Origin of the sequence: Kitasatospora sp. NPDC096077 (assembly GCF_040303245.1) — a bacterium.
Classification (GTDB): domain Bacteria; phylum Actinomycetota; class Actinomycetes; order Streptomycetales; family Streptomycetaceae; genus Kitasatospora.
Genome location: NZ_JBEOSV010000035.1, coordinates 1 through 57,671 on the forward strand (window position 1 = coordinate 1; position 57,671 = coordinate 57,671).

General features: G+C 72.2%; 49 protein-coding genes (1 of these 49 running past the window's edge). 15 read left to right on the forward strand and 34 right to left on the reverse strand.

From position 1 onward, the window contains the following. Positions 1-564: 564 nt before the first annotated feature. Entirely contained in the window at positions 565-867 is a 303-nt protein-coding gene (locus tag ABTZ03_RS26520) for a hypothetical protein (RefSeq protein WP_350515581.1), read from the reverse strand. After that, positions 864-2,045: a helix-turn-helix domain-containing protein gene (locus ABTZ03_RS26525; protein ID WP_350515582.1), complete on the reverse strand. Its 1,182-nt coding sequence runs from the start codon at positions 2,043-2,045 to the stop codon at positions 864-866. The genes ABTZ03_RS26520 and ABTZ03_RS26525 overlap by 4 nt, the downstream gene beginning before the upstream one ends. Before the next feature lie 249 nt (positions 2,046-2,294). Between ABTZ03_RS26525 and ABTZ03_RS26530 the strand changes: the two genes are divergently transcribed. The 7 genes from ABTZ03_RS26530 (at position 2,295) to ybaK (ending at position 7,471) form a co-directional block, all read left to right on the forward strand. Beyond that, the gene (locus tag ABTZ03_RS26530) at positions 2,295-2,816 is read left to right on the forward strand and encodes an ATP-binding protein (protein WP_350515583.1); all 522 of its coding nucleotides are present in this window, start codon (positions 2,295-2,297) and stop codon (positions 2,814-2,816) included. A gap of 85 nt (positions 2,817-2,901) precedes the next feature. Beyond that, positions 2,902-3,501 carry a P-loop nucleotide/nucleoside kinase family protein gene (locus tag ABTZ03_RS26535; RefSeq protein ID WP_350515584.1) on the forward strand — a complete coding sequence of 200 codons (600 nt, stop codon included), beginning with the start codon at positions 2,902-2,904 and terminating at the stop codon, positions 3,499-3,501. Next, entirely contained in the window at positions 3,498-4,031 is a 534-nt protein-coding gene (locus ABTZ03_RS26540) for a class IV adenylate cyclase (RefSeq protein ID WP_350515585.1), read from the forward strand. The genes ABTZ03_RS26535 and ABTZ03_RS26540 overlap by 4 nt, the downstream gene beginning before the upstream one ends. A 73-nt stretch (positions 4,032-4,104) precedes the next feature. Next, positions 4,105-5,139 carry a radical SAM protein gene (locus ABTZ03_RS26545; protein ID WP_350515586.1) on the forward strand — a complete coding sequence of 345 codons (1,035 nt, stop codon included), beginning with the start codon at positions 4,105-4,107 and terminating at the stop codon, positions 5,137-5,139. 175 nt (positions 5,140-5,314) lie between these two features. Further along, a complete protein-coding gene (locus ABTZ03_RS26550) occupies positions 5,315-6,133 on the forward strand; it encodes a hypothetical protein (protein ID WP_350515587.1) in 819 nt (272 codons plus the stop codon). Between the two features lie 77 nt (positions 6,134-6,210). Beyond that, positions 6,211-6,939 (forward strand): LON peptidase substrate-binding domain-containing protein, encoded by a 729-nt coding sequence (locus ABTZ03_RS26555; RefSeq protein ID WP_350515588.1) that lies wholly within the window; start codon positions 6,211-6,213, stop codon positions 6,937-6,939. Positions 6,940-6,976: 37 nt separating this feature from the next. Next, positions 6,977-7,471 (forward strand): Cys-tRNA(Pro) deacylase, encoded by a 495-nt coding sequence (ybaK, locus tag ABTZ03_RS26560; RefSeq protein ID WP_350515589.1) that lies wholly within the window; start codon positions 6,977-6,979, stop codon positions 7,469-7,471. A 72-nt stretch (positions 7,472-7,543) separates the two neighbouring features. On the opposite strand, the gene ABTZ03_RS26565 is transcribed toward ybaK, so the two are convergent. From ABTZ03_RS26565 to ABTZ03_RS26590, 6 genes are all read right to left on the reverse strand, one after another. Next, the gene (locus ABTZ03_RS26565; RefSeq protein ID WP_350515590.1) at positions 7,544-8,341 is read right to left on the reverse strand and encodes a hypothetical protein; all 798 of its coding nucleotides are present in this window, start codon (positions 8,339-8,341) and stop codon (positions 7,544-7,546) included. Positions 8,342-8,446: 105 nt separating this feature from the next. Next, the gene (locus ABTZ03_RS26570) at positions 8,447-9,256 is read right to left on the reverse strand and encodes an ABC transporter permease (RefSeq protein WP_400928006.1); all 810 of its coding nucleotides are present in this window, start codon (positions 9,254-9,256) and stop codon (positions 8,447-8,449) included. Then, positions 9,253-10,251: an ABC transporter ATP-binding protein gene (locus ABTZ03_RS26575; RefSeq protein WP_350515591.1), complete on the reverse strand. Its 999-nt coding sequence runs from the start codon at positions 10,249-10,251 to the stop codon at positions 9,253-9,255. Before ABTZ03_RS26575 ends, ABTZ03_RS26570 begins: the two co-directional genes overlap by 4 nt. Before the next feature lie 178 nt (positions 10,252-10,429). Further along, entirely contained in the window at positions 10,430-11,749 is a 1,320-nt protein-coding gene (locus tag ABTZ03_RS26580; RefSeq protein WP_350515592.1) for an NYN domain-containing protein, read from the reverse strand. A 277-nt stretch (positions 11,750-12,026) separates the two neighbouring features. Then, the gene (locus ABTZ03_RS26585; protein ID WP_350515593.1) at positions 12,027-13,055 is read right to left on the reverse strand and encodes an aspartate-semialdehyde dehydrogenase; all 1,029 of its coding nucleotides are present in this window, start codon (positions 13,053-13,055) and stop codon (positions 12,027-12,029) included. Positions 13,056-13,174: 119 nt separating this feature from the next. Beyond that, a complete protein-coding gene (locus ABTZ03_RS26590; protein WP_350515594.1) occupies positions 13,175-14,152 on the reverse strand; it encodes a dihydrodipicolinate synthase family protein in 978 nt (325 codons plus the stop codon). Positions 14,153-14,223: 71 nt separating this feature from the next. On the opposite strand from ABTZ03_RS26590, the gene ABTZ03_RS26595 reads away from it, so the two are divergent. After that, positions 14,224-15,111 carry a LysR family transcriptional regulator gene (locus ABTZ03_RS26595; RefSeq protein WP_350515595.1) on the forward strand — a complete coding sequence of 296 codons (888 nt, stop codon included), beginning with the start codon at positions 14,224-14,226 and terminating at the stop codon, positions 15,109-15,111. A gap of 32 nt (positions 15,112-15,143) precedes the next feature. On the opposite strand, the gene dnaE is transcribed toward ABTZ03_RS26595, so the two are convergent. From dnaE to ABTZ03_RS26615, 4 genes are all read right to left on the reverse strand, one after another. After that, positions 15,144-18,677, reverse strand: a complete 3,534-nt coding sequence (dnaE, locus tag ABTZ03_RS26600) for a DNA polymerase III subunit alpha (RefSeq protein ID WP_350515596.1) — start codon at positions 18,675-18,677, stop codon at positions 15,144-15,146. Between the two features lie 138 nt (positions 18,678-18,815). Further along, positions 18,816-19,757 carry a hypothetical protein gene (locus ABTZ03_RS26605; protein WP_350515597.1) on the reverse strand — a complete coding sequence of 314 codons (942 nt, stop codon included), beginning with the start codon at positions 19,755-19,757 and terminating at the stop codon, positions 18,816-18,818. Positions 19,758-19,818: 61 nt separating this feature from the next. Next, the gene (locus ABTZ03_RS26610; RefSeq protein WP_350515598.1) at positions 19,819-20,619 is read right to left on the reverse strand and encodes an HAD family hydrolase; all 801 of its coding nucleotides are present in this window, start codon (positions 20,617-20,619) and stop codon (positions 19,819-19,821) included. A 71-nt stretch (positions 20,620-20,690) separates the two neighbouring features. Beyond that, complete coding sequence (locus ABTZ03_RS26615; protein WP_350515599.1) at positions 20,691-21,269, reverse strand: dienelactone hydrolase family protein; 579 nt, start codon at positions 21,267-21,269, stop codon at positions 20,691-20,693. A 293-nt stretch (positions 21,270-21,562) separates the two neighbouring features. On the opposite strand from ABTZ03_RS26615, the gene ABTZ03_RS26620 reads away from it, so the two are divergent. Further along, a complete protein-coding gene (locus tag ABTZ03_RS26620) occupies positions 21,563-22,165 on the forward strand; it encodes a TetR family transcriptional regulator (RefSeq protein ID WP_350515600.1) in 603 nt (200 codons plus the stop codon). A 57-nt stretch (positions 22,166-22,222) separates the two neighbouring features. Here ABTZ03_RS26620 and ABTZ03_RS26625 read toward each other — a convergent pair whose 3' ends face one another. Next, entirely contained in the window at positions 22,223-23,107 is an 885-nt protein-coding gene (locus ABTZ03_RS26625) for an ABC transporter permease (RefSeq protein ID WP_350515601.1), read from the reverse strand. 59 nt (positions 23,108-23,166) lie between these two features. Then, positions 23,167-26,004 (reverse strand): alpha/beta fold hydrolase, encoded by a 2,838-nt coding sequence (locus ABTZ03_RS26630; RefSeq protein WP_350515602.1) that lies wholly within the window; start codon positions 26,002-26,004, stop codon positions 23,167-23,169. 126 nt (positions 26,005-26,130) lie between these two features. Here ABTZ03_RS26630 and ABTZ03_RS26635 point away from each other — a divergent pair, with 126 nt between their 5' ends. Then, on the forward strand, positions 26,131-27,150 hold the full coding sequence (locus ABTZ03_RS26635; RefSeq protein WP_350515603.1) for a mechanosensitive ion channel family protein: 1,020 nt from the start codon (positions 26,131-26,133) through the stop codon (positions 27,148-27,150). Positions 27,151-27,221: 71 nt separating this feature from the next. Here the strand turns inward: ABTZ03_RS26635 and ABTZ03_RS26640 are convergent, their stop codons facing one another. The 4 genes from ABTZ03_RS26640 to ABTZ03_RS26655 all read right to left on the reverse strand — a co-directional run bounded on the left by ABTZ03_RS26640 (position 27,222) and on the right by ABTZ03_RS26655 (position 29,962). Further along, on the reverse strand, positions 27,222-27,686 hold the full coding sequence (locus tag ABTZ03_RS26640) for a GNAT family N-acetyltransferase (protein ID WP_350515604.1): 465 nt from the start codon (positions 27,684-27,686) through the stop codon (positions 27,222-27,224). A 1-nt stretch (position 27,687) separates the two neighbouring features. After that, entirely contained in the window at positions 27,688-28,626 is a 939-nt protein-coding gene (locus ABTZ03_RS26645; protein WP_350515605.1) for an RluA family pseudouridine synthase, read from the reverse strand. Positions 28,627-28,693: 67 nt separating this feature from the next. After that, positions 28,694-29,347, reverse strand: a complete 654-nt coding sequence (gene lspA / locus ABTZ03_RS26650; RefSeq protein WP_502894593.1) for a signal peptidase II — start codon at positions 29,345-29,347, stop codon at positions 28,694-28,696. Between the two features lie 147 nt (positions 29,348-29,494). Then, positions 29,495-29,962 (reverse strand): TraR/DksA family transcriptional regulator, encoded by a 468-nt coding sequence (locus ABTZ03_RS26655; RefSeq protein ID WP_350515606.1) that lies wholly within the window; start codon positions 29,960-29,962, stop codon positions 29,495-29,497. 644 nt (positions 29,963-30,606) lie between these two features. Between ABTZ03_RS26655 and ileS the strand changes: the two genes are divergently transcribed. Then, positions 30,607-33,735 carry an isoleucine--tRNA ligase gene (gene ileS, locus ABTZ03_RS26660; protein ID WP_350515607.1) on the forward strand — a complete coding sequence of 1,043 codons (3,129 nt, stop codon included), beginning with the start codon at positions 30,607-30,609 and terminating at the stop codon, positions 33,733-33,735. A gap of 170 nt (positions 33,736-33,905) precedes the next feature. Here the strand turns inward: ileS and ABTZ03_RS26665 are convergent, their stop codons facing one another. The 16 genes from ABTZ03_RS26665 to rsmH form a co-directional block, all read right to left on the reverse strand. Next, entirely contained in the window at positions 33,906-35,246 is a 1,341-nt protein-coding gene (locus tag ABTZ03_RS26665) for a DivIVA domain-containing protein (RefSeq protein ID WP_350515608.1), read from the reverse strand. A gap of 59 nt (positions 35,247-35,305) precedes the next feature. After that, entirely contained in the window at positions 35,306-35,587 is a 282-nt protein-coding gene (locus ABTZ03_RS26670) for a YggT family protein (RefSeq protein ID WP_030282903.1), read from the reverse strand. Positions 35,588-35,686: 99 nt separating this feature from the next. Continuing rightward, complete coding sequence (locus tag ABTZ03_RS26675; RefSeq protein ID WP_350515609.1) at positions 35,687-36,295, reverse strand: cell division protein SepF; 609 nt, start codon at positions 36,293-36,295, stop codon at positions 35,687-35,689. Between the two features lie 228 nt (positions 36,296-36,523). After that, positions 36,524-37,312: a YggS family pyridoxal phosphate-dependent enzyme gene (locus ABTZ03_RS26680; RefSeq protein ID WP_350515610.1), complete on the reverse strand. Its 789-nt coding sequence runs from the start codon at positions 37,310-37,312 to the stop codon at positions 36,524-36,526. Further along, positions 37,312-38,043, reverse strand: a complete 732-nt coding sequence (pgeF, locus tag ABTZ03_RS26685; RefSeq protein WP_350515611.1) for a peptidoglycan editing factor PgeF — start codon at positions 38,041-38,043, stop codon at positions 37,312-37,314. The genes ABTZ03_RS26680 and pgeF overlap by 1 nt, the downstream gene beginning before the upstream one ends. After that, positions 38,040-39,263 (reverse strand): cell division protein FtsZ, encoded by a 1,224-nt coding sequence (ftsZ, locus tag ABTZ03_RS26690; protein ID WP_350515612.1) that lies wholly within the window; start codon positions 39,261-39,263, stop codon positions 38,040-38,042. Before ftsZ ends, pgeF begins: the two co-directional genes overlap by 4 nt. Before the next feature lie 363 nt (positions 39,264-39,626). Further along, positions 39,627-40,409, reverse strand: a complete 783-nt coding sequence (locus tag ABTZ03_RS26695) for a cell division protein FtsQ/DivIB (RefSeq protein WP_350515613.1) — start codon at positions 40,407-40,409, stop codon at positions 39,627-39,629. Next, positions 40,402-41,508 (reverse strand): undecaprenyldiphospho-muramoylpentapeptide beta-N-acetylglucosaminyltransferase, encoded by a 1,107-nt coding sequence (gene murG, locus ABTZ03_RS26700; RefSeq protein WP_350515614.1) that lies wholly within the window; start codon positions 41,506-41,508, stop codon positions 40,402-40,404. The genes ABTZ03_RS26695 and murG overlap by 8 nt, the downstream gene beginning before the upstream one ends. Before the next feature lie 6 nt (positions 41,509-41,514). Beyond that, entirely contained in the window at positions 41,515-42,885 is a 1,371-nt protein-coding gene (ftsW, locus tag ABTZ03_RS26705) for a putative lipid II flippase FtsW (RefSeq protein ID WP_400928070.1), read from the reverse strand. A 149-nt stretch (positions 42,886-43,034) separates the two neighbouring features. Further along, on the reverse strand, positions 43,035-44,468 hold the full coding sequence (murD, locus tag ABTZ03_RS26710; protein WP_350515615.1) for a UDP-N-acetylmuramoyl-L-alanine--D-glutamate ligase: 1,434 nt from the start codon (positions 44,466-44,468) through the stop codon (positions 43,035-43,037). Further along, positions 44,465-45,526, reverse strand: a complete 1,062-nt coding sequence (mraY, locus tag ABTZ03_RS26715) for a phospho-N-acetylmuramoyl-pentapeptide-transferase (protein WP_350515656.1) — start codon at positions 45,524-45,526, stop codon at positions 44,465-44,467. Before mraY ends, murD begins: the two co-directional genes overlap by 4 nt. Beyond that, positions 45,526-46,929, reverse strand: a complete 1,404-nt coding sequence (locus tag ABTZ03_RS26720) for a UDP-N-acetylmuramoyl-tripeptide--D-alanyl-D-alanine ligase (RefSeq protein ID WP_350515616.1) — start codon at positions 46,927-46,929, stop codon at positions 45,526-45,528. The genes mraY and ABTZ03_RS26720 overlap by 1 nt, the downstream gene beginning before the upstream one ends. Further along, positions 46,926-48,578, reverse strand: a complete 1,653-nt coding sequence (locus ABTZ03_RS26725) for a UDP-N-acetylmuramoyl-L-alanyl-D-glutamate--2,6-diaminopimelate ligase (protein ID WP_350515617.1) — start codon at positions 48,576-48,578, stop codon at positions 46,926-46,928. The genes ABTZ03_RS26720 and ABTZ03_RS26725 overlap by 4 nt, the downstream gene beginning before the upstream one ends. Before the next feature lie 6 nt (positions 48,579-48,584). Continuing rightward, positions 48,585-50,870: a peptidoglycan D,D-transpeptidase FtsI family protein gene (locus ABTZ03_RS26730; protein ID WP_350515618.1), complete on the reverse strand. Its 2,286-nt coding sequence runs from the start codon at positions 50,868-50,870 to the stop codon at positions 48,585-48,587. Beyond that, entirely contained in the window at positions 50,867-51,436 is a 570-nt protein-coding gene (gene ftsL, locus ABTZ03_RS26735; protein WP_350515619.1) for a cell division protein FtsL, read from the reverse strand. Before ftsL ends, ABTZ03_RS26730 begins: the two co-directional genes overlap by 4 nt. A 132-nt stretch (positions 51,437-51,568) precedes the next feature. Beyond that, the gene (gene rsmH / locus ABTZ03_RS26740) at positions 51,569-52,543 is read right to left on the reverse strand and encodes a 16S rRNA (cytosine(1402)-N(4))-methyltransferase RsmH (protein ID WP_350515620.1); all 975 of its coding nucleotides are present in this window, start codon (positions 52,541-52,543) and stop codon (positions 51,569-51,571) included. 536 nt (positions 52,544-53,079) lie between these two features. Here rsmH and ABTZ03_RS26745 point away from each other — a divergent pair. The 4 genes from ABTZ03_RS26745 to ABTZ03_RS26760 all read left to right on the forward strand — a co-directional run. Continuing rightward, positions 53,080-53,622 carry a beta-class carbonic anhydrase gene (locus ABTZ03_RS26745; protein ID WP_350515621.1) on the forward strand — a complete coding sequence of 181 codons (543 nt, stop codon included), beginning with the start codon at positions 53,080-53,082 and terminating at the stop codon, positions 53,620-53,622. A gap of 302 nt (positions 53,623-53,924) precedes the next feature. Further along, complete coding sequence (locus ABTZ03_RS26750; protein ID WP_350515657.1) at positions 53,925-54,896, forward strand: AAA family ATPase; 972 nt, start codon at positions 53,925-53,927, stop codon at positions 54,894-54,896. A 1-nt stretch (position 54,897) separates the two neighbouring features. Continuing rightward, positions 54,898-56,220, forward strand: coding sequence for a DUF58 domain-containing protein (locus ABTZ03_RS26755; RefSeq protein ID WP_350515622.1), 1,323 nt, complete (start codon positions 54,898-54,900; stop codon positions 56,218-56,220). Then, on the forward strand, positions 56,217-57,671 hold the 5' portion of the coding sequence (locus tag ABTZ03_RS26760) for a transglutaminase TgpA family protein (RefSeq protein ID WP_350515623.1). It continues 981 nt past the right edge of the window; only the first 1,455 of its 2,436 coding nucleotides appear in the window; its start codon is at positions 56,217-56,219; the stop codon falls past the right edge of the window. Before ABTZ03_RS26755 ends, ABTZ03_RS26760 begins: the two co-directional genes overlap by 4 nt.

Below are 57,671 nucleotides of genomic sequence, written 5' to 3' on the forward strand. Positions count from 1 at the left end.
TCGTTCTATATGCCACTCGGCCCCACCCCCCCCCGGCCCCCCCCAACGCCCCCACTCCCCACCTCAAAAATGCGGGGCGCCCCCGCAATTTGGCCCGGGGGCCGCCGAAACGATAAGGGTGATCCTCTCCTCACTCCGACCGCCCGTTGCCAAACTTCCTGCCCTGCACAGGAAGTCGACCAGACCGACTTCCTGTGCAGATCTAGAGAGGATGACGGCAGATCAGGATGCCGCCGAGGAATGTGATCTCGAATGACCTCTCAGGTCCAGCCGGTCCTTGCGCTGACGTGCGGCCAAGTGGCGTCCATCGGCATAAGCGCTGTTCGCGAGGATCGCCTTGTCGGCGACTGCAGCGTCCTGCTGTGCGGTGTTGCTCGTCACTGGGGCAGCTCCGAAGGGTTTGTCGGCGCAGTTCGAGAGCTTCTACTTCACGCCGCCGAAACCACGGGCGCACCTCACCGTCCTTCTCCGTGAACACCACCACCTCACCCGTGCGCCCCGGCCGAGAACGGCCGGGACGCACGAAGGACACTCGCCAGGACAGCGGCAACCGCCGAGGAACGATCAGTTGTCCCAGGCGGTCACGGTAGGCTCCGGCCACTGCTCGGCGAGCGCTGCGAGATCCGCCGGAAGCAGGGCGACCAGCAGGGCCCGGCCATCGGAGACTGCCTTCAACGCGGCCTCCTGCGCCTCGTCCTTGGTGTCGAACATGCCGTCGCCCACGGTCTCGTTGTGGGGCGGCTCGCCGACCTCACCGACCCACTGCGAGGCCCCCGGCCATACCCGGACGTGGGTGAGCCGGGAGGGTTCGGGAAGACCCGTGACTCCCCGAGCTGCAGCTTCCTTGATCACGTCTTCGATGGTCATGCTTGGGCTCTCCTCATCTCGGCCAGTGCGGCGTCCAGTCGTGCGGAGCGGACGACGGCGGAAAGGTCGGTGGCTGTGTGGGCGTAGTGCTCGGCTTCCTCCCGGGCGCCCTGGCGGTAGAGCACCGTGGCCAGTTGGGCGGTGTCGATCGCCTTCGAGCGGGCCCGGTTGGAGGTCTGGGAGTCCACGGCTCGGCGGAGTCGGGACACCAGATCGGAGACGGGCTTCCCCTTGACCGTCGCGAGCAGGTAGAGGGCGTGACCGGTCTCGCCGTGCAGCTTGTGTTCGGTGAAGTACCACATCCAGCGAGGTCCACTTCGAAGGTCCGTGACGCGGCTGTAGATCGACTCCGCGAGGGCGATCTGTCGCATCACCTCGGGTTCGTCACCTCGGATGGCATACGCCTGGGCCTTGACCGCCGCGATCATCGCGAGCGCCGACAAGGGCACGTTGCCCATGGCCATGTCGGCCAGGGCGACAGCCTCTCCGGGCTTGCGCTCGGCAATCTCCTGGCGGGCAAGGCCGGTCGCGACGTGACACAGGAGCCCGTCGTCGCCGGCTTCCTGGGCCGCCTTGATGCCGAGACCGAACGTGCTACGTGCCGGGGAGCTCTGACCCGCGTCGAACGCCGACCACGCTGCAAGGTCGGCGAGATTGGCGATCTGGCCGCACAGCCGGTCACGGACACGCGGTCCCATCGACGACTTGGTGAGATCGACAGCGCTCCGCAGTTCGCCGAAGGCCAGATGGCGAGTGGCAATACCTCCGCTTCGCCGGTCCCACTCCTCCAGAGCGAAGGTCCGCTCTGCAATATCGTCAACGTCCTTCATGCCCAGGCAAGATGGAGAGGGCACTACGTCGGGCAGGATCGAGGCCAGAGAGACGGCCAAGAAGTCACGGCGCTTCGACTCACTCACCTCCTCACGGTCCCGCCGGGTCCGCTTCGGAAACAGCCCCAGCTCTGCGTTCGTGGCCACGCCGAAGACGCCGCGAAGGGCATCACGGACATCCGCATCGGGCCAGCGGATCACGCCACGTTCTAATCGGCTGATCACATTGGCGTCAATCGCCGACTCACGGCCGGTCGCGGCCTTGATCCGGGCGTTCGCCCGGCTCGCGACCTCGCCTTGGGTCCACTCTCGCCCGAGACGAAGCCTTCGTAGAGCGTCGTTGGTCATCCGAGGCCCGTCTCTGCGGTGCCGTTGGTGAGGGCCAGACAGCCTAGTGAACTGCCTAGCTTCTGCCTACAGGATCGCCCTGCCCCTACCCGCACCGCAGGCGTTTGATGGTTCTCAGTCGCCCGGGGTGATCGGCCGGTTACGCCGGTGCTGTCGGGAAGGCCCCCGGGCGACGTCAGTACAGCGTCGTACCCGGGCCTTGGTCAGGCCTGGCCCTCCTCCTCGCAACTCTCAACGGCTGGAGGCCGTATGCCCGTCGACGACCCCGCTGCCACGTTGATGAGCTCGCCCGACCCCGCCTCGTTGCCTGTGCCGCAGGAATGGGACGTCGAACCGGATCCGATGGCCGTGCCGCCCTCTCGTCGCCTGATCCGGAGGATTGCCGAAGCCTGGCAGGTGCCCATGTCGGACGCCGCCCTGCGGGATGTGGAGCTGTGCGCTGACGAGTTGTTGGCCAACGCCATCGAGCACACCCGTGCACGGTGCCGGGTCTCGGTGCAGTGGACGGGCGAACGGTTGCGCGTAGCGGTCACCGATTCGAGCCTGGCCCTTCCGGATCGGGAGGCTGCGGAGGACACCATCACGGGTGGCCGCGGGCTGCTCCTCGTCGAGGCTCTCGCGCACTCCTGGGGCTGGCACCCGACCGGGACGGGGAAAACCGTGTGGTTCGAGTGCGCGGCTGACCAGCTGATCGCGGGCAGCCGACGCATGGCCGTCCTGCTACGCGTCGCCAACGACCGGACCACGGACCGCCCGACGCGTTCGGCGTGACCCGAGCACCCCGCCCCGGGCCCCGGCCGCCGGAACGGGGTGTCACAGCCGACAACCCGAAGATCGACCAAGGAACGGAGTTCGGATGGATGCACCCCGAGGATCCTTCGTCACCATCGACGGTCTCAGCGCGAGCGGGAAGAGCACCGTCGCCCCGTTGGTCGCCGCTTTCATCAACGGCGTCCACCTCACGCACGACGCCTCGCCGTCGTTCCCCCGCATGCGAGCGGAGGTGGATACCACCGACAACCTGCCGGCGCGATTCCACTGGTGGCTGATGGCGAACCACATGACCTCGGAGACAGCCCGAATGCTCACGGAGAGCGGGCGGTCCGTGGTCGTCGAGTCCTACTTCCCGCGCACCATCGCCACGCACAGGGCCATGGGGCACGACTGGCCCCCTGAGTACCCGAGCGGGGCCCTGGTGCCGAATGTCCCGATCCTGCTGGAGGTGGACGAGCGAATTCGCCAGGAGCGACTCCGTCGGCGGGCTGAGCGCGGAACGCTGAGCTACTGGCACCAGCGGGAGGAACCCAACGTGGTCGAGAGCTCCCGCGTGTACCGGGCCTTCGACCTCCTTCGCGTGGACAGCACCGACCGCACGCCGGAACAGGTCGCCCGCGCGATCGCCGATATCGTTCGCTCCCGCGTCCCGTACGGCTCCAAGGAAGGCAACAGTCAATGACCGCGATTGAGTTCGAGGCGAAGATCCTCAACATCGAGCCGGAGAAGATCCGCGCGCTGCTGGTCGAGGCCGGGGCCGAGCACGTGGCCGACCGCTTCCAGCGCCGCTACGTCTACGACATCCCCGGGCGGCCCGGTGCATGGGTCCGGCTACGCGACACCGGCAGCGACATCACGCTGTGCGTCAAGGAGATCCACTCCGACGCGATCGACGGCGTGACCGAGACGGAGACGACCGTCGGCGACTTCAACGACACGAACATGCTCCTCGGCAAGCTCGGCTACCAGCCGAAGGCGTACCAGGAGAATCGCCGCTCCTCCTGGACGCTGGACGGCGCGGCCATCGAGATCGACGAGTGGCCGCTGATCCCCGCGTACCTGGAGATCGAGGGCGACAGCGCCGAACACGTCCACGCGACCGTGCTCGCGGTCGGGCTCCCCGTCGCCGAGCTGACGAGCGAGAACACGACCAAGGTCTACCGCCGGTACGGAATCGACATCGAAGCGATTCCCCGGCTCACCTTCGAGTAACGGGAGGCATTCCTTGCCAGTAACCCAACGCCCGGCGATCCGGGTCGTCCGGGACAGAACCATCCGCATCAAGGTGATCGACGACTGCGGGTTGGCCTGTACGTTCTGCCACAACGAGGGAACGCCGGTCACCGCCGACAATCGGGGGCGCACACTGCTGCCCTTCACGGCGGGACCGGGCAGGTCCGGGCGCGTTTCGATCTACAGCGAGTCCAACGGCGTCGGCTTCCTCGCTTCGAAGATGATCCCTGACATCCACTTCCGCCGTGCGGTGCGGACCGTCACGAGGGCGTTCAGCGCCGACGAGGTCCACCTCACCGGCGGAGAGCCCACCCTCCACACGGGGGTCTCCGCACTGGTCTCGGCGCTCACCGGAATGGGCCTCAGCGTCGGGATGACCAGCAACGGCGAGCGCGGTCGGCAGGTGATGGCGGACTGCTCGGCCTCCGGCCTCAACCGGGTCAACGTCTCCGTCTTCGGCACGACCGCCGAAGAACTCCAACGAGTTCAGTCCGAACGCTTCAAGTCTTCGGGGCTGGCCGAGAGCAAAATTCGTGCCGCCGAGCAGACCGTCCGGGCAGCCGTCTCCAACGGGGTGAAGGCCTCCGTGAACATCGTCGTTCCCGGCACGGCGCACGTGGACCGCGTCGTCAGCCTGGTCGAATCGTACGGCCAGTTCGCGGATGTCCGAATGCTCACCAGCATCCAGCACGGCGCCGAGTCGATCGCGGCGATCTCCGAAGTGCTCGACCGGGTCGGTGCGGAGCCCGTGCTCCGGACGTTCACCGCCGGCACCTCCGACGAACGCACTCTCTACCGAGCACTCGGCGGCCGGGCGGTCTACGTGAAACGCCTGCTACCGGTACGGCTCCCGGACACCTGCGCGTCGTGCCGCTTCAACAACGACTCGGACTGCCAGGAGGGCTACTACGGCGTCCGGCTCTATCTCACCGAGCAGGGCGAGTACATGGTCGGTGTCTGCATTCAGCGCATGGATCTCTGCGTCCCCGTGGCCGAGTTGTCGAAGAGCGGGATCGTGGAAGAAGTGCAGGCCTTCAAAGATGCCGAGGTCCGGCGGTTGACGAGCCGGTACGGCGCTGCCGCCTGAGCGACGACCCAGCGGCCGGACCGTGGCGGCAATCGCGCTCCGGGCCACGGCTTTTCGCGAACGCTTCGCACTCAGTGTGACTGTCGTGCTACGTTGCGCATCATCAACAGAACATAGTTGACCCCGGCGGTGCTACCAACACCCCGGGGTCCGGCACCAGGAGCAGACACTCCAGATGCAGATTCATCGTAGCGCCCACGCGCGCTCGTTCATCGTGCTTCCCAACGGCCTTCTCCAGGACCGTCGACTCAGCTACACCGCCCGTGGCCTCCTCGCCGACCTGCTCTCCCGCCCGAACGGGTGGCGCGAGGACGGGCGGCACATGGCCGACAGCAGTCCGCAGGGGCGCGGGGCCGTCCGGCGGGCGCTCAAGGAGCTGAAGGACGCCGGGTACTACCGCGTCGACACCGTCCGGCTGCCCGACGGGACCCTCCGTTCCGAGGCCCACGTCTTCGACACCCCGCAGCTCGCACCGGCTGTCCCCCGCCCGGCCACCGGTGAGCCGGACACCGGCCGCGCTGTCACCCCTTCCGTAAAGGACCCGGGAGAAGAACCCACCCTCCCGGACGAACGGACCCGAGCCGCCGTGGCCACGCTGTTCCGGGCGATCCGCCCCGAACCGCGGCTGCGCCTCGGCGAGGCCGAGGCGCAGACGTTGGCTCCCCTCGTCGCCCAGTGGCTGGAACGGGGCAGCAGCGAAGCCGAACTGGCCCTCGCACTGCTCCCCGGGCTGCCGCAGCCGGTGCGCTCCCCGGCAGCGATCCTGCGCGACCGCCTCCAACGCAAACTGCCACCCGTCCGGACGCCGAAGCCCTCCCCCACTGAGTGCGCCGAGTGCCACGACCCCGTACCCCGCCCCGGGATCTGCCGCCCCTGCGCGGGCCTCGGCGGCGCCAGAACCCCCGCGCTCGGCATCGGCGCCGCCGTCGCAGCCGGCGGCGCCGCACGGGCCCGGGCGGCGTTGCGCGGGGGCGGGCTGTTCGCCGCCGCGTGAACACGGTCCGTGTCCGCGGGTCGGCGCTGCGGTAACCGCGCGACACGGGCAGGCCCCGGGGAACTACGCTGTCCGCCGTGACAGAACGGCTGCCGCTCTTCCCGCTGAACACCGTGCTCTACCCGGGCCTCGTGCTGCCCCTGAACGTCTTCGAGGAGCGCTACCGCCGTCTCGTCGCCGACCTGCTGGAACAGTCCGAGGACGAGCCGCGCCGGTTCGGCGTGCTCGCCATCAAGGACGGCCGCGAGACCGCCCCGGTCCGGCCCGCCGAGGACGGCCCGGCCGGTCCGCTCGACGGCCTGGGCACCACCGGGGACCCGCTGGAGGCGCTGTACCACATCGGCTGCGTCGCCGACGTCTCCTCCGTCCAGGCCCAGCCCGACGGCCGCTACGAGCTGCTGGTCACCGGCACCACCCGGTTCCGGCTCCGCTCGGTGGACGTCACCGGCCCCTACCTGACCGGTGAGACCGAGCTGATCGAGGAACTCCCGGGCGAGGGCTCCGGCGCCCTCGCCGCCGAGGTCGAGCGGGCCTTCCGGGTCTACCAGAAGCGCCTGGCCGGCGCCCGCGAGGCCAGCACCCACGGCCGCCAGCAGCTCCCCGACGACGCCCAGGTGCTCTCCTACCTGGTCGCCGCCGCCTCGGTGTTCGAGACCCCGGTCAAGCAACAGCTGCTCGCCTGCCCGGACACCGCCCAGCGGCTGCGCGCCGAACTCGACCTGCTGCGCCGCGAGAGCGCCGTGCTCAGCTGGCTGCCCTCGCTGCCCGCGGTCGACCTCACCCGCCAGTCGTTCAGCCCCAACTGAGACCACTGACACCGCGACCACCACGAGGCACCCGCAGATGGCCAAGAAGCCGAAGAAGGGCGGCCAGGGCACCCCCGCCACCGTCGCCCTGGAGACCGCCGCCGTCCCCTTCACCATCCACGCCTACGAACACGACCCGGCCGCCGCCTCCTACGGCGGCGAGGCCGCCGAGGCGCTGGGCGTGGCCGCCGAACGCGTCTTCAAGACCCTGGTCGCCGACGTGGACGGCACCCTCACCGTCGGCGTGGTCCCGGTCGCCGGCCAGCTCGACCTCAAGGCCCTGGCCACGGCCGTCGGCGGCAAGCGCGCCGCGATGGCCGACCCGGCCGCCGCCGAGCGCAGCAGCGGCTACGTCCTCGGCGGCATCTCCCCGCTCGGCCAGCGCCGCCCACTGCGCACCGTGATCGACGCCAGTGCCCTCGCCCACCCCACGGTCTACGTCTCGGCGGGCCGCCGCGGCCTTGAGGTCGAGCTCTCCCCCACCGACCTCATCGCCCTCACCGAGGCCCGCACCGCCCCCATCGCCCGCTGAACCCGCTGAACCCGCGCGACACGAACCCCGCGCCCCGGAAGGGACGCGGGGTTCTCCGCACCGCTCACGACCTCAGCCCGGCCGCCGGTCCTCCGCACTCGGCACCACCGGAGGCACCCCGGGAGGCACCACCGGAGGAACCCCGGGAGGCACCTCCCCCGCAGCCTCCGGAGCCTGCCCCGCCGGGTCCCCGTACGTCCCCGCCGGCACCCCCCAGTACGGCGGCGGGTCCTCCTCCCGCTTCCCGAACGCCGCCGACAGCGCCAGCAGCACCACCATCGCCGCCATCGGCCACACCAGCAGCGCCCCCAGCGCCCCCAGGTCGATGCTCGCGTCGAAGTGCCCGCCGTTGCCGACCCGCCGGGCCTCGCCGATCAGGTCGTCGCCGGGCCCCAGCCAGCGGCCGATCCGCCAGGCCCCGATCGAGCCGAGCAGTCCGCCGATCGCCAGCCCGAGCGCGACCGCGATCCCGCCGCCGCGCTTGCGGGTCACCAGGAAGGCTCCGAGCGCGGTGAGGATGCCCGCGCCCAGCCCGATCAGCACGAACACCGCGTCCGCGCCGGCCCGCTGCTCGCCCTCGGGGTCCACGTAGAGGATCCGGTCACCGTCCACGACCAGCGGCACCTTGGGCGCCAGCCAGGCCCACAGCCCGGCCATCACCAGTCCGACCAGCAGGCACGCGAGCACCACCCCGGAGCCGATCCGCAGCTCGGCCGGCAGCCGGTGCGCCACGACGGGCGGTGCCTCCGGCAGCCCGGCGGGCGGCTCGCCGTCGAGGACGGGCGGCGGTGCGAACGGGTCGGGTGCGGCTCCCGGCTCGACCGGCCCGTCGGCGCGGGCGGGATCCGGAGGTGTGTTCGGTACGGTCACGGGGCCATCGTTTCACGACAGCCGTCCGGACAGCCCCACCACCCGAGCCCAACCCGAGCCCACCACCCGAGCCCACCACCCGAGCCGAGCTCCCCAGGACAGCGCCTACCGCGAGACCGCCCGGCGGTACGCCCAGGTGGCCAGGGCCAGCGACACCACGCCCACCCCCGCGCACACCCCGAGGTCGACCAGCACCATCCCCCAGTCCGGGTCGGGTGCGAAGGTCCGGGAGAACGCCTCCACCCCGTACGTCGAGGGCAGCAGGTCGCGCACCCACAGCACCGGCTGCGGCAGGTGGTCCACCGGCAGCACGCCGAGCAGCAGCGCCGCCGACATGCCGAGCTGCCCGAGCATGGTCGCGATCTCCTGCCGCGGCGCCAGCAGCCCGCAGGCCGCGCCGAGCCCGGAGAGGGCGGCCCCGGCGAGCGGTACGACGGCGAGGAGCACCCACAGCTGGCCGAGCGGCAGCCCGAACATCACCGCGCCGATCGCCGCCGTGACGAGCGTCCCGGGCAGCGTGAACGAGGCGTACGCGGCGGCCGCGCCGAGCACCACGGAGGCGGCCGGCACCGGCAGCGTCGCGTAGTGGTCGAGGCCGCCGGTGGCCCGCAGCCGACCGAAGTACTGGGCCAGCAGGTTCAGCGCGACGAACGCCACCACCAGCACGCTGGACCCGGCGACCACCGCACGCGCCGCCGAGCTCTGGCCGGCGTCCACCACGCCCCGCATCATCACCAGGATGCCGATGGACTGGAAGGTGGCCACGAACAGCAGCGGGAGCCGGGCCACCTTCGCCCGGGTGAGCTGCGCCCGGTAGACCGCGGCGAGCGCGGGCAGCAGCCGGGCGGCGGGGGCGAGCGGGGCCGCGTCCCCCGTGGACCGGCGGGTCTGCGGGGGCGCAGAGAGCAGCGTCACTTGGCCAGTCCTCCATGGCGGCCGCCCAGCTTGAGGTAGGCGTCCTCAAGGCTCGGGGTGGCGAGGGTGAAGTCGTCGAGGGCGGCGAAGGCCGGGCCGGTGGTGACGGCGGCGACCAGCTCGCGGGCCTGCTCGGGGGTGGTGCGGACGGTCCAGCGGCGTCCGGTGCGCTCGGCCCGTTCGGCCAGGGCGGCGACGGCGGGCACCCCGATCGGCGCCTCGTCCCGCCAGACCAGGTCGAGCCGGACGTCGCCGTCCACCAGCGTCTTGAGCCCGCCGGGCGTGTCACAGGCGATCACCCGGCCCTCGTCGACCACGGCGACCCGGTCCAGCACGGTCTCCGCCTCGATCACGTTGTGGGTGACCAGCAGCACCGTCGTCCCGTGCTCGGCCCGCCGCCGGTCGACGGCCGACCAGACGGCCCGCCGGGCGATCGGGTCCATGCCGGTGGTGGGCTCGTCCAGGACGAGCAGCGGCCGTTCCCCCACCAGGGTGGCGGCGAAGCAGGCGAGCCGCCGCTGTCCGCCGGAGAGCTTGGCGAGCGGCCGGCCGGCGAGCGGCTCCAGCCCGAGTTCGGTGATGACGTCCGCGGCCGCGGCACGGGCTCCCGGCCGGGAGAGCCCGCGCAGCCGCCCGGTGGTCTCGGCGGCCAGCGCGACGGTCAGTTCGTCCAGGGCGGTGGACTCCTGCCCCAGGTAGCCGAGCAGCCGGGCGGCCCGTTCGGGGTGCCGGACGATGTCGTGCCCGAGCAGTTCGACCGTCCCGGAGTCCGGCCGCAGCAGCCCGGTGAGCTGGCGGACCAGGGTGGACTTCCCGGCCCCGTTGGGTCCGAGCAGCCCGAAGATCTCGCCCTGTCGGACGGTCAGACTGATGCCGTCGTTGGCCCGGATCTCGGTGGCCGCGGCGCCGCGGCCGCTGCGATAGGTCCTGACCAGGTCGCGTACGGCGACGCACGGCGGGGTGTCCTGGGGTGCTCGCCCGCCCGTCTCTTCCACGACCGGAGACTCTACGCGCTCACACGGGCGAACCGGACAACGGGTCCCGGTCGCCGCGGCCTGCCGGGAGCCCTCGGCCGTCCATCAGCACCGACCCGCCGGGAGTCCTCGGTCGTCCATCAGCACCGACCCACCGGGAGCCGTCGGCCGTCCACCACCATCGACCCGCCGGAAGCCGTCAGTCGTCCACCACCATCGACCCGCCCGGCACCCGGACCGCCAGTTCCTTCCAGAACCCCGCCCGGATGGCGTAGCGGTCGTGCTCGTCGATCTGGTCGTCCTTGTGCGCGAGCAGCCCGAAGCGGGCCGCGTAGCGCAGCAGCTCGCCGTCGACCCGGTGCGGGATGCGCGGGTAGTCGGGCCAGAGCAGGGTGAGCCGTTCGAGGTCGCCGAGCCGGTCGCTCCAGCGCCGGGCGAAGACCTGTCCGACCTCGTGGGCGTCGCCGCCGATGGTGGTGATGTCCTCCTCGCGGTCGGCCCAGCGCTGCTCGGCGGTGGTCAGCTGGGCCAGGGTGGGCAGGCCGTCCCCGGCGGTGACGGAGGGCTCGGGCGCGGGCCGGTCGACCCAGCCCCGGTCGGAGGACCAGCGCAGCACCGGCCCGCCCGTCGACTGCCCGTTCGCCCCGTTCCCACCGGCCCCGTTGCCACCGGCCCCGTTCCCACCGACCGCGTGCCCGTTGGCGGCGTGCCCGTTGGCCACCGAGGTGATCGGGTTGACCGGGGTGACCGCCGAGACCCGCCCGGCGAGGTCCTTCGGGGTGGGCACCACCCGCAGCGCCGCGGCCGGCTGCGGCCGCCCGTTCGCGGCGGGTTCGGCGGCGGCCGTCGCGGCGACGGGCCGGACCACCGGGGGCACCACGCTGGGCAGCGAGGCGGGCGGGGCGGCGAGGATCTTGGCGATCTCCTGCCGGGCGCCGCCCGTACCGGGGGCCGGGAAGACGGTGGAGTGGTCGCGCAGCGAGAAGGACCCCTCGATCCACTCCCGGTCCAGCACCCGCCGTTCGTCGGCCTCGCCCACCAGGTCCTCGGACTGGTTGAAGTCCCCGTCGGCGGCCTGCAGCGCCCACAGGTGGACGGCGACGCCGTGTTCCTTGGCGGTCATCATGCCGGGCAGCAGGTCCCCGTCGCCGGTGATCAGCACGACGTCGGCGCAGGCGCCGTTGCGGGCGAGTTCGGAGAGTTCGGCGTGCATCGCGGCGTCGACGCCCTTCTGTACCCAGCGCCCCTCGGCCCTGGTGAGGGCGCCGAGCCGGACGGTGACCCGGGGCAGCACGCGCAGCCGTCGGTGCTCGGGCATCGGGCGGCGGTCGGGGGCCGCGTCGAACCAGTAGATCCGCAGCAGGGGCAGCCCGGTCTCGGCCTCGGCGCGTTCCCGCAGGGCGCTGATCAGCGCGGTGTGGTCGACGCTGACCTTGGAGCGGGAGGGGTCCCCGGCGAGCAGGCTGGCGGCGGCGCCCAGCAGGTATCCGGCGTCCACCAGGACGACACAGCGGTCCATCTGCGCACCTCTTTCCGCTCGCCCTCGAAGGTCGGTGTGGGTGGGCGGTCGCCCGTCGGCCGAACGTGCGGGGTGAGGGGCCCCCGTGACCGCCCGATCGTTGGGTCACCTTTTCCCCCTGGTTCGCGGCCCGAACCTCGGCGGATGTCCCGGTCCCGCAACGGCCGCCCCAATGAGTCGCAAAGAAACACGAAGGCGGGCCCCGTTCAACGACGGGGCCCGCCAAACGTCACGTGACGCTACGCCGGGGTGACGGCCGGCGCTCCGACCTGCGGTGTCAGCCCTTGAGCTCGGCGGCGACCAGCTCGGCCAGCTGGACGGCGTTGAGCGCGGCGCCCTTGCGCAGGTTGTCGTTGGAGACGAACAGCGACAGGCCGTTCTCCACGGTCTCGTCGGCCCGGATGCGGCCCACGTAGCTGGGGTCCCGACCGGCGGCCTGGAGCGGGGTGGGGATCTCGGACAGCTCGACGCCGGGGGCGCCGGTGAGCAGCTCGACGGCCCGCTCGGGGCTGATCGGGCGCTCGAAGCGGGCGTTGATCTGGAGCGAGTGGCCGGAGAAGACCGGGACGCGCACGCAGGTGCCGGACACCTTGAGCTCGGGGATGCCGAGGATCTTGCGGCTCTCGTGGCGGAGCTTCTGCTCCTCGTCGGTCTCGTTGGAGCCGTCCTCGACGATGGAGCCGGCCAGCGGCACCACGTTGAAGGCGATCGGGCGCCGGTAGACCTTGGGCTCGGGGAACTCCACGGCGCCGCCGTCGTGGGCCAGCCCGGCGGCGCCGTCGACGACCTTGGCGGCCTGGTCGGCCAGCTCGGCCACGCCGGCCACGCCGCTGCCGGAGACGGCCTGGTAGGTGGAGACGACCAGGGCGGCGAGCCCCGCCTCGCCGTGCAGCGGGCGCAGCACGGGCATGGCCGCCATGGTGGTGCAGTTGGGGTTGGCGATGATGCCCTTGGGGCGGTCGGCGATGGCCTCCGGGTTGACCTCGGAGACGACCAGCGGGACCTCGGGGTCACGGCGCCAGGCGGAGGAGTTGTCGATGACGACGGCGCCGGCCGCGGCGACCTTGGGGGCCAGGGCCTTGGAGGTGGAGCCGCCGGCCGAGAAGATCACGATGTCCAGGCCGGTGTAGTCGGCCGTGGCCGCGTCCTCGACGGTGACCTCGGTGCCCTGCCAGGGCAGCGTGCGCCCGGCCGAACGGGCCGAGGCGAACAGCCGCAGCTGCTCCACCGGGAAGTTGCGCTCCGCCAGGATCTCGCGGACCACGCCGCCGACCTGGCCGGTGGCGCCGACGATACCGATCTTCATCCGACTACTCCTCTGAATGGTGCTGTCTACAGCCGCACTCTGCCCATCATGCCTTGTCACAGGCATCGAACGGCCTTCCATTCCACGGGCTGAGAGGGGGGCCAACGGTGTGAGAGTACTTACTGGTCCAGACCACTCGCGAAGGCCAGAGCCGCCGCGACCTCAGCCTCCCCGGCCGGAAGCAGCGGCAACCGTACATCCGGGGTCGGAATCCGGCCCTGGGCGTGCAGCACGCCCTTGGTCACCGTCGGGTTCGGTGCGGTGAACGCGGACAGCGCCAGGCCCGTCAGCCGGTGCCCGAGCGCCCGGGCCCGCTCGACGTCCCCGGCCCGCCAGGCCTCGCACAGCTCGACGAAGCGGCCGGTCGCCAGGTGCGCGGAGGCCAGGATGCCGCCGGCCGCGCCGATCGCCAGCATCGGCGCCAGGAAGGCGTCCTCCCCGGTCAGCACCGCGAAGTCCGCGGGGGCGGCGGCGAGGAGCTCGACGCCCGACTGGTCCAGCCCGCCGGTCGCGTACTTGACGCCCACCACGCCGTCGATCGCGGCGAGTTCGAGCAGCGCGGCGGTGGAGAGCTGCTGCCCGGTCCGGTACGGGATGTGGTAGACGATCAACGGCAGCGGGCTGGCCGCGGCCAGCGCCCGGAAGTGCGCGATCGTCCCGGCCTCGCCGGCGCGGACGAAGGCGGGCGTGGTGACCAGCGCCGCCGCCTGCGGCACCCGCGCGCCGAGCGCGGCCAGCGCCTCGCCGACGGCCCGGGTGTCCCCGCCGGAGGCGCCGACGATCAGCTGCGCGCCGCGCTCGGCGCAGACGGCCGCGGCGACGTCCACCACCGCATCCCGCTCCTCGGCGGTCAGCGCGGCGGGCTCGCCGGTGGTGCCGAGCGCCACCAGGCCGGCCGCCCCGTCGTCCAGGACCTCCAGCGAGAGCTTCTCCAGCGCGCCGAGCGCGACCGAACCGTCGGCGTCGAACGGGGTGATCAGCGGGACGTAGATGCCCTTGAGTTCCATGTTCCCGGGAGCCGTGTTGCGGGGGTCCGTGTTCCTGGGGGCCGTGTTGCCGGGGGCCATGTCGTCGGGGGCCGTGTTCCTGAGTGCCATACCGATGATCCTGCGGCCCGTGATCACCCAGGTCCAGTTCACATTTCCGACGCTTCTCGTAAGCTGAGCCGATGCTCGACGTCCGACGCCTGCGCCTGCTGCGCGAACTCGCCCACCTCGGCACCATCGCGGCCGTCGCCGAGGCACTGTCCTTCAGCCCGTCCGCGGTGTCCCAGCAGCTGTCCGTCCTGGAGAAGGAGGCCGGCGTCCCGCTGCTGGAGCGCACCGGGCGGCGGGTCACCCTCACCCCGGCCGGCCGCAACCTGGTCCGCCACGCCGAGTCCGTGCTCGCCCAGCTGGAGCAGGCCGGCGCCGAACTCGCCCACGCCAAGCAGGGGTTGGCCGGGCCGCTGCGGATCGGCACCTACCCCTCGGCGGCCCGCGCGATCATCCCCGCGGTGCTCGCCGGCCTGGCCGCCTGGCACCCCGGACTGGAGCCGATGGTCACCGAGGTGGACCCGGCCGCCGTCGGCGCGGCGCTGCGCGCGGGCGAGCTGGACGTGGCGCTGGTGCACGAGTACGACCTCGTCCCGGCCGACCCGGAACCGGGCCTCGCGGCCACCCGTCCGGTCTTCACCGAGCCGATGTACCTGGCCGCCCGCACCCCGGGCACGGTCGCCGAGCAGCGCGCCGCGCCCTGGATCATGTCCCCGCCCGGCACCCTCTGCCACACCATGGCCGTCCGCGCCTGCGAGGCGGCGGGCTACGCCCCCCGGATCCGGCACCAGATCGACGACTTCACCACGGTGCTCGCACTGGTCGCCGCGGGCCAGGGGGTGGCCCTGGTCCCCCACCTGGGCACCGCCGGGTCCCCGCCCGGCGTGGTCCTCACCCGGCTGCCGATGTACCGCCGCACCCGCGCCGCCTTCCGGGCCGGCGCGGGCTCCCACCCGGCCATCTCGGCCTTCGTCTCGGCCCTGCACACCGCCGTCCCCCCGGGCCTGGGCAGCGGCAGCTGACCGACCGACCGGCCAGCCGACCGCCCGCCCGGCTAACCGGCCAGACAGCTCGGCCCGAGCAGCTGCTTGAGGTCCCCGAACAGCGCCGGATCCGACTTCACCCGGTGCCGGTCCAACCGCAGCACCGTCGTCCTGGTCCGCCCCTCCAGCCGTACCCGCACCTCGGTGGTCCCCTTGTGGTGGGTGAGCACCTCACCGAGCCGGGCGATCAGCGGCGGCGTGACCTTCCCGCTCGGGATGTTGATGGTGATCGGCGCCTCGGCGTGGGCGTTGGAGAGGTCCGGGATGGACAGCTCCATGCCCATCAGCCGCGGCACGTCCTCCCGCTTGTCCAGCTTGCCGCGCACGAACACCACGGCGTCCTCGACCAGTTGGGAGGAGACCAGCTGGTAGCTGGCCGGGAAGAACATGCAGTCGATCGACCCCGCCAGGTCCTCCACGGTCGCGATCGCCCAGGCGTTGCCCTGCTTGGTCATCTTCCGCTGGAGGCCCGAGATGATGCCGCCGATGGTGACGATCGTCCCGTCCGGCCGCTCCGCGAGGTCCGCCACCGCGCAGTCCGCCTTGTCGGCGAGCACGTGCTCGATGCCGTGCAGCGGGTGCGAGGAGACGTACAGGCCGAGCATCTCCCGTTCCTGGGTGAGCAGGAAGGACTTCTCCCACTCCTCCTCGGAGAACACCACGTCCAGCCCGAAGCTCGGCTCGTCCGAGGTGGTGTCGCCGCCGAAGAGGTCGAACTGCCCCTCGGCCTCCTTGCGCTTCACCCCGACGACGTTGTCGATCATCGGCTCGAACTGGGCGCTGAGGCCCTTGCGGGTGTGCCCGAGCGAGTCGAACGACCCGGCCTTGATCAGCGATTCGACGGTCCGCTTGTTGCAGACCACCGACTCCACCTTCTCCAGGAAGTCCGGGAAGGAGGTGAACTTCCCCTTCGCCTTCCGGGTGCGGATCATCGACTCGACCACCGGCCCGCCGACGTTGCGGATGGCGGTCAGGCCGAACCGGACGGTCTCGCTGCCGTGCGGCGTGAAGTCCGAGTCCGACTCGTTGACGTCCGGCGGCAGCACCTGGATGCCCATCTTGCGGCACTCGTTGAGGTAGACGGCGGACTTGTCCTTGTCGTCCTTCACCGAGGTCAGCAGCCCGGACATGTACTCGGCCGGGTAGTTGGCCTTGAGGTACGCCGTCCAGTACGAGACCAGCCCGTACCCGGCGGTGTGCGCCTTGTTGAACGCGTAGCCGGAGAACGGCACCAGGACGTCCCACACCGCCTGGATGGCCGCGTCGGAGTAGCCGCGGTCGCGGCAGCCCTTCTGGAAGGGGACGAACTCCGCCTCCAGGATCTCCTTCTTCTTCTTGCCCATCGCGCGGCGCAGCAGGTCGGCCTGACCGAGCGAGTAGCCGGCCAGGATCTGCGCGGCCTTCTGCACCTGCTCCTGGTAGACGATCAGGCCGTAGGTGGGCCGCAGCACCTCCTCCAGGGGCTGCTCCAGCTCCGGGTGGATCGGGGTGATCTCCTGCTGGCCGTTCTTGCGCAGCGCGTAGTTGGTGTGGGAGTTGACGCCCATCGGGCCCGGTCGGTACAGCGCCAGGACGGCGGAGATGTCCTCGAAGTTGTCGGGCTTCATCAGGCGCAGCAGCGAGCGCATCGGCCCGCCGTCGAGCTGGAAGACGCCGAGCGTGTCACCGCGCGCCAGCAGCTCGTAGGTGGGCTTGTCGTCGAGCGGCAGCTTGAGCAGCTCGATCTTCTCGCCCTTGTTCTTCTCGATCGCCTTGACGGCGTCGTCCATGATCGTCAGGTTGCGCAGGCCGAGGAAGTCCATCTTGAGGAGGCCGAGGCCTTCACAAGTCGGGTAGTCGAACTGCGTGATGGTGACGCCGTCGGTGTGCCGGGTCCAGACCGGGATGTGGTCGGTCAGCGGCTCCGCGGACATGATGACGCCGGCCGCGTGCACGCCGGGCTGACGGATCAGGCCCTCGATGCCGCGTGCGGTGTCGATGACCTTCCGCACGTCCGGGTCGTTCTCGTACAGCCCGCGGATCTCGCCGGCCTCGCCGTAGCGCGGGTGGCTGCTGTCGGTGATGCCGGACAGCGGGATGCCCTTGCCCATCACGTCCGGCGGCATCGCCTTGGTGATCCGGTCGCCCATCGCGTACGGGTAGCCGAGGACGCGCGAGGAGTCCTTGATGGCGGCCTTCGCCTTGATGGTGCCGTACGTGACGATCATGGCGACCTTGTCGGATCCCCACTTCTCGGTCACGTACCGGATCACGTCACCGCGCCGGCGCTCGTCGAAGTCGATGTCGACATCGGGCATCGAGATGCGCTCGGGGTTGAGGAAGCGCTCGAAGATCAGGCCGTGCGGGATGGGGTCGAGGTCGGTGATGCCCATCGCGTACGCGACCAGCGAGCCGGCCGCCGAACCACGGCCCGGGCCCACCGCGATGCCCTGGCTCTTGGCCCACATGATGAAGTCGGCGACCACGAGGAAGTACGCCGGGAACCCCATCTGGATGATGGTGTCCATCTCGTACTCGGCGAGCTTCTTGTGCTCCTCGTCGTACCCGCCCGGGAAGCGCCAGTCCATCCCCTCCCAGACCTTGGACTTGAAGAAGTCCGCCTCGGACTCGAAGCCCTCCGGGATCGGGAAGCGCGGCATCAGGTTCTTGAACTTGAACATGCCCTCGGTGTCGACCCGGGAGGCGACCAGCAGCTGGCTGTTGCGGCAGCCCTCCTGCCAGGCGTCCGACGAGTCCAGGGCGTACATCTCGGCGGCGGACTTGATGTAGTAGCCGGTGCCGTCGAAGCGGAAGCGGTCCGGGTCCGAGAGGTTCTTGCCGGTCTGCACGCAGAGCAGCAGGTCGTGGGCGCCGGCGTCGGCCTCGGTGGTGTAGTGCGAGTCGTTGGTGACCACCGGCGGGATGTTCAGCTTCCGGCTGATCTCCAGCAGCCCGTCGCGGACCCGCTTCTCGATGTCGAGGCCGTGGTCCATCAGCTCCAGGAAGTAGTTCTCCTTGCCGAAGATCTCCTGGTAGTCGGCGGCGGACTTCAGCGCCTCGTCGAACTGGCCCAGCCGCAGCCGGGTCTGCACCTCGCCGGACGGGCAGCCGGTGGTGGCCATCAGGCCGCCGGACAGGTCGGAGATCAGCTCCTTGTCCATCCGGGGCCACTTCACCAGCCAGCCCTCGGAGTACGAGCGCGAGGTCAGCTTGAAGAGATTGTGCAGGCCCTCCTTGTTCCGGGCCCAGATGGTCTTGTGGGTGTACGCGCCGGACGCCGAGACGTCGTCCCGCTTCTGGTGCGGCTGGCCCCACAGGATGCGCTTGGTGTTGGAGCGGGACTCGGGGGCGACGTACGCCTCGATGCCGATCACCGGGGTGATCCCGGCGTCGGTCGCCTGCCGGTGGAACTCGGCGGCGCCGTACATGTTCCCGTGGTCGGTCATCGCGACGTGGGTCTGCCCCAGCCGCTCGACCTCCTTGAACATCTGCTTCAGCCGGGCGGCACCGTCCAGCATCGAGTACTCGGTGTGGACGTGCAGATGCGCGAACGGCTGGTCGCTCAAGGCGGGGCCTCCGGAGGCTCTGGTGCTGACGGGCGGGCCGGCGAACGCGCGGATCACCGGGCAGAAGGCCGGGAAACGAAGGTGGCCCGGAACACCTCTCGGGGTCCGGACCATCACTCACGCGCTCACGCGTCCACTCTAGCCCTCTTCGAACGCCGCCCCCACGCGCTCGAACCCCTCCCAGCCCAGCCCGGCGAGTCGCTCCTCGGCGGCGTTCTTGACCCTCGGCAGCTCGATCGGATCGTCCAGCAGGTACGCCAGCCGGGCCCGCACCCGCGGCGTGTCCGGGGCGTGCTCCGCGCCCAGCAGCCGGGCGTCCGCCTCGCAGTCCCAGAGCGACTCGGTGAAGGCCTCCGCCGTGCCCGCCGACCCCAGCGCCGACAGCGCCGCCAGGTACCCGGCCCGCTCGGACGAGTGCGGGGTGTACAGCCAGAACCGGCGCAGCAGCGAGACCGCCCCGACCGCCCCCGGACCGTACCGGGCCAGCGCGCGGGCCCCGACCACCGGCCCGCACCACCGGCCGTCCACCCAGTCCCGCTCCAACCCGGCGAGCAGGCCCGGGACGTCCCCGGCCTGCTCCTCACCCGGGTCGCACACCGACTCCGCCACCGGCCCGTGGGCAACCGGCCCTTCCGGCCCCTCGGGCATCCGCTCCCGGGCGACCTCCTCCAGGTCCTCCCACCACTCCCCCGGCCAGGCCTCGACCAGCGAGACCAGCACCTCTTCCCAGTGCTCGCCCTCCCGGACGTACTCCCGCAGCGCCTCCCGGGCCTCGACCGAACCGCCGAGCGCCAGCAGCTCCAGCACCCGGGCCGCCCGGCCAGCGGCCTCCCGGCCCACGGCCAGCAGCTCGACCAGCGGCCCGAGCGGCAGCTCCAGGTCCCGGACCAGCCGGGCCAGGTACAGGTCCCGCGCGTCGGCCTCCCGGTCCCAGCGCCACTCCCACCGGACGCACCCGTACACCAGCTCGGCCGCCGCGGCGGGGTCCTCCGCCGCCATCAGCGCCCCCAGCCCCCGCCCGCGCTGCAACAGCCCCGGCAGCGTCCCCGCCGGCGCGTACTCGTATCTCCGCTCTGCCACGGCCCCATCGTGCCGCACCGCACCGGGCCCGGGTCGCCGGCCCCGGCCCGCCCCTGACGCCTCAGCGCACGTCCGCCCGAACGTCCACCGGAACGTCCGCCGCAACGGCCTCCGCCACCCGGCCGATCTCCGCCGCCACCGCCGCGGGCTCGGCCGCGACCGTCACCCGGGCGACGCCGTCCAGCGCCGGGTGCCCGCCGACCCGCACCGACCACTCCGCGTTCCGCAGCAGGTCGAGGTCGTTGACGTCGTTGCCGAAGGCGACGTACTCCTCGATCCCCAGCGAGCGCAGCGCCTCCCACTTGTTGGTCGCCCCCGGCGCGAAGTCGACGATCGCCTCGTCCAGGTGGTGGTTGACGGTCAGCCCGAGCCCCCGGCCGACCTCGGCCAACCCCGCCGGATCCGCACCCCCGACGACCAGGAACTTGACCACCTCGGGCAGCTCCGCCAGCGCCACCCGGCGCGCCAGGCCGCCCTGGTCCACCCGGCCGCGGATCGGGTGGTCCGCCGGCCCGGTGTACGCGTAGTCCCAGGGCCCGTCCGCGAGGTAGCTCGCACCGTGCCGCCCGACCGCCTCCATCAGCGCCCCGAACCCGGCGGCTCCGAACGCGGCCCGGGCCCGCACCCGCCCGTCCACCGACACCAGGCTGCCGTTCCCGCCGATCAGCACCGCCCCGGGGAACGCCCCGTCCAGCACCGGCAGCAGGTCGCGCACCGGCCGGGCGGACGCGAAGACCAGCCGGAACCCGGCCCGCTCGCACTCCCCGATCGCTGCCAGGACGCGTCCGTCGATCGTCCGCCCGTCGAAGCAGAGCGTGCCGTCTATGTCGAAGACCACTGTGCGAGCGCGAAGTTCAGCCATTCCCGGATGATATCCATCCGACCGATCGCATCCGCACTGCCGTACGCCCCGGGGCCCGTCACCGACTTCCGTCAGGCGTCCAGGTCCGCGAGGAAGTCCAGCGCCGCCGCCCAGGCCTGCTCGGCGGCGTCCGCGTCGTAGTCGTCCAGCTCCGGGTCGGTGAACAGGTGCCCGGCGCCCTGGTAGCGGTGCACCTCGACCTCCGCGCCCGCCCGCCGCATCCGCAGGTACCAGGCGTTCAGCCAGTCCTCCGGCTCGTACGGGTCCGGGTCGGCCATGTGCAGCTGCACCGGGATCGAGGTGGCCGCGTCCTCGCGCAGGTCGGAGGTGCCGTGCAGGAGCAGCAGCCCGCGCGCCTTCTCGTCCGCCAGCGCCAGGTTCTGGGCGATCGCGCCGCCGAGCGCGAACCCGGCGTACACCAGTCCGCCCTCGGAGAGCGGAGCGGAGACGGTCACCGCACGGCGCAGCAGCTCGTCGGCGCCGCCGATCTCCTCCTGGTAGGCCTGCGCGGACTCGGTGTCGTCGAAGGTGCGCCCCTCGAACAGGTCCGGCGTGTGCACGGTGTGCCCGGCGGCGCGCAGCCGGTCGGCGGCCGCCTGGACGGCCGGGCGCGGGCCGTGGGCGGAGTGGAAGAGGACGATCTGGGCCACGGTACGGGTCCTTCGAGGAACGAGATCAGGGATACCCACCCATGATCCCGCACCCCGCCCCGAATCCCCTCGTCGGGCCCGGCCCCGGGGCCGGGCCGCACCGAGCCACACCGAGCCGCACGGAACCGCCCCGGGCCGCTCATGCGTTCGCAAGATTCCTTCCTTTAGGTATGTTTCCCGACCCGGCCGACACCCGCCCGGACAAGCCCGTCTCCCTTCCGGACAAAAGCTTTGCAACAACATTCCAACTCGCTGGTATGCATGATCTGTCACCGACAACGGAGGGCAGGAGCATGGCACAGCAGGAACGGGCGCGCCGCACACGGGAGAAGGTGCTGACCGCCGCGGCCGAGATCTTCGCCGACCAGGGCTACGAGAGCACCACGCTGAACACGGTCGCCGACCGCATCGGCATGACCAAGGGCGCGCTCTACGGCCACTTCCCCTCGAAGGGCTCGCTGGCCCGGGCCCTGATCGACGAGTCCCGGACCACCTGGACATGCCTGCGCGCCCAGTACGACACCCCGGGAGCCGACGCCGCCGAGGTGCTCGAAGACGTGGTGGTGGGCTTCGCCGACCGGCTGCGGTCGGACGTACGGCTGCGGGCCGCGCTCCGACTCGCCGCCGACCGTCCCGCCCTGGCGGAGCCCACCACCGACGTCCTCACCGAGATGCACACCGCGCTGACCGACCTGGTCCGCCGGGCCCAGCGCCACAACGGCTTCCCCGACCACAGCCCGTCCCTGGTCGCCGAACTGCTGCTGATCGTGGTCCGCGGACTGCTGAACACCCGCCCCACCTGCGACAACAACGCCCACACCGCCGGCGGCGAGCCCCTGTGGCGGCTGCTCTTCACCGCCCTGTCCGGGACCCCCGCGCTCCCGACCCTCCCCTGACCGGCTCCGGCCCCCATTCCCGCCCGGCCCAACCCGGCGCCGCCGCCTCCGACTTCGCTACGACACCACGTCCTTGCGCGCGAACCCCCGGAAGGCCAGCGCCAACAGCACCACCGCGTACGACAGCGACAACGAGACCCCCTGAACCATGCCGCCCCACTCCAACTGCGGCTGCAGGGCGTCCGCCCAGGCGTACTGCCAGTGCGCCGGCAGCCACTCCCGCAGACTCCCCAGCGCCGTGACGGCGTCCAGCACCCCGGTGATGATCGACAGGAACACCGCACCGCCGACCGCCCCCAGCGGCGCGTCCGTCGCCGTCGACAGCCAGAACGCCAGTGCGGCGATGACGAGTTCACTCAGGAACACGAACGCCACCGCGATCGCGATCCGGGGCAGCGCCTCCCCGGCCGGCAGGCTGGCCCCGGCGGGCAGCTTCAAGTCCCCCCAGCCGTACGCCACGGTCCCCACGACCAGCCCGATCGCGGGCAGCATGACCACCGCCACCGCCGAGAAGGCCAGCCCGACCAGGAACTTGCGGGCCAGCAGCCGCGCCCGCGGCACCGGCGCGGCCAGCAGGTAGCGCAGCGAGGACCAACTGGCCTCCGAGGCCACGGTGTCCCCGCAGAACAGCGCCACCGGGATCACCAGCATGAAGCCAGTGCCCACGAACAGCATGGTGACGGCGAAGTTGGCCCCCGAGGCGGTGGCCAGATCGATGAAGGTGGTCCGGTCCGGACGCCCCGGGGTGCCGCCGATCTGGAACGCCGCCAGGATGACGAACGGCATCGCCGCCAGCACCCCGCCGATCACCATCGTGCGCCGCCGCCGCAGCTGCCGGATCGCCTCCACCCGCAGCGGCAGCGTCCGACTCGCCCGGTACCCCTCGGCGTGGTCCACCGGACCACCGCCCGCCGGACCACCGCCCGCCGAAGCACCGTTCACCGAGCCACCGTTCACCGAGCCACCGCCCGCCGGCGGGATCCGATCCGTAGTACCGGCGCTCATGCCGCACCTCCGATCAACGACAGGAACGCGTCCTCCAGGCGCTGCTGCGGCCCGGCGCTCTCCACCGGCACCCCCAGCCGCACCAGCTCCGCCAGCAGCTCGCTCGCCGCGAGCCCGTCCAGCCAGACCAGCAGCCCGCCCTCGACGGCCTCCGCCGAGCCGACCCCGCCCAGCGCGGCGACCTTCTCGACCACCGACTCCGGGTCGCAGGGCTCCGCCAGGCCGACCATCAGCAGCTCACCCGCGCCGACGATCTCGCCGACCGGCCCGGCCGTCACCAGCCGCCCGCGGTCCATCACCACGAGGTGGGTACAGCTCTGCTCGACCTCGGCCAGCAGGTGGCTGGACACGATGACGGTCCGGCCGGCGGCCGCGTACCGGATCATCACCTCGCGCATCTCGCGGATCTGCGGCGGGTCCAGCCCGTTGGTCGGCTCGTCCAGGATCAGCAGGTCCGGCATCCCGAGCATCGCCTGCGCGATCGCCAGCCGCTGCCGCATGCCCTGCGAGTACGTCCGCACCGCCCGGTCGAGCGCCTCGCCGAGCCCGGCGATGGCGAGCGCCTCGTCGAAGTGCGCGTCGGCCTCCGGCCGTCCGGTGGCCTGCCAGTACAGCCGCAGGTTGGCCCGGCCGGTGAGGTGCGGCAGGAAGCCCGCGCCCTCGACGAAGGCCCCGACCCGCGAGAGCACCGGCGCCCCGGGGCGGATCAGCTGCCCGAACACCCGGATCTCCCCGGCGTCCGGCCGGATCAGACCCATCAGCATCCGCAGCGTGGTGGTCTTGCCGGCGCCGTTCGGCCCGAGCAGTCCGAGCACCTGGCCCTGCTCCACCCGGAAGCCCAAGTCCCTTACCGCGTAACGGTCCTGGGAGCCCTTGTAGCGCTTGCTCAGCCCGTTGATCAGCAGCGGAACCCCGGCCAGCGCCGGATCGAACTCCGGCCCGGACGGCTCGCCGAGCGCCGAACCCCGTCGCCGCCGCCGCACCAGCGGCACCAGCACCAGCCCGGCGGCCACCACCACGGCGACCACCGGCAGCACCCAGGTCCGCGCGGGCAGCGGCGCCGCCTCGGTGACCAGCTCGTCGACGGTCGGCACACCGAGCGCACCCGCCACCGCCACCCGGTAGGTGGCCGGTTCGACCGGCGAGGCGTACGCCAGGTCGGTGGAGGCCAGCACCAGCCGCAGCCGGTGCCCGGCCGGGAAGTCGTGGTCCACGGCGGGCAGCCGGACGGTCACCGTCCTCCCCCCGTCGGCATCCGCCCCGGTCACCCGCAGCGGGGCCGCGAGCTGCTGCGGCAGCGTCGCCTTGCCGTCCGGCCCGACGTCGTACAGCTTCGCGAACAGCACCGCGTCCGGCCGGTCCGCCGTCACCCGCACGGGTACGGTCGGCTGCCCGGTCAGGTGCAGCGACTTGTCCAACGGCGCCGACTCGAAGGCGGCGTTCTGCCCGGGGAAGTCCAGCGACAGCCCGGCCCCCAGCGAGGCGGCCTGGCTGAGCGCCCCGATCCCCGGCAGCGTGGAGATCCCCGGCGGCGCCCCGCCGGGCGGATTGGCGACGGGCTTCTCCCCGCCCGTCAGCTCGATCGAGCGCGTCCCGGTCCCGCCCAGGCCCGGGTACCGGTCGGCGTCGGCGCCGCGCAGCACGGCCTGGAAGCCGGTCGAGTCCACCCCGCCGGTCCGGGTCACCCGGAACTGCGGCCCGGTGTCGTTGCCGCGCCCCCGCAGGTAGTGGTCGAACCAGGCGGTCACCCGGTCGTCCACCCGGGCGCTGGTGTCGGTCCCGCCGTCGTGCCCGCCCGCGAACCAGTCCACCGAGACGGGCGCGCCGTTGGCCGCCACCGCCCGGGCGATCCGGTCGCCCTGGTCGAGCGGGAACAGCGAGTCCTGCTGCCCCTGCACCACCAGCGTGGGCGCCTTGAGCTGCGCCGCCACCGAGGACGGGCTCGACCGGTCCAGCAGCGCGACGGCCTCCGGATCGGCGTGCCCGGCGGTCGCGACCCGGTCGTACATCTGGCAGAGCGAGTCCAGGAACCGCCCGCAGCCGACCGCCCCGGCCGCAGCCGACCCGGTCGTACCCGCCCCGGCCCCGGCTGCCCCGGCCCCGTCCGGCGCGGTTCCGCCGCGCGGCGCACCGCCCGAGGGCCCGAGGTCCCCGGCCGAGCCGGTGGTGAAGAAGATCCCGGCCCACAGCTTCTTGAACACGCCGTCCGCCGCGCCCGACCCCTCCACCCCCTGCGGGAACAGCGCGTCGGCCAGGTTCCACCAGGTGATCTGGGTGGCCACCGCGTCGATCCGGTGGTCGTACGCGGAGGCCAGCAGCGCGATCGCCCCACCGTAGGAGGCCCCGGTGATCCCGACCCGGGGGTCGCCGGGCGCGTCGAGCTGCACCTCGGGCCGCTGGGCCAGCCAGTCCACCAGGTGCTTGACGTCCTCGACCTCGCGGTCGGGCGCGTTCAGGCCGATCTTCCCGCCCGAGTGCCCGAAGCCGCGGGCCGACCAGGTCAGCACCGCGTAACCCTGCCGGGCCAGCTGCTCGGCGCGGTCCCGCTCGCCCTCCTTGGAACCGCCGAAGCCGTGCGCCAGCAGGACGGCCGGTCGCGGGGCGGTGCCGGTGGTGAAGAACGAGGTGTCCAGCTGGACCTGCTGGGTGCTGCCGGGCGTCTCCGGCATGCTGAGGAAACGATCCTCTTGATGGACCGCCTGTTCACCGCCGGACGCCACCGCCGCCGTACCGGCCCCGGCGACCGCCACCAGGGCCACCGCCCCGGCCACCAGCCTGCGCCGCATCGACGTACCGCGGCCGCGCCATCGGCGCCATGCCCCACCGAACTCCATGGGGGCTGATCGTATCCGCCGTCCGGGTAGGTGTCCGATAAAGCCGCCACCCCATTTCGCCCGGTTCGCCCCGTTGAACGCCGGTATCGTACGGCTCACCCGGCTCCCCACCCCGAGAAGGTCCCCGTGCTCTGGCCGCTGATCACCCTGCTCGCCACCGTCGCCGCCACCCTGGCGGTCGGCTGGATCGTCGACCAGGTCCTCCAGCGGATCAGCGCCGACCACCCCGGGGCGCCGGTCTGGGCCCTGCTCCGCCGCTGCCGGATCCCGCTCCAACTCGCCCTGGTGTCAGCCCTGTTGCTCGCCACCGACCCGCTCAGGCGGATCTTCCACCTGACCGGGGACGAGGGTGCCCACCACCTGGTCCTGCTGTTGCTGCTCGCCTCCCTCGGCTGGCTCACCGTCCGCGTGGTGGCCGCCGTCCTGGAGGCGCTGCTCCGCCGCTACGAGACGGTCGCCGACGACCCTGCCCGGGTGCAGCGGGTCCGCACCCAGGTCGGCATGCTGCGCCGGGTGGTCAGCGCGGCGATCGTGGTGGTCACCGTCGCGGTGATGCTGCTGACCTTCTCCGCCATGCGCACCGTCGGCGCCAGCCTGCTCGCCTCGGCCGGCCTGATCGGCATCGTGGCCGGCATCGCCGCCCAGAGCGCCCTGGGCAACTTCTTCGCCGGACTCCAGATCGCCTTCGGCGACACCGTCCGGATCGGCGACACCGTGGTGGTGGACGGCCAGCAGGGCACGGTCGAGGAGATCACCCTCTCCTACCTGGTGGTCCGGCTCTGGGACTACCGCCGGCTGATCGTCCCGGTCTCGTACTTCGTCAACAAGCCCTTCGAGAACTGGACCCGCCGCGACCCCGGCCTGCTGGCCGCCGTCCTGCTCCACCTCGACCACACCACCCGGGTCGACGAGCTCCGCGCCACCCTGCACACCCTGTTGGAGAAGCACCCGCTCTGGGACGGCGCCGAGTGGGCCCTCGACGTCACCGACACCACCCCCAGCACCATCGTCGTCCGGGCCACCATGACCGCCCGCACCCCCGAGGACACCGCCCGGCTCCGCTTCGACGTCCGCGAACAGCTCATCGCCCACCTCCGCGACGAGCACCCCCACGCCCTCCCCCGCCTCCGCACCACCGACGGCTGACCCCCGCCACTCCCCGCGGAACGAAGAATCCCCGCGCCCCGCAAGGGACGCGGGGACCCGCGTGCGAAGTCCTACAGCACCCTCGTCATCGTCCGGTGCGGGATCCCGGCATCGTCGTACACCGGCCCCTCCGCCAGGTACCCCAGCCGCTCGTAGAACCCGAGCGCCTGGACCTGCGCGTGCAGCTCGACCTCGACGGCCCCGCGCTCGGCCCCCGCCGCCTCGATCGCCCGGACGAGCTCGGCCCCGAGCCCGGTCCCCCGGGCCGCCGCCAGGACCGCGAGCCGCCCGAGCAGCACCCGTCCCTCGACGCCCCCGGTCAGCCCGGCCGCCTGGTCACCGAAGATCAGCCGCCCGGTCCCCAGCGCGGCCCCGTCCGCGCCCACGGCGAGCACGTGCACCGAGGTCGCGTCGTACTCGTCGTACTCCAGCTCCTCCGGCACGTTCTGCTCGACGATGAACACCTCACGCCGGACCGCCCGCACCAGCTCCAGGTCCGCCTCACCCTCGGCGACCCGGATCGCGAAGCCCGTCATCTCAGCTCTCCGAGGCGATGATGTCCAGCGCCTTCTGCAGGTCCGCCGGGTACTCGCTGCTGAATTCGACCCACTGCCCGTCCGACGGGTGCTCGAAGCCCAGCGAGACGGCGTGCAGCCACTGCCGGGTGAGCCCGAGCCGCTTGGCCAGCGTCGGGTCGGCGCCGTACGTCAGGTCGCCCACGCAGGGGTGCCGCAGCGCGGACATGTGGACGCGGATCTGGTGGGTGCGGCCGGTCTCCAGCTTGATGGCCATCAGCGAGGCCGCCCGGTACGCCTCGATCAGGTCGTAGTGGGTGACCGACGGCTTGCCGTCGCGGGTCACCGCCCACTTCCAGTCCGCGCTGGGGTGGCGCCCGATCGGCGCGTCGACGGTGCCGCTCAGCGGGTCCGGGTGGCCCTGGACCAGCGTGTGGTAGCGCTTGTCGGTGATCCGGTCGTGGAACTGCCGCTTGAGGTCGGTGTAGGCCCGCTCGGACTTGGCGACGACCATCAGACCCGAGGTGCCGACGTCCAGCCGGTGCACGATGCCCTGGCGTTCGGCGGCGCCCGAGGTGGAGATCCGGTAGCCGGCCGCGGCGAGCCCGCCGATGACGGTGGGGCCGGTCCAGCCGGGGCTCGGGTGCGCGGCGACGCCCACCGGCTTGTCGATCAGCACGATGTCGTCGTCGTCGTGGACGATCCGCATGCCCTCGACCGGTTCGGCCACGATCTGCACCGCGGCGGCGGGGGCCGGGATCTCGACCTCCAGCCAGGAGCCGGCGGTCACCCGGTCCGACTTGCCGGCCACGGCGCCGTCGAGCGTCACCTTGCCCTCGGCGGCCAGCTCGGCGGCCTTCGTCCGGGAGAAGCCGAACATCCGGGCGAGGGCGGCGTCGAGGCGCTCGCCCTCCAGGCCGTCGGGAACGGGGAGGCTGCGGATCTGCGCTGCGGTACTCACCCGTACGAGTATGCCGGAAAGGCGCCGCGCCCCTTCCCCCCGCTGGTCCCGCCGGAGGACGGGCCCGCTACTTCGCGCCCTTCTCCGGCTGCTGGTGCACGGTCCCGTCCGGGTTGCTGCCCCGGAAGGAGAGCAGCACCACGAGGATGCCGCCGCAGACGATCGCGGAGTCCGCGAGGTTGAACACCGCGAAGTGCTGGACGGAGATGAAGTCCACGACGTGGCCGCGGAACACACCCGGGGCGCGGAACAGCCGGTCGGTGAGGTTGCCGAGCGCGCCGCCGAGCAGCAGCCCGAGCGCGATCGCCCACGGGAGGCTGTACAGCCGGCGGGCGATCCGCCAGATCACCACGATGACGGCCGAGGCGATCATCGTGAAGACGACGGTCAGCGCCTGCCCCATGCCGAAGGCCGCGCCCGAGTTGCGGATCACCTGGAAGGTGACGACGTCGCCGATCACCTTGATCGCCGCGTGGTTCTCCAGCTTGGCGACGACCAGCAGCTTGCTGGCGAGGTCGATCAGGAAGGCGAGGACCGCGACGACCAGCAGCACGCCGACCCGGCGCGGGCCCTTGGGCTTCTCCACCGCGGTGGCACCGCCCGCCCCACCCGCGGCCTCGGACTCGGACTCGGTGGATTCGACCACGGCCGCCTCCGCGCCATCGGCGGGGTTCGGGACGGCGTCGTCCCGGGTCTGGGGGGAACCTTGCGTACTGATGATCCGCTCCGCTGCCGAGGTGGGCCGGTGGGGGCCTGAGTGCGTCCGTACCGACGTGTCAGGCGACGTTACGGGGTCGAGCGTACGGCAAGCCCGACCCCCCGCGTTCGCCCCGGTCGCCCGGGTCGGACCGTGGCTCGACGCCACGGTTCAGCGGCGTTCCTGCTTCGCCTTGCACTGCACGCACAGCGTCGCCCGCGGGAAGGCCTGCACCCGGGCCTTGCCGATGGCCTGTCCGCAGGACTCGCAGATGCCGAAGCCGACACCCTCCAGCCGCTCCAGGGCGCGCTCGGTCTGGGCGAGGCTGTCCCGCGCGTTGTTGGCGAGCGCCAGCTCGCTCTCCCGCGAGATGTTCTTCGTACCGGCGTCCACCTGGTCGTCGCCGGCTCCGTCGTTGGAGTCGCGCATCAGCCCGGAGATGGCGGCCTCGGCGGCCTCGATCTCGCCGCGCAGCCGCTGCAGGTCGTCCTGGAGCTCGTCGTGCAGTTCGTGGACCTCCGCCGAGGTCCAGGGGTCCTCCCCCGGCCGGACCGGCAGCGTGGCCGGGTCCACCGACTCGGCTCCGCGCGGTACGGCGACGGTCTCGGTACTGGTCTTCTGAGGTGCGGTAGTGGTCACGGTCCCCTCCCCTGGATCGGCCGCCACGGCCTTGCGTGCCCGCTTGGTGGCGGTACCCGCGCCGGTTGCCTTCTCAGCCATGGCTTCGACCCCATCTACGAACGAATCGAGCCGCCGGTTCCCGGCGGCCTCCAGTGCCGGAACGATAATCCCGATCAAAACCGGTCACAACCTGACATACCGGCGCCCCAGAGTGATCCCACCCAGGCAGCCGCCCCAGCCGCCACGCCCCGCGCGCTGACAGACATGTGCCCACCTCACCCCCGCCTAACCGCCCCCACCGACCGGCCCGGACCAGCGCCTCAGGACCCACTCCCCCGATTCCCTTTGGACAAACCGTCCGGCCCGGCCGATACACTGACCCTGCAAGGCGCAGATGGGACGAGTACCGACGTACGCAGCCACCAGCGACCCGGGGACGGTGCGAGCCCGGGGGTGTGCACGACGGGAAGATCACCCCGGAGCCGCCGGAAGAACGGCCACCACGGGCAACCGCGGCGGCCCACTAGACCCGGCAGCAAGCCCAAACAAGAGGGCCGCAACGCAGCACCGCGGCCAAGGAGGGTGGTACCGCGGGTCGGCGAAGGCCGTCTCGTCCCTCCGGAGGATCCAGTCCCAGCATCCGCCGGAGGTAGACGCCCGCGATGAGCTCCTACAACCCCGTTCCCGCGCAGGTGGATCTGCCTGCCCTGGAGCACCAGATCCTGTCCTTCTGGCAGGACAACAAGATCTTCCAGCGCAGCCTGGAGCAGTCCGAGGGCCGCCCCGAGTGGGTCTTCTACGAGGGCCCGCCGACCGCCAACGGCATGCCCGGCGCCCACCACATCGAGGCCCGCGTCTTCAAGGACGTCTTCCCGCGCTTCCGGACCATGAAGGGCTACCACGTCGCCCGCAAGGCCGGCTGGGACTGCCACGGCCTCCCGGTCGAGCTGGCCGTCGAGAAGGAGCTCGGCTTCTCCGGCAAGCAGGACATCGAGGCGTACGGCATCGCCGAGTTCAACGCCAAGTGCCGCGAGTCGGTGACCCGCCACACCGACGCCTTCACCGAGCTGACCACCCGCATGGGGTACTGGGTCGACCTCGACGAGGCCTACCGGACGATGGACCCGTCGTACGTCCAGTCCGTCTGGTGGTCGCTCAAGCAGATCTTCGACAAGGGCCTGCTGGTCCAGGACCACCGGGTCGCCCCCTGGTGCCCGCGCTGCGGCACCGGCCTGTCCGACCACGAGCTGGCCCAGGGCTACGAGACCGTGGTCGACCCCTCGGTGTTCGTCCGCTTCCCGCTGACCAGCGGCCCGCTGGCCGGCCGGGCCGCCCTGCTGGTCTGGACCACCACCCCGTGGACCCTGGTCTCCAACACCGCCGCCGCCGTGCACCCGGAGGTCACCTACGTGGTGGCCACCGACGGCACCGAGCAGCTGGTCGTCGCCGAGCCGCTGCTCGGCAAGGCCCTCGGCGAGGGCTGGGAGACCACCGGCGAGTCCTTCACCGGCGCCGAGATGGAGCGCTGGGCCTACCGCCGCCCCTTCGACCTGGTCGAGATCGAGAACGCCCACTACGTCCTCAACGCCGACTACGTCACCACCGAGGACGGCACCGGCATCGTCCACCAGTCCCCGGCCTTCGGCGCGGACGACCTCGCGACCTGCCGCAAGTACGGCCTGCCGGTGGTCAACCCGGTGCTCGGCGACGGCACCTTCGCCCCCGAGGTCCCGCTGGTCGGCGGCCAGTTCTTCAAGAAGGCCGACGAGGCCCTGGTCGCGGACCTCAAGGAGCGCGGCCTGCTCTTCCGCCACCTGCCGTACGAGCACAGCTACCCGCACTGCTGGCGCTGCCACACCGCGCTGCTCTACTACGCGCAGCCGTCCTGGTACATCCGGACCACCGCCGTCAAGGACGCGATGATCCGCGAGAACGAGGCCACCAACTGGTTCCCGGACACGGTCAAGCACGGCCGCTTCGGCGACTGGCTGAACAACAACATCGACTGGGCGCTCAGCCGCAACCGCTACTGGGGCACCCCGCTGCCGATCTGGCGCTGCGAGGAGAACCACCTCACCTGCGTCGGCTCGCTCGCCGAGCTGTCCGAGCTCACCGGCACCGACCAGGGCGACCTCGACCCGCACCGCCCGTACATCGACGAGGTGACCTTCGCCTGCCGCGACTGCGGCGGCACCGCCACCCGCGTGCCCGAGGTCATCGACGCCTGGTACGACTCGGGCTCGATGCCCTTCGCCCAGTACGGCTACCCGTACCAGAACAAGGAGCTGTTCGAGAAGCGCTACCCGGCGCAGTTCATCTCCGAGGCGATCGACCAGACCCGCGGCTGGTTCTACACGCTGATGGCGGTCGGCACCCTGGTGTTCGACAAGAGCAGCTACGAGAACGTCGTCTGCCTGGGCCACATCCTGGCCGAGGACGGCCGCAAGATGTCCAAGCACCTGGGCAACATCCTGCAGCCGATCCCGCTGATGGACCAGCACGGCGCCGACGCCGTCCGCTGGTTCATGGCGGCCGGCGGCTCGCCCTGGTCGGCCCGCCGGGTCGGCCACGGCACCATCCAGGAGGTGGTCCGCAAGACCCTCCTCACCTACTGGAACACCGTCGCCTTCCAGGCCCTGTACGCCCGCACCTCGAACTGGGCGCCGTCCGCGAACGACCCGGCCCCGGCCGACCGTCCGCAGCTGGACCGCTGGGTGCTCTCCGAGCTGAACACCCTGGTCCGCGAGGTCGACGCGGCCTTCGAGGCCTACGACACCCAGCGCGCCGGCAAGCTGCTCTCCGGCTTCGTCGACGACCTCTCCAACTGGTACGTGCGCCGCGGCCGCCGCCGCTTCTGGCAGGGCGACGCCGCCGCGCTCGCCACCCTGCACGAGGCGCTGGAGACCGTCACCCGCCTGATGGCCCCGCTCACCCCGTTCATCACCGAGCGGGTCTGGCAGGACCTGATCGTCCCGGTCGCCCCGGACGCGCCCTCCTCCGTCCACCTCGCCACCTGGCCGGTCGCGGACGAGACCCTGATCGACGCCGACCTCTCCCGGCACATGGCCCTGGTCCGCCGCCTGGTCGAACTGGGCCGGGCCACCCGCGCCGAGTCCGGGGTGAAGACCCGCCAGCCGCTCTCCCGCGCGCTGGTCGCCGCCCAGGGCTGGGAGGAACTGCCCGCCGACCTGCGCGCGCAGATCGCCGAGGAGCTCAACGTCTCCACCCTGGAGTCCCTCGCCGAGGTCGGCGGCTCGCTCGTCGACACCAGCGCCAAGGCCAACTTCCGCGCGCTGGGCAAGCGTTTCGGCAAGGGCGTGCAGGACGTCGCCAAGGCGGTCGCCGCCACCGACGCCGCCCGCCTGGCCGCCGAACTGCGGGCGAACGGCGAGACCTCGGTCGAGCTGAACGGCGAGACGGTCACCCTCTCCCCCGACGAGGTGATCATCACCGAGACCCCGCGCGAGGGCTGGGCGGTCGCCAACGAGTCCGGCGCCACCGTCGCCCTCGACCTGGCCATCACCCCCGAGCTCAAGCGCCTCGGCATCGCCCGCGACGCCATCCGCCAGATCCAGGAGGCCCGCAAGAACTCCGGCCTGGACGTCGCCGACCGCATCGTCCTGCGCTGGCGCGCCACCTCCGAGGAGACCGCCGAGGCCATCGCCGAACACGGCCCCCTCGTCGCCGAGGAGGTCCTCGCCACCGACTTCGCCGCCGGCGCAGCCGACTGGAACTCCGAGACCTTCACCGACGAATCCCTCGGCCTCGCCTTCCAACTCCGCAAGGCCTGACCCACCCCGAAGCCGCCGCCACCCCACCCGGGGTGCCGGCGGCTTCGCCGTACCCACACGGGCGCGCGGGCCCGAGCCCGCGCGCCCCCCGAACAGAACACGCAAAAGGGCGTCCCCTCCCCGACCCGGAGGTCGGAAAGGGGACGCCCTCAAAAGGCCTGGCTACAACCTCAGTTGTCGCCGTCCTCATCGATCAGGAAGCCCCGCATCGGCGCCGGAGCCTGCTGCATCGGCTGCGGCGGCTGCGGCCGCACGGCCGCCATCGGCTGGGTCATCCCGGCCGGCTGCATCTGCGGAGCCCCGGTGTTGCCACCGGCACCCTGCCCGCCGAAGCTCGGCGCCGGCACGTTCCCACCGAAGGAGCTCTGCCCGCCGAACGCCGGCGAGTTCCCACCGAACGACGGCTGGTTCCCACCGAAGGAGGGCGCGGAGCCCATCGACCCGGCACCGGCCGGAGCCATCGACGAGGCCGCCGGCGGCAGCGACGCGGTGGCGGGGATCCGCGGCGGGGCGAGCGAGTCGTCCGCCTGCGACTCCAGCTGGCGCAGCTGGGTCTCCAGGTACGACTTCAGGCGCGTGCGGTACTCACGCTCGAACGCCCGCAGGTCCTCGACCTTGCGCTCCAGCGTGGCCCGCGCGGACTCCAGCGAGCCCATCGCGACGCGGTGCTTCTCCTGCGCGTCCCGCTCCAGGGCGTCGGCCTTGGCCCGGGCGTCGCGCTCCAGACCCTCGGCCCGGCTGCGCGCCTCGCCGACGATCTTGTTGGCCTCGGAGCGGGCCTCGGAGATCGCCTGGTCGGCGGTCTGCTGAGCGAGCGCCAGCACGCGGGCGGCGCTGTCGCCACCGGGGCCCTGCTGCTGCATCGGAGCGCCGAGCGGGCCGCCCATCTGCTGCGGGCCGCCCATCGGCTGCATCTGCTGCTGCTGGCCCATACCCTGGCCCATCGGGTTGCCCATCTGCTGCGGGCCACCGGGACCGCCCATGGGCTGGAGCATCTGACCGCCCATCGGCTGGACCAGCTGCTGCTGGCCGCCCATGGTCTGGCCCATCTGCTGCTGGCCCATCTGCTGCGGACCGCCGGGGCCCATCGGGCCGCCCTGGCCGGCCGGGAGCTGCGGCGCACCGGAGGGCAGGCCGAGGGGCTGGTTGCCCATCTGCTGCTGCTGCGGACCGCCCGGGCCCATCTGCTGCGGACCGCCGGGGCCCATCTGCTGCGGGCCGCCCGGGCCCTGCTGGCCGGGGACCGGCGGGCCGGATATGGCTGCCGGGACGGGAGCGGCCGGACGCTGGGCGTCCTGCGGCGGCTCCTTCCGCATGTTGGCCTGGTTCTGCGCGGCGGCGCGAGTCGCGGCGGCCAGCTTGGCCCGCAGGTCCTCGTTCTCCCGGAGGAGGCGGGTCAGCTCCGCCTCGACCTCGTCGAGGAAGGCATCGACCTCGTCCTCGTCATAGCCTTCACGCAGGCGGACGGTCGTGAACTGCTTGTTCCGAACGTCCTCGGGGGTCAATGGCATCTCTTCACCTCAACGTGATCGTCGGCACACCGGCATCCTGTCGCATCGCTCACCTACGACTAGGGGTGCACAAGCGAGATCAGGACATACACAATGATCATCAGTACGAAGAAGGACAGGTCGAGCGCCACGCCCCCGAAACGCAACGGCGGGATGAACCGCCGAAGAAGCTTGAGCGGCGGATCCGTGACAGTGTACGTGGCCTCCAGGACCAGGACCATGGCCTTGCCCGGCCGCCACGAACGCGCGAACTGGAAGACCCAGTCCATGACCAGTCGTACGAGCAGGAACACCAGGAAGACGGTCAGGGCGTAGTAGAGCACCGCCCACACGATGTCCATCGCGTTTTCCCTCTCCCCGGTCCCTGGCCCTAGGGCCTACCGCTCGTCACCTGTCGCCAACCACTGTTGATCAGATCCACACGTAAAGTCGTGGCCGGGTCAGCTCTGGTTGAAGAACCCACCCTCGGCGATCCGAGCCTTGTCCTCCGCCGTGACATCGACGTTAGCAGGCGACAGCAGGAACACCTTCTGTGTCACGCGCTCGATACTGCCGTGCAGACCGAAGACGAGTCCAGCGGCGAAGTCTACGAGCCGCTTCGCGTCCGTGTCGTCCATCTCGGTGAGATTCATGATCACGGGGGTCCCGCCACGGAACTGTTCCCCGATGGTACGGGCCTCGTTGTAGGTCCGGGGGTGCAGCGTGGTGATGCGGTAGGGCTCTCGTTCGTTCACTACCTTGGGCATGATCACCGGTGCGCTCTTCTCCAGGTTGTGGCGGCGTTCGGGTGTGATGGACGACACGGGGGCCATCCTCGGGGCTTCCTGTCGGATCGGCACCGCCGCCGGCACCGGCTGCGGGGTGATCGAGGAGACCGGCGCGGGTGCGGGGGCGGCGGCCGGCCGGGGAATGTCCTCGGTCCGCTGCCCGGTACGGATCGGCTCGGGGTCCGCGTCGTAGTCGTCGTCGGGGTCGTACCCCTGGCCGTCGTACGTCTCGTCCTCCACGAGGCCGAGGTAGACCGCCATCTTGCGCATTGCGCCGGCCATGCTCCTGTCTCCTCCGCTTGTGGTGGACCGGCTCCGCCCCGGCGGCCAGGCCGTTCGGCCCTGCGCGCGGATTCCGCGGTCCGCCCACGACGGCCCGTCAAGGCGACGCGCCGTCAGAGTTCGTGGGGTTGGGCCGCGGAGCTGCGATCCACGGTTGGCTAGCGCTCCGGAAAGCTGCTAGCTTCTGTCCTATTTTGTCCTGCAGTCTGATCTAACTACCCGGTGACGTTACCTGAGGGGTGACCTCACTCCGAGTACCGCCGTTCCGACGCGCACATGTGTCGCTCCGGCAGCAATCGCCTGCTCAAGGTCACCGCTCATGCCTGCGGAGACCATGGTGGCAGCCGGATGGGCCGCCCGTACGGCGGTTGCGATTTCCGTCAGCCGGTCGAAGGCCCGAGCCGGATCCCCGGCCAGCGGACCGGCCAGCGGAGCGACGGTCATCACACCGTCCAGGCGCAGCCCGGGCGTGTCGGCGATCGCGTCGGTGAGTTCCGCGACGTCCTCCGGGGCGACCCCGGCCCGGTGCGCGCCCTCCCCGTGCTCCTTGTCCAGCGCCACCTGCACCAGGCAACCCAGCTCCGGGCGCTCGGACTTGAGCACCGCCGCCGAGAGCGACTCGACCAGCCGCAGCCGGTCCACCGAGTGCACGTGGTTCGCGTACCGGACCACCGAGCGGACCTTGTTGGTCTGCAGCTGCCCGACGAAGTGCCAGTCAAGAGGAAGGTTTCTGCACTGTTCCGCCTTGGGCGCGGCGTCCTGGTCGCGGTTCTCCGCGACGTCCGTCACACCCAGCCCGGCCAACAGCGCGGTGTCCTCGGCCGGGTAGGTCTTGGTGACGACGATCAGGGTGACGGACTCGCGCGGGCGTCCGGCGGCCGCACAGGCGTCCGCGATCCGGCGCTCGACCACGTCGAGGTTGGCGCCCAGTTCCTCGTACCGCGCCCGCTGGCCCTCCGTCAGCGCCCGGAGGAACTCCGCGCCCCCCGGGAACGGTCCGTAGATGTCGTTCGTCATCAGTGATCAGAGCCCAACCAGACGTAGCTCGCGAGCCGGCCCGTGCGCTGCTCGCGGCGATAGGAGAAGTGATCGGCGGATTCGAGGGTGCAGACCGATGATCGCACCAGCTCGGTGACCCCCGCGGCGGCCAGCTGGGCCGCGACCCCCTCCGGTACGTCCAGCGCCGGGGTGCCCCAGGAGGTCTCGGCGTAGGCCGCCGGGACCAGCTCGGCCACCTCGGCCCGCAGTTGGGCCGGCACCTCGTAGCAGCGGCCGCAGACCGCGGGGCCGGTGGCGGCGGTGATCCGCGCCGGTTCGGCCCCCAGTTCGACCATCGCCGCGACGGCCGCGGACACCACGCCCGCCGCCAGCCCGGGCCGGCCCGCGTGGGCCGCGCCCACCACACCCGCCACCGGGTCGGCCAGCAGCACCGGGGTGCAGTCCGCGGTCAGCACCGCCAGCGCGAGCGGCCGGTCGGTGACCACCGCGTCCACCGTCGGGGCCTCCCCCAGCTGCTGCCGCTCCGTCACCACGGCCACCTCGGCACCGTGCACCTGGTTCATCCAGACCACGTCGACCGGGTCCAGCCCGAGCTCCCGGGCCGCGCGGGCCCGGTTCTCCCGGACGGCCCGCGGGTCGTCGCCCACCGCACCGCCGAGGTTGAGCTCCCCGTACGGCGAAGTGCTCACCCCGCCCCACCGGTCGGTGAAGGCGAAGTGAGCACCCGCGCGTACCGCGTGATCGATCACTTAAGGAAGTCCGGCACGTCGAGTTCCTCGGCCGGGCTCTCCACGAACGGCTGACGGGCCGGCTGCACCTGCGGCGGCACCGGAGCGGCGGTCGTGGTGGCCGGGGCCTCGGAACGCGACGCGGCGGCCGGGCTCTCCTCCGAACGGGACGTCACCGAGCCGATGCTCCCGTACGAGGGACGGCCGGCCGGGCGCTCCGGGGCGGCCGGCGGAGTGGCCGGGGCCGCGGGGGTGGTGGACTTCACCACCGGGTCGCGGACGATCGCCGGCGGCTGACCGCCGTCGAAGCCGGCCGCGATGACGGTGACCCGCACCTCGTCGCCGAGCGCGTCGTCGATGACCGCACCGAAGATGATGTTGGCCTCGGGGTGGGCGGCCTCGCTGACCAGCTGGGCCGACTCGTTGATCTCGAACAGACCGAGGTCGGAGCCGCCCGAGATGGACAGCAGCACGCCGCGGGCGCCGTCGATCGAGGCCTCCAGCAGCGGCGAGGAGATCGCCATCACGGCGGCCGCCTTGGCACGGTCCTCGCCACGGGCCGAACCGATGCCCATGAGCGCCGAACCGGCCTCCGACATGACGGACTTGACGTCGGCGAAGTCGAGGTTGATCAGACCCGGGGTGGTGATCAGGTCGGTGATGCCCTGAACGCCGGAGAGCAGGACCTGGTCCGCCGAGCGGAACGCGTCCAGCACGCTGACCTGGCGGTCCGAGATGGACAGCAGCCGGTCGTTGGGGATCACGATGAGGGTGTCGACCTCTTCGCGCAGGGCGGCGATGCCGTCCTCGGCCTGGTTGGCCCGGCGGCGGCCCTCGAAGGTGAAGGGGCGGGTGACCACACCGATGGTCAGGGCGCCCAGCGAGCGGGCGATGTTGGCGACGACGGGCGCGCCGCCCGTACCCGTGCCACCGCCCTCACCGGCGGTCACGAAGACCATGTCGGCCCCCTTGAGGACCTCCTCGATCTCCTCGCGGTGGTCCTCGGCCGCCTTCCGGCCGACCTCGGGGTTGGCGCCGGCGCCGAGGCCCCGGGTGAGTTCACGGCCCACATCGAGCTTGACGTCGGCGTCGCTCATGAGGAGGGCCTGCGCATCGGTGTTGATCGCGATGAACTCGACGCCCTTGAGACCGACCTCGATCATCCGGTTGATGGCGTTGACACCACCGCCGCCGATTCCGACGACCTTGATGACTGCGAGGTAGTTCTGCGGTGCTGCCACGTCGAAGGCCTCTCGCCTCGAATTTCCGGGTCGGCCCGGCCCGACGGGGGCCGTACCGACGGATGTCGATGGGTAGGGAGCCTGGTTTCTGACTGAATGTCCGAAATGCCGACCACCGACCCCAACCCTAAACTTGACCTTTAGGGTTAGTCCTGTGTCTCCGTCACATCACCAATGGACACAGTCTGGTGACACAGGACACTAGGTGGCTCCAGGCACGCGTTTCAACGAACACGCCGAGCTTCCCTTTTTCTTTTGAGCCTATGTGATCATCGGCCGGCAATGGAAACCGGGGGTGACCACCAAGGGTCGGGCCGACACTCCGAAGCGTCAACCCCTCCCCCGGGCACAGAATCTATCGGATCAACCCGACACCGCCGACACCGCCGGCGCCTCCGGCGCCGTCACGTCGAAGGTGCTGCCCTTCTGCTTCATCAGCGCCAGCAGCACCCGGGCCTTCCGGTCGGTCTCCTCCGGACTCCCCCAACGCACCGTCGCACCCCCGCTGAGCTGCAGTTCGATGTCGTCGTACGAGTGCACCAGGACCGATCCGGCCCGCTTGGCGATCTCCGGCGGGAGCCCGGCGGCCACCGCCACCGCCCCCTGCACCAGCTGGGCCCTTGAGATCACCCCGTCCACGTCCTTCGCAGACTGACTGAGCCGCAGTTCCACCACCGGAACGCCCTTCGGCGGGGCCGCCTCGGTGGCGAAGCTCACTCCGGAGGCATCCACCTGGGTGAACTGACCGTCATCCCCCTTGACGGCGGCCGCCGCCGTCCGCTGGACCACCTTGACCTGCAGGGTGTGCGGCCAGCCCCGCCACACCTCGGCCTTCCCCACCCGGGGGATCGCCTCCACCCGGCGCCGGACGTCGTCCAGGTCGACCCGGGCCAGCGGGCCGTCGGCCAGCCCGCCGACCGCCCCGCGGACCTGCTCGGACGTCAACTTGTCGTCCGTGGCGCCCTGGACGGCGACATCGCGCACGTCCAGCACGGAGGAGAAGAACACCACCCAGGCCAGCCCGCCCAGCACCGCGGCGCCGAGCACGCTCAGCACCGCGATGCCCCGCCGGGAGAGCCGGAGACGGGGAGCGGACTCCTCCTCCAGCTCCTCGTCCAGAGGGTCGGCGAGCCGGCCGTCAGCCACGTCGGCGACCGCCCCGGTGGGCCTGGATCGCCTCGTACACCATGCCGACCAGCAGGTCGTCGGCGTCCCGACGGCCGAACTCGGCGGCGGCCCGGCTCATGTCCCAGAGCCGCTGGGGGTCGGTGAGCACCGGCAGCACGTTCTGCAGCACCCAGTCCGAGGTCAGCTCGGCGTCGTCGACCAGCAGGCCACCGCCCGCCTTGACCATCGGCTGGGCGTTCAGCCGCTGCTCGCCGTTGCCGATCGGCAGCGGCACGAAGGCGGCGGGCAGGCCGACCGCGGCCAGCTCGGCCACCGTCATCGCGCCGGCCCGGCAGAGCATCAGGTCGGCGGCGGCGTAGGCGAGGTCCATCCGGTCGATGTACGGCACCGGGCGGTACGGCGGCATCCCGGGGACGTCGGCGACCTGCGGCAGCTCGTTCTTCGGGCCGACCGCGTGCAGGATCTGCACGCCGTACTGCTGCAGCCGCGGCGCGATCGCGGTGATCGTCTCGTTGAGCCGGCGCGCGCCCTGGGAGCCGCCGGAGACCAGCAGGGTGGGCAGCCGCTGGTCGAGGCCGAAGTAGTGGCGGGCCTCCGGCCGGGTGGCGTTGCGGTCCAGGGTGGCGATGGTCCGGCGCAGCGGGATGCCGATGTACCGGGAGTCGCGCAGCTTGCTGTCCGGGGTGGAGACCGCGACGAAGTCGGTGTAGCGGGCGCCGATCTTGTTGGCCAGGCCCGGGCGGGCGTTGGCCTCGTGCACCACGATCGGCACCCCGGCCCGCTTGGCGGCCAGGTAGGCGGGCATCGCGACGTAGCCGCCGAAGCCGACCACGGCGTCGGCGTTGACCCGCTCGATGATCTCCTGGGCGGCCCGCACGGTGCCGCGCAGCCGACCGGGCACGGTGATCAGCTCGGGGGTGGGCTTGCGGGGCAGCGGGACGGCCGGGATCAGCTCCAGCTGGTAGCCGCGCTCGGGTACCAGCCGGGTCTCCAGCCCCTTCTCGGTGCCCAGGGCGGTGATCCCGACGGACGGGTCGTGCCTGCGGAGTGCGTCCGCGAGGGCCATGGCCGGTTCGATGTGACCGGCGGTCCCCCCGCCGGCGAGTACGACATGCACCGAAATTCACCGCTCCCTGCGTGCCGGCCCGGGGACCGGGCGCGCTGTGGTTCGTCGTCGTGGCAGCACCCGGGCCAGTCGCTTCCTGATCCGGGAGTTCTTGCTCCGGGCGGCCAGGGCCGCCTTCGCGCCCGAGGAACTGCGTGCCAGGCACAGCAGCACCCCGATCGCGGACATGGCCGACAGCATGGCGGAACCGCCGTAGGAGAACAGCGGGAGCGGGACGCCCGCGATGGGCAGCAGTCCCAGCGCCGACCCCAGGTTGATCATGGCCTGCGCCATGATCCAGGTGGTGGCGGCTCCCGCGGCGTACCTGACGAAGGGGTCCTTCGTACCGATGGCCACACGGATACCCGCGTAGCCTAGTGCCGCGAAGAGACCGATCACCGACAGCGTCCCCACCAGACCGAGTTCCTCGCCGGTCGCGGCGAAGATGAAGTCGGTGTGCGCCTCGGGGAGCTGGCCCCACTTCTCCACACCCGCGCCGAGGCCGGTGCCGAAGCCGCCGCCGAGCGCGAACGAGTACACGCCGTGCAGGGCCTGGAAGCAGGCTCCGTCCGGGTCCAGCTTGGTGACCCCGATGCAGCCCAGCCGCTCGGCGCGGTGCGGGACGGTGATCACCAGGGCGGTGCAGACCACGACCGCCACTCCGAGGGTGGCCACGAACAGCCGCAGCGGTGCGCCGACCATCCAGAGCAGCGCGAACACCATGGCCACCAGGATCATCGAGGTGCCCATGTCACCGCCGATCATGATCAGCGCGAGCAGCAGCAGGGCGCCGGGCACCAGCGGCACCAGCAGGTGCTTCCAGGTGGTGAGGGTGCCGGCCTTCTGCTTGCGGGCGAGCAGGTCGGCGGCCCAGAGCACCAGCGCCAGCTTGGCGAACTCCGAGGGCTGGAACTGGAAGAAGCCGAAGTCCAGCCAGTTCTGGTTGCCGTTGATCCGCACCCCGATGCCGGGCACGGCGACCAGCGCGAGCGCGCCGATCACCCCGAACATCACCGGGTAGACGATCACCCGCAGCACCGCCACCGGGACGGAGGCGAAGCCGACCAGCAGGACCAGGCCGAGGATGGCCGCGATCAGCTGCTTGAGGAAGTAGTACTGCGCGGTGTGGTGCTGGTTCAGCGCCAGGATCTGCGAGGCCGAGAAGACCATCATCAGACCGAGCACGACCAGCAGCAGGGTCGTGCCGACGATCAGCAGGTACGGCGTGAGCGGCCGGTCCAGCCAGTACCGGATGCGGGCCCGGAAGGCCTGCAACCGTCCCAGCGGACCGGCCGACTTGTACTTGGTCGTGGTGGCGGAGATCACTCGCCACGGCTCGGCGGCGTCCTGCTTGGTCGCACCGGAATCCGCCCTGCCCTGCCCCGCCACCGCTCCCCGCTCCCTCTCCTGATGCGGCTCGTTCGCCTCCGGGCCGCTCCGACCCGACGCCGACGGTCGTCGCTCCGATGCCCCTCGTTCCTCGGGGCCTCCTCGCTTTCGGCGTCGGCGCGGCCCTTCAGCTCACTCGCCAGGCCCGCCTACTCGCCGGCCAGGGCCCGGACCGCCGCCGCGAACAGGTCGCCGCGCTCGCCGTAGTTGGTGAACATGTCCATCGAGGCGCAGGCCGGGGCCAGCAGCACCGTGTCACCCGATCGGGCGAGCGATGCGGCCGTTCGAACGACCTCGGCCATCGCCACCGCGCCAGTCTGGCCCTCGGCCGCCTCGATCACCGGCACATCCGGAGCGTGTCGCTCCAGCGCCTCGCGGATCAGCGCCCGGTCCTGCCCGATCAGCACCACCGCGCGCAGCCGCTCGGCCGCGCCCTGGACCAGGTCGTCGAAGGTCGCGCCCTTGGCCAGTCCCCCGGCGATCCAGACGATCGGCCGGTAGGCGGCCAGCGAGGCCGCCGCGGCGTGGGTGTTGGTGGCCTTGGAGTCGTCGATGTACGTGACCTCGCGGACGGTACCGACCTCGGCGATCCGGTGGGCGTCCGGGCGGAAGGCCCGCAGGCCCTCCCGGACGGCCTTCGGCTCGACCCCGTAGGCCCGCGCCAGCGCCGCCGCGGCGAGCGCGTTGGCGATGTTGTGCGGGGCGGGCGGGTTGACGTCCTCGACGGAGCCCAGTTCGGCCGCGTTCTTGGTCCGGTCCTCGACGAAGGCGCGGTCCACCAGCAGGCCGTCCACCACGCCGAAGTTCGACGGGCTCGGCGCGCCGAGGCCGAAGCCGATCGCCCGGCAGCCCTCCTCGACGTCGGCCTCCATGACCAGCGCCTCGGTGGCCGGGTCGGCCAGGTTGTACACGCAGGCCACCACGTTGCCCTCGTAGATCCGGCCCTTGTCGGCGGCGTACGCCTCCATCGAGCCGTGCCAGTCGAGGTGGTCGGGCGCCAGGTTGAGCACCGCGGCCGAGTACGGGCGCAGCGAGGGCGCCCAGTGCAGCTGGTAGCTGGAGAGCTCGACGGCGAGCACGTCGTACGGCTCCTCGGCGAGCACCGCGTCCAGCACCGAGACCCCGACGTTGCCGACCGCGGCGGTGCGCTTGCCGGCCGCGGTGAGGATCGAGGCGAGCATCTGGACGGTGGTGGTCTTGCCGTTGGTGCCGGTGACGGCCAGCCAGGGCGCGGGCTCGCCGGTGCCCGGCAGCGGCTTGCGCAGCCGCCAGGCCAGCTCGACGTCGCCCCAGACCGGGACGCCGGCCGCCTCGGCAGCGGCGAACAGCGGGCTGTCCGGGGCCCAGCCGGGCGAGGTGACGATCAGCTCGGTGCCCTCGGGCAGGCTCGCGCCGTCGCCCAGGCGCACCGCGACGCCCTGTGCCGCCAGCTCGGCGGCGCGGGCCTTGAGTCCCTCGCCGCTGCCGCCGTCGACCACGGTGACGCTCGCGCCGAGCCCGTTCAGGACGCGTGCGGCGCTGATGCCCGAGACGCCGAGGCCGGCGACCACCACGGGCAGGTTCTTGAAGTCGAAGTTCGTCATCCGGTCCGGTATCCCGCGTAGAAGAGGCCGAGGCCGACGGCCACGCAGAGGCCCTGGATGATCCAGAAGCGGACCACGACCAGCACCTCGCTCCAGCCCTTGAGTTCGAAGTGGTGCTGCAGCGGCGCCATCTTGAAGACGCGCTTGCCGGTCATCCGGAAGGAGCCGACCTGGATGATCACCGACAGGGTGATGATCACGAAGAGGCCGCCGAGCAGGATCAGCAGCAGCTCGGTGCGGGAGCAGATCGCCAGACCGGCCAGGCCACCGCCGAGGGCGAGCGAGCCGGTGTCACCCATGAAGATCTTGGCGGGCGAGGTGTTCCACCACAGGAAGCCGAAGCAGGAGCCCATCAGGGCGGCGGCCACCACCGCGAGGTCCAGCGGGTCGCGGACGTCGTAGCAGGCGCTGGTGGCGGAGATGGAGTAGGCGCAGCTCTCGCTGTACTCCCAGACGCCGATGAAGGTGTAGGCGCCGAAGGCCATCACCGAGGCACCGGTGGCGAGGCCGTCCAGACCGTCCGTCAGGTTCACGCCGTTGGAGGCGGCCGCGATCAGGAAGTACGCGAAGATGACGAACAGCACCGGGCCGATCGCCCAGTTGAAGTCGCGGACGAAGGACAGCTTCTCGGAGGCCGGGCTGAGCCCGCGGTCGTCGTGGAACTGCAGTGCCAGGACGGCGAACACCAGACCGACGATCGACTGGCCGGCCAGCTTCGCCTTGGCCCGCAGGCCCAGCGAACGGCGCTTGACGACCTTGATGTAGTCGTCCAGGAAGCCGACCAGGCCCAGACCGGTGGTCAGGAAGAGCACCAACAGCCCGGAGGCGGTCGGGCTCTCGCCCGTTATCGCCTTGGTGCCGAAGTACGCGATCAGGGTCGCCAGGATGAAGGCGATGCCGCCCATCGTGGGCGTGCCCTTCTTGCTGTGGTGCGCCTTGGGACCGTCGTCGCGGATGTACTGGCCGTAGCCCCCGCGGGCCAGCAGCTTGATCAGCGCGGGCGTGCCGACCAGCGAGAGGATCAGGCCGATCATCCCGGAGAAGAGGATCTGCTTCATCATCGGGCAGCACCGTCCGCGAGGAGGGCCTCGGCCACCCTCTCCAGTCCCACCGAGCGGGAGGCCTTCACCAGGACCACATCCCCCGGCCGCAGCTGACTGCGCAGCAGTTCGACCGCCGCGTCCGCGTCGGACACCAGCACCGACTCCTCACCCCACGAACCTTCGTTCCTCGCGCCGAGTTCCATGCAGGCCGCCTCGCGTCCGCCGACCGCCACCAGCTTGGTGACGTCCAGCCGGACGGCGAGCCGTCCGATGGCGTCGTGCTCGGCCAGACTGTCCTCGCCGAGCTCCCGCATCTCGCCGAGCACCGCCCAGGTGCGGCGGCGCTCCGGGCCCCGGCCGCCCATCGAGACCAGCGCCCGCAGCGCGGCCCGCATCGAGTCGGGGTTCGCGTTGTAGGCGTCGTTGACGACGGTGACACCATCGGCCCGGTCGACGACCTCCATGCGCCAGCGGGACAGCGCACCCGCCTCGCCCAGGGCTGCCGCGGTGTCGTCGACGGTCATCCCGAGCTCCGTCGCCACCGCGGCGGCGGCGAGGGCGTTCGAGACGTGGTGCTCACCGTACAGGCGCAGCTGCACGGGCGCGGAACCGGCCGGGGTGGTGAGCGTGAACGATGGCCGTCCGGTGGCGTCCAGGCGAACGTCGGTCGCCCGGACGTCGGCGTCCGGCGACTCCCCGAAGAGGACCACCTTCGCCTTGGTCCGGGAGGCCATCGCGCGCACCAGCCGGTCGTCCGCGTTCAGGATCGCGGCGCCCTCGGCGGGCAGCGCCTCGACCAGCTCGCCCTTGGCCTCGGCGATCGCCTCCTGGGAGCCGAACTCACCGACGTGGGCGGTGCCGACGTTGAGCACCAGGCCGATCCGCGGCGGGGTGATCGAGGTGAGGTACTCGATGTCGCCCTTGTGCCGGGCGCCCATCTCCATCACCAGGTGCCGGGTGCCGTCCTCGACCCGCAGGGCGGTCATCGGGTGGCCGATCTCGTTGTTGAGCGAGCCGGGCGGGAAGACGGTCTCGCCGTGGCGCTGGAGCAGCTGGGCGATCAGGTCCTTGGTGCTGGTCTTGCCGGCCGAGCCGGTCAGCGCGACCACCGTGGTGCGCTCGGCGCGGGCGACCACGGTCCGGGCCAGCCGGCCGAGCGCCTCCACCACACTGTCGACCAGGACGGCGGGCACGCCGACCGGGCGGGAGGCCAGCACCGCGACGGCGCCGGCCCCGACCGCCACGGCCGCGTAGTCGTGGCCGTCCACGTGCTCGCCGACGAAGGCCGCGAAGAGGCCGCCGGGGCCCACCTTCCGCGAGTCGACCTCGACCGGGCCGGTGACCAGGGTGTCCGGGTCGGCGCCGTCCAGGGTGCCTCCGACGGCTGCGGCCACCTCGGCGAGGGTCAGTGCGATCACTGCTGCTCTACTCCTCGGTCGCCCCGCTCGGCCGTGGTCCGCACGATCGATTCGCGCAGTACCTCCCGGTCGTCGAAGGGGCGGATCTCGTCTCGTACGTACTGGCCGAGCTCGTGGCCCTTGCCGGCCACCAGCACGGTGTCCCCCGCCCCGGCGCGGGCGACCGCGAGCTGGATCGCCTCGGCCCGGTCGGGGACGACCAGGACGTCCCCGCGCTCGGCCTCGGGCACCGCGGCGGCGCCGGTCAGCATGCTGGCGAGGATCGCCAGCGGGTCCTCGCTGCGCGGGTTGTCGCTGGTCAGCAGGGCGGTGTCGGCGAGCCGGGCCGCGATGGCGCCCATCGGGCCGCGCTTGTGCGGGTCGCGGTCGCCGCCGCAGCCGACCACGACGTGCAGCCGGCCCTTGGTGACCTCGCGCAGCGAGGCCAGCACGGCCTGCAGGGCGTCCGGCTTGTGGGCGTAGTCCACCACCGCGACGAACGGCTGCCCGCCGTCCACCCGCTCCAGCCGGCCCGGCACGCCGGGGACGGCGGCGATCCCGGCCACCGCCCGCTCCAGCGGCAGCCCGGCGGAGACCAGCACGGTGATCGCGGCCATCGCGTTGGCGACGTTGAACGGGCCGGGCAGCGGCACGGAGGCGTCGGCCCCGGCGCCGTCCGGACCGACCACCCGGAAGGTGGAACCGACCGGACCGAGCTCGACGTCCACGGCCCGCCAGTCCGCCCCGGCGGCGCCGGTCGCGGAGAAGGTGGTCACCGGGATCTTGGCCTCGGCGGCGAGCCGGCGGCCGTACTCGTCGTCCAGGTTGACCACGCCGTGGCGGGACTTGCCGGGCTGGAACAGCCGGGCCTTCGCCTGGAAGTAGTCCTCCATGTCCGGGTGGAAGTCGAGGTGCTCGGGCGTGAGGTTGTTGAACAGCGCGACGTCGTACGCCACCCCGTCGGTACGGCCGAAGACCAGGGCGTGGCTGGAGACCTCCATGGTCACCGCGTCCGCGCCGCGCTCGGCCATCACGCCGAGGATCGCGTGCAGGTCGGTGGCCTCGGGGGTGGTGCGCTCGCTCTTGATCCGCTCGTCCCCGACCCGCATCTCGACGGTGCCGATCACGCCCGGGCTGCGCCCGGCGCCGCGCAGCCCGCCCTCGACCAGGTACGAGGTGGTGGTCTTGCCGTTGGTGCCGGTCAACCCGATCATCAGCAGTCGCTCGGACGGGTTGCCGTAGACGATCGCGGCCAGCTCGCCCATCCGGGCCCGCGGCCGGTCCACGACCAGCAGCGGCAGGCCGGTGGGGGCGGCCAGTTCGGCGCCCGCCGGGTCGGTCAGCACGGCCACCGCACCGGCGGCCGCGGCCTTGGCCGCGAAGGCCGCGCCGTGGTGGTTGGCGCCCGGGAAGGCCACGTACACGTCGCCCGGGCGCACCGCGCGGGAGTCGTGGGTGACGCCGGTGACGGCGCCGCCCTCGACGGGCGGCAGACCCAGCCGGGCGGCCAGCTCGGTGAGCGGCAGAGCGGCGGTCCCGGTCGGGCGGGGCGGACTCACGGTGGTTTGATCGGGTTTCGGCACGGCGGGAAGGCTATCCGCCGAAGGGTACCCAGGGCCAAACCGGGCCTTCGCCGCGCCGCCGTCCAGACCGGCCCGCTGGTTGCTCATCCTCGTTCACGGCTTCCACTCGACGGGCAGGTTCGGTGCCTGGCTACCGCTCGGCGGGACCTGCATGGTCTTCAGGGTGAACTCCATCACCTGCTTGAACACCGGTCCGCACAGCTGGCCGCCGAAGTGGCCGTTGACCGGGCCCTGCAGGGTGCAGGAGACGGTGTAGCGGGGGGCGTCGGCCGGCGCGAAGCCGATGAAGGAGGCGGTGTAGCCGTCGTAGCCCTTGCCGTCGGCGGCCCCCCGGTTGGCGGTACCGGTCTTGCCGGCGACCCGGTAGCCGGGGATGGCCGCGTTGCCGCCGGTGCCCTGCTCGTCGTCGACGACCGACTCCAGCATCGAGGTCATGGTCTTGGCGGTCTGCTCGCTGACCACCCGGGACTGCTCGCCGGCCGGGGTCGGGACGTACCTGCCGTCCGGACCGGTGATGCCCTGCACGATGCTGGGCGCGACCCGCACCCCGCCGTTGGCGATCGTCGAGTACACCGAGGTCGCCTGCAGCGCGTTCATCTGGATCCGGCCCTGGCCGAAGGAGATGTTGTACTTCTCCGAACCGACCAGCTCCTCCGGCTTCTTGAGCATCCCGGCGGACTCCCCCGGGAAGTTCAGGCCGGTCGGCTGGGCCACTCCGAACTTGCGCAGGTAGCCGTCCAGGATCTGGTTGGCCTTCCCCTGGTCGCCGTCGCCGAGAGCCTCGACGGCCTCGATGGTGCCGATGTTGGAGGACTTGGCGAGCACCCCGGCCAGGGTCAGGTACCAGGTGTTGTGCCAGACGTCGTCCTTGAACTCCTGCCCGGCCCGGACCAGCCGGTTGGGCACGGTGACCTTGGTGTCCCAGTTCGCCTTGCCGGAGTCCAGCACGGCGGCCAGGCTCATCAGCTTGGCGGTGCTGCCCGGTTCGTACGCGTCCACCAGGGCCGGGTTGCCCATCTGGGCCTGCTTGGCCAGGCTCAGGTCGTTGGGGTTGAAGCCGGGCGCCGAGGCCATCGCGATGACCTGGCCGGTCTTCACGTCCTGGACGACGACATAGCCCTTCTCCGCACCGGAGTTGGCCACCTGGTCGGTGATCGCCCGCTGGGCGGCCCACTGGATGTCCCGGTTGATGGTCAGCTTGATGTCGCTGCCGGCCACGGCCGGGTCCAGCGAGCCCCCGGCGGTGGGCACCAGCCGGCCGCCCGCCTGGGCGTAGCTGCTGCGGCCGTCCTTGCCGGCCAGCTGCTTCTGGTACTGCAGCTCCAGCCCGCCTGCGCCCTCGCCCTCGCCGTTGACGAAGCCGAGCAGGTTGGCGGCCAGGCCCTCGGCGGGGTAGATCCGCTTCTGGGTCTCCCGGTTGAACACCCCGGCCAGCGGGTTGGCGCACTCGTTGTCCACCCGGGTGCGCCCGCCCTGGTCGGCGGGCTTGCCGAGCAGCTTCTTCTGGGCCTGGCAGGTCCGCGAGCCGGACTGCTTCTCCAGGCCCGACTTGAGGTCGCTGATCTGGTTCTTGGCGGCCGGGGTCTGCTGCGCGGCGAGCCGCTTGTAGCGGGTCTTCGGGGTGTGCAGGTCGGCGGCGAGCTTGTCCTTGGACACGCCGAGGATCGGCGACAGCAGCGCGGCCGCCTGCTCCGGCGCGTCCGGGATGCCGGTCGCCTCCGGGGTGAACATCGCCGGGTCGGCGGTGATGTCGTACGCGTCCACGGTGGCCGCCAGCGCGACCCCGTCGGCGGACGTTATCGAGCCGCGCTCGGCGGTGATCGGGATGTTCAGGTAGCGGTTGGTGTTGGCGTCGGCGGCCAGCGCGTCGGCGTCCACCAGCTGGAGCTGCACCAGGCGCCCGGCGAAGACCGAGAACACCAGCGACAGCACCACGGTGATCACCCGCAGCCGGCGCTTCGGCTCGGCCAGCCGCAGCGCCTTGGGACGTTGCGCCGGCCGGGACTTCGGGCGCGGCCGCACCGCCGCCTGACTGCGGGCCGGCGGACGGCCCTCCGGGCGGCGCTGCTGCGGCGCGCGCGGGGTGCGGCCGACGGAGGCGGACTTGGCGGGCTGCGCCTTGGCCGACTGGCCGCGCGCCGGCTGGACCTTCGCGGTCTGGCCCCGGGCGGGCTGGGCCTTCGCGGGCTGGGCCTTGGACGGCTGCGCCTTCGGCGGCTGGGCCTTGGCGGACTGGCCGCGGGCCGCGCTCTGGCCCTTGGCCGGCTGCCCCTTCGCGGGCTGGCCGCGCCCGGCGACGGGCCGGGCCGCGCCGGTGCGCGGCGGCTGACGGCGGCCGGACCCCGAGCCGGAGCCGGACGGCTGACGAGGCGTCGTCATCGGGTACCACCCCCGTGCTGGGCCGGCGCGGGTGTCACCGGGTTGAGCTGGATCACCGAGTCACCGGCCGAGGCGGCCGGGGTCGGCGGCGGTGCGGGTGCCTGGCCGGTCGGCTGGGCACTCGGGGAAGGGCTCGGCGAGGCGCTCGGCGAGGGACTCGGCTGGGCCGAGGACGGGGCCGACGGCTGGGCCTGCGCGGGGGTCTGACCACCCGGCGCCCGCATCGGCCACGGGTCGACGGTCGACTTCTTCACCGGCGGGCTGTCCGCCGCCGGGCCGGGCGTGCCGATCACCTTGCCGCCGTTCGGCACGTCCAGGAAGGCCATCCCCCCGGCCGGGACCATGCCCAGCTCGGCGGCCCGCTTGGCCAGCGCGTCCGGGGCCGAGTTCTGGTCGATCTCGTGCTGGAGGCTCTGCTGCTCGTCGGTCGCCTTGGTGGTCTGCTTCTGCAGCCGGGACAGCTCGAAGGAGCCCTCGTTGAGCGCCGTGTTCAACGCCAGCAGGCCGAGCAGCCCCGCCGCCAGCAGCACCACCACGAGCACCGCGAACGGCGTCCGCCCCCGCACGGGGCGTCGCCCCGGCCGGACCGTGATCCGCGCCCTGCCCTGTCCGGGGAGTCCTCCCCGCCCCACCCGGACCTCACCGGCCACCGGCCCCACCGCTCTCCTCCGCCCTTCGGACCCCGCCGGAACCGTTCGTCAGCCCCGCTTGCTTCGGTCCCTGATCCTCTCCGCCACCCGCAGCCGCACGGGCGCGGCGCGCCGGTTCTCCTCGATCTCCTGCTCGGTGGCCAGCTCGGCCCCGCGGGTGATCAGTTTGAGCCAGGGCTGGTGCTCGTCCGGGATGAACGGGAGCCCCGGCGGGGCGGTGCTGGTCGACCCGGCGGCGAAGTACTGCTTCACCAGCCGGTCCTCCAGCGACTGGTACGACATCACGGCGATCCGGCCGCCGATCGCCAGGACGTCCAGCGCCCCCGGGATCGCCCGGTCCAGGACCTCAAGCTCGCCGTTGACCTCGATCCGCAGCGCCTGGAACGTCCGCTTGGCCGGGTTCCCGCCGGTCCGGCGGGTCGCCGCCGGAATGGCGTTGCGCACCAACTCGACCAGACGCGCGCTGTTGGTGAACGGTTCCTTCTCCCGCTCGCGCAGGATGACCGAGGCGATCTTCCCGGCGAACCGCTCCTCGCCGTACACCTTGAGGATCCGGGCCAGGTCGCCGTGGCTGTAGGTGTTCAGCACCTCCGCCGCGCTGATCCCCCGGGTCTGGTCCATCCGCATGTCCAGCGGCGCGTCCTGGGCGTAGGCGAAGCCGCGGTCGGCCTCGTCCAGCTGCATCGAGGAGACGCCGAGGTCGAACAGGATGCCGTCGACCTCGTCGACGCCGAGCCGCTCCAGCACCTCGGGGATCTCGTCGTACACCGCGTGCACCAGGGTGGCCCGGTCGCCGAACGGGGCCAGCCGTTCGCCGGACAGCTTCAGCGCCTGCGGGTCGCGGTCCACCGCGATCAGCCGGACCTCCGGGAACTGGGTCAGCAGCGCCTCGCTGTGCCCGCCGAGGCCGAGGGTGGCGTCGACCACCACGGCACCGGGGCGCGAGATCGCCGGGGCCAGCGCGTCCATGCACCGCTGCAGCATCACCGGAACGTGCTTGGGACCCGGTTCGTTGGTGGTCATGCGCGGTGGCGCCCTTCCTCGGTGCGGAGCAGCCCGACGACCGGGAGCTCCGACCATTCTCGCCCACCGCCCGCCGACGCGACGACGCGGCCCGTGGTCCCCGCCCGCTCAAGGGGAAGGTCGTGACCGCCCGGCGCCGGGGAAGGTGCGCCAGGTGAACACGGAGCGGGTGGAGGCCACGGGCCGCATCGGCCGGGCCGCACGGCCGGGAACGCCCGGTTGACGGGTTCCGGCGGGTGTGCTCCAACGCGCCGAACTCTATCGCGCGACCCCTCCCAGTCAATGGTCCGCTCCGGCGCACCACCCGGGCGGCGGTACGGATCACCGCAGGTCGCGGCCGTCGGGGCGGCCCGGCGGGGCCCCCGGGCGGAGGCCCGGGCCGACTCCCGCGCGCCCCTGCGGGCGACCGGGCGCGGACCCACTCCGGGACCAGCCCGGACAAACCCTCCCGTTGTCGCTATGCGCTCGATCACAGCGGCGCGTTCTGTAGCTCTCCGCCCCACCGCACGACCCCGGATCGCACTAACGTCGCCCCCATGACAGTGACCCCCGACCGGCCCACGCCGAACGCCGCTGCCGACCCCGCCGGACCCACCATCATCGACCGCTTCGTCACGGCCAACCGCGAGTACGCGGTGACCTTCCGGGACGGTGGCATGGACGCCCGCCCGGTCCAGAAGATCGCCGTGGTGGCCTGCATGGACGCCCGCCTCGACCTGTTCGCGGCGCTCGGCCTCGAACTGGGCGACGCCCACGTCATCCGCAACGCCGGCGGCGTCGTCACCGACGACACCATCCGGTCGCTGACGATCAGTCAGCGCGCCCTCGGCACCCGCTCGATCGCCCTGATCCACCACACCGGCTGCGGCCTGCTCGGACTCACCGAGGACTTCCGCCGCGAACTGGAACTGGAGGTCGGCCAGCGCCCGCAGTGGGCGGTGGAGGCCTTCGTCGACCTGGACGGCGACGTCCGCCAGTCCATGCAGCGGGTGCGCACCTCCCCGTTCCTGCTGCACACCGACGACGTCCGCGGTTTCGTCTTCGACGTCCACACCGGGCTGCTGCGCGAGGTCCGCTAGGCCTTCCGCCCGGCATTCGGGGACGGCCGAATGGTGACTTCCGGCCGCCGAACGGGGGAGAATGCGGCTGCCGGTCAGACCCCGAACCACCTGGGGCGGCCGGGCCGCAGGCCGCCCACCCGGCGCCGGATCCTCCTTCGGAACCGCCCCCGGGACGGCCGCGTCAAGCATGGGGTGGGGGCCGGTCTCGGGTGAGGCGGGCACGGTGTGCCAGGGAGCGTAAACGGGTGACGAGCTACAACGATCAGGCCGGTCTCGGCAGTCCTGCGGGGGGCGAGCAGAGGGCGAACGGGTACGGTCCGATCGGGCTGCCGGAGCTCGCCGCGGTCGTGGACCGGGTCCGCGCCAACATCGAGAGCGTGATCGAGGGCAAGCCGGAGGCCGTCCGGATCGCCCTGACCGTCCTGCTCGCCGAGGGCCACCTGCTGCTGGAGGACGTGCCCGGCGTCGGCAAGACCATGCTGGCCAAGGCCCTCGCCAAGTCCGTCGACTGCACCGTGCGCCGGATCCAGTTCACCCCCGACCTGCTGCCCTCGGACGTCACCGGCACCAACATCTACGACCAGCAGCGGCACGACTTCGAGTTCCGCCCGGGCGCGATCTTCGCCCAGATCGTGGTCGGCGACGAGATCAACCGCGCCTCGCCCAAGACCCAGTCCGCGCTGCTGGAGTCCATGGAGGAGCGCCAGGTCACCATCGACGGCACCAGCTACGAGCTGCCCTCGCCGTTCATGGTCGTGGCCACCCAGAACCCGGTCGAGATGGAGGGCACCTACCCCCTCCCGGAGGCCCAGCGGGACCGCTTCATGGCCCGGATCTCGATCGGCTACCCCAGCCCCGAGGCCGAGTTCGCGATGCTCGACGTGCACGGCGGCGCCAACCCGCTGGACGACCTCCAGCCGGTCGCGCACGCCGCCGACATCCTCAAGCTGGTCGAGCTGGTCCGCACCGTGCACATCGCCGACCCGGTCCGCCGCTACGCCGTCGACCTGGTCGCCGCCACCCGCACCAGCCCCGAACTGCGGCTGGGCGCCTCGCCGCGCGCCACCCTGCACCTGGTCCGGGCCGCCCGCGCCGCCGCCGCGCTGGACGGGCGCGACTACGTCACCCCCGACGACCTCCAGCGCCTGGCCGTCCCGGTCCTGGCGCACCGTCTGATGCCGACCGCCGAGACCCAGCTCGGCCGCCGCACCTCCGAGCAGATCGTGACCGACCTGGTCGCCCGGCTGCCGCTGCCGCGTCCGCAGGGCGGCCCGGCCGTCCGGAGGGGCTGAGGTGACCCCGTCCGATCCGACGGGCGGACTGCGGGCCGGACTGCGCGGCCTCACCACCCGGGGCCGCTCCTTCCTCGCGGCCGGTCTGACCGCGGTGGTCTGCTCCTACCTGCTCGACCAGGACGCCCTGCTCCGGGTCGGCGTGCTGCTGGCCGCGCTGCCGCTGGCCGCCGCCGTGGTGGTCGCCAACACCCGCTACCGGGTGGCCAGCGGACGCCGGCTCAGCCCGCGCCGGGCGATCGCCGGCCAGGAGGCCCGGGTCCACCTGCGGGTGGACAACGTCTCCCGGGTGCCCACCGGGCTGCTGCTCCTGGAGGACAAGGTCCCGTACGTGCTCGGGCCGCGCCCGCGCTTCGTGCTGGACCGGGTCGAGCCGCGCGGCTTCCGCGAGGTCTCCTACCGGGTCCGCTCCGACCTGCGCGGCCGCTACCCGCTCGGGCCGCTGCAGCTGCGGCTGGCCGACCCGTTCGGGATGTGCGAGGTCAACCGCGCCTTCGCCGCCTCCGACGTGCTCACGGTCGTCCCCCAGGTCCAGGCCCTGCCGCAGGTGCGGCTCAGCGGCGAGTGGCTCGGCCAGGGCGAGAGCCATGCGCGCACGCTGGCCCTGGCCGGCGACGACGACGTGATCCTGCGCGAGTACCGGCCCGGCGACGACCTGCGCCGGGTGCACTGGCGCTCCACCGCCCGGTACGGCGAACTGATGGTGCGCCGCGAGGAGCAGCCGCAGAAGGCCCGCGCCACCGTCCTGCTGGACACCCGTGAGGTGGGCCACCGCGGCAGCGGCCCCGCCTCCTCCTTCGAGTGGGCGGTCAGCTGCGCCGCCTCGGTCGCCGTGCACCTGCTGGAGCGCGGCTACCAGACCCGGCTGCTCACCGACACCGGCCAGTCGGTGCCCGGCCCCGGCGACGGCGGCCACAACCTGGCCTCCGACACCTCCGGGCTGATCCTGGACGCCCTCGCGGTCGCCGACCTGTCCGAGGGCGCCGGGCTCTCCCGCGCCGAGGAGCCGCTGCGGGCCGGCGGCGAGGGCCTGCTGGTCGCCGTCCTCGGCGACCTGGACGACGCGCAGGCCGCCCGGCTGGCCCGGCTGCGCGCCCGGACCGGCGGGGCCGTCGCCTTCCTGCTCGACGCCGAGACCTGGACCGGCCTGCGGATGCTCGCCCCCGACACCGGCGGCGACGCCTTCCGCGCGCGGGTCCGGGAGCTGCGCGAGGCCGGCTGGACGGTCCTGCCGGTCCGGGCCGGCGACTCCGTGCCGGACCTGTGGCGGGCCGCCGACGGCGCCAAGACCACCGCCCCCTACCGAGAAGAGGCCGGCGCGTGACCACCCGGGCCAAACTGACCGTCTACTCGGCGCTGGCCACCGTCCTCGCCTCGCTCTGCATGCTGCCGCTGCTGACCACCCGCAGCTGGCTCACCCACGCCTTCCTGGTGGTCGCGGTGGTCGCGGCGGTCGGCGCGGGGATGCGCCGCTCCCCGCTGTACCGCTGGTCGGTGCCCGTGGCCCAGCTGCTGGTGCTGTTCCTGCTGATCCTGATCGGCTTCGCCGGCTCCGGGATGATCGCCGGCGTGCTGCCCGGTTCGTCCTCGCTCCAGGTGCTGAGCCGGGTCTTCTCCGGCGGCCTCGACGACATCCGGCAGTACGCCATCCCGGCGCCGCCGACCGCCGGGCTGCGGCTGATCCTGGTCTCCGCGGTCGGCCTGATCGCCGTCCTGGTGGACACCGTCGCGGTCACCTACCGGCGGGCGGCGCTGGCCGGCCTGCCGCTGCTGGCGCTCTACTCGATCGGCAACGGCCTGGCCGGTGAGCACGGCAGCTGGATCTGGTTCTGCTTCGCCGCGGCCGGCTACCTGGTGCTGCTGTTCGCCGAGGGCCAGGACCGGGTCTCCCGCTGGGGACGGGTCTTCCGCGGCGGCTCGAACGGCACGCTGTCCTCCAACCAGGTCAGCCTGGGCGGCCAGCAGGTCGGCGTACTGGCGCTGGCGCTGGCGATGCTGCTGCCGGTCTTCCTGCCGCGCTGGGACCTCGGGCTGCTGGGTTCCGACTCCGGCGGCGGCGGCAAGGGCAGCGGCGGGAGCGTGACCACCAGTCTCGACCCGCTGGTCAGCCTGGAGGCCTCGATCACCAAGCCGAGCGACGCGGAACTGCTCAGCTACAAGATGGAGAGCGATCTGGCCGGCCAGACGTACCTGCGCACCGGCTCGCTGGACCAGTTCGACGGCACCAACTGGAAGCTCAGCAGCCCGGTGGTCACCGCCCTCCCGACCACCCTGCCCGCCCCCGAGGGACTGCGGGACACCAACGTCCCCCGGATCGTGGGCGACTTCACGGTCAGCGAGAACCTGGAGAACAGCTGGCTGCCGATGCCCTACCCGGCCGCCTCCGTCTCGCTCCCCGACCGCGGCCAGTGGCGGCTCGACCCGATGACCCGCACCGTGCTGCCGGCCGACGCCAAGGCGATCCGCGGCCTGCACTACCAGGTCAGCACGCTGGACCTGCGGCCCACCGCCTCCGAGCTGCGCGCCGCCACCCCCGCCCCGCAGGACATCCGGGACCACTACACCGCCATCCCCTCCGACCTGCCCCCGGTGGTGGCCGAGCGGGCCAGGGCGGTCACCGCGGGCGCCCGCAACGACTACGACCGGGCGACGGCCCTGGTGAACTGGTTCACCGGCTCGGAGTTCACGTACGACACCTCGGTCCAGGGCGGCACCGGCAGCAACGCGATCGCGGTCTTCCTACAGGACCGCCGGGGCTTCTGCGTGCACTTCGCC

Excerpts from the sequence above, each read along its gene's own strand:
- ABTZ03_RS26675 (WP_350515609.1), bottom strand. The coding sequence starts at position 36,295 with ATGGCCGGCGCAATGCGCAAGATGGCGGTCTACCTCGGCCTCGTGGAG.
- ABTZ03_RS26725 (WP_350515617.1), bottom strand. The coding sequence starts at position 48,578 with ATGAGCAACCAGCGGGCCGGTCTGGACGGCGGCGCGGCGAAGGCCCGG.
- ABTZ03_RS26665 (WP_350515608.1), bottom strand. The coding sequence starts at position 35,246 with ATGCCATTGACCCCCGAGGACGTTCGGAACAAGCAGTTCACGACCGTC.
- ABTZ03_RS26525 (WP_350515582.1), bottom strand. The coding sequence starts at position 2,045 with ATGACCAACGACGCTCTACGAAGGCTTCGTCTCGGGCGAGAGTGGACC.
- ABTZ03_RS26620 (WP_350515600.1), top strand. The coding sequence starts at position 21,563 with ATGGCACAGCAGGAACGGGCGCGCCGCACACGGGAGAAGGTGCTGACC.
- ABTZ03_RS26630 (WP_350515602.1), bottom strand. The coding sequence starts at position 26,004 with ATGGAGTTCGGTGGGGCATGGCGCCGATGGCGCGGCCGCGGTACGTCG.
- murD (WP_350515615.1), bottom strand. The coding sequence starts at position 44,468 with ATGACGAACTTCGACTTCAAGAACCTGCCCGTGGTGGTCGCCGGCCTC.
- ABTZ03_RS26745 (WP_350515621.1), top strand. The coding sequence starts at position 53,080 with ATGACAGTGACCCCCGACCGGCCCACGCCGAACGCCGCTGCCGACCCC.
- ABTZ03_RS26680 (WP_350515610.1), bottom strand. The coding sequence starts at position 37,312 with ATGACGAACGACATCTACGGACCGTTCCCGGGGGGCGCGGAGTTCCTC.
- mraY (WP_350515656.1), bottom strand. The coding sequence starts at position 45,526 with ATGAAGCAGATCCTCTTCTCCGGGATGATCGGCCTGATCCTCTCGCTG.
- ABTZ03_RS26585 (WP_350515593.1), bottom strand. The coding sequence starts at position 13,055 with ATGAAGATCGGTATCGTCGGCGCCACCGGCCAGGTCGGCGGCGTGGTC.
- ABTZ03_RS26540 (WP_350515585.1), top strand. The coding sequence starts at position 3,498 with ATGACCGCGATTGAGTTCGAGGCGAAGATCCTCAACATCGAGCCGGAG.
- ABTZ03_RS26590 (WP_350515594.1), bottom strand. The coding sequence starts at position 14,152 with ATGGCACTCAGGAACACGGCCCCCGACGACATGGCCCCCGGCAACACG.
- ABTZ03_RS26610 (WP_350515598.1), bottom strand. The coding sequence starts at position 20,619 with ATGGCTGAACTTCGCGCTCGCACAGTGGTCTTCGACATAGACGGCACG.
- rsmH (WP_350515620.1), bottom strand. The coding sequence starts at position 52,543 with ATGACCACCAACGAACCGGGTCCCAAGCACGTTCCGGTGATGCTGCAG.
- ABTZ03_RS26530 (WP_350515583.1), top strand. The coding sequence starts at position 2,295 with ATGCCCGTCGACGACCCCGCTGCCACGTTGATGAGCTCGCCCGACCCC.
- ABTZ03_RS26640 (WP_350515604.1), bottom strand. The coding sequence starts at position 27,686 with ATGACGGGCTTCGCGATCCGGGTCGCCGAGGGTGAGGCGGACCTGGAG.
- ABTZ03_RS26535 (WP_350515584.1), top strand. The coding sequence starts at position 2,902 with ATGGATGCACCCCGAGGATCCTTCGTCACCATCGACGGTCTCAGCGCG.
- ABTZ03_RS26670 (WP_030282903.1), bottom strand. The coding sequence starts at position 35,587 with ATGGACATCGTGTGGGCGGTGCTCTACTACGCCCTGACCGTCTTCCTG.
- ABTZ03_RS26550 (WP_350515587.1), top strand. The coding sequence starts at position 5,315 with ATGCAGATTCATCGTAGCGCCCACGCGCGCTCGTTCATCGTGCTTCCC.
- ileS (WP_350515607.1), top strand. The coding sequence starts at position 30,607 with ATGAGCTCCTACAACCCCGTTCCCGCGCAGGTGGATCTGCCTGCCCTG.
- ABTZ03_RS26730 (WP_350515618.1), bottom strand. The coding sequence starts at position 50,870 with ATGACGACGCCTCGTCAGCCGTCCGGCTCCGGCTCGGGGTCCGGCCGC.
- ABTZ03_RS26580 (WP_350515592.1), bottom strand. The coding sequence starts at position 11,749 with ATGGACCGCTGTGTCGTCCTGGTGGACGCCGGATACCTGCTGGGCGCC.
- ybaK (WP_350515589.1), top strand. The coding sequence starts at position 6,977 with ATGGCCAAGAAGCCGAAGAAGGGCGGCCAGGGCACCCCCGCCACCGTC.
- ABTZ03_RS26595 (WP_350515595.1), top strand. The coding sequence starts at position 14,224 with ATGCTCGACGTCCGACGCCTGCGCCTGCTGCGCGAACTCGCCCACCTC.
- ABTZ03_RS26520 (WP_350515581.1), bottom strand. The coding sequence starts at position 867 with ATGACCATCGAAGACGTGATCAAGGAAGCTGCAGCTCGGGGAGTCACG.